This window comes from Halopseudomonas aestusnigri (genome assembly GCF_002197985.1).
Lineage (GTDB): Bacteria > Pseudomonadota > Gammaproteobacteria > Pseudomonadales > Pseudomonadaceae > Halopseudomonas > Halopseudomonas aestusnigri.
This window is the reverse complement of sequence record NZ_NBYK01000001.1, coordinates 423286-478214: the sequence shown is the minus strand read 5'-3', so window position 1 is coordinate 478214 and position 54929 is coordinate 423286. Positions and strand designations below refer to the sequence as shown.

Here is a 54929-nt window from a genome sequence, read left to right as displayed (position 1 = left end):
ACTTCCTCTGCAGAGGCGGCGTCGGCGGCGCCCACCAGCTGCGCCAACTGCTGAAACCAGCTCTGCATGCTTTCCGGCAAATCCTTGCCGTCTGCGGCAACAAGGGCAGGCAGCGGCAGCGCCGCCTGGTCCGCGCCGGTCGCCTGAGCAAGCTGCTGCATCAGGGCATCCAGATCCTCTGGCGTCTGCTCGGCAAGAATCGCCGAAAACGCCGCCACTGCCCCGGAATCGCCTGCCTTGCTGCGACCGGAAGCAATACCGGAGACTGTGTCACGGGAAAAGTCGGCGCTGAAAAGCGCCATCAGATTCTGCCCGACCGGCATGATGTCATCTCCACCTGAAAAGGCTTGGCCAATATGTCAGGAGAGTATCTGCAAACTGCGGGCCAATATTGAAAACGTGGGAAGTAAAGACTACGCGAGCAACGGTTGCAGGCGGTCAAACGCCTGCTCAATCTCAATCAGCACGCTGGCTGCGACCTGCTGATCCCCCGCTACACCAGCGGCTTCGGCGTCCAGACAGGCCTGTTCCAGCGCCAGGGCTCCCATGTTGCCGGCGCTGCCCTTGAAGCTGTGCGCTGCCTGACGGTAGGCATTCATGTCACCCTGAGCCAGGGCGTCGTGCAATTGACGCAAACGCTTGCCGGCATCGGCCAGAAACGTCTCCAGCAACAGCGGGTAGTCATCCTGCATCAACTCCCGCAGGCCCTGCTGCACAGTCACATCCATGTCCGGCTTGCGATCTGCCATCGCGCTGTATTCCTTTTCGATGGGGGTATGTTCAATTCTCAGTGCGGATCAGTATGCCCAAGCGACCAGTGGAAGACCACCCTGACCCGGCTGCACTGCGCGCTGAAGCTGACCTCATCGGCCAACGCGCTGATCAGCGCCAGCCCGCGCCCGGCATAGTCAGCCGAGGTACCAGGCGACGCGAAACCGGCGCCGCTGTCCTCGCACTCGATGGTCAGACAACCACCCCCGGCAACAGGCTGATGGTCCAGCCAGAAGCGAATCCAGCCATTGTCCAGCCTCTGCAGACGGGCACCGCGCTCCTGATAGTAGAACGCAAAGCCGTCGGAGTCCTGCTTCCAGGCTGACTCCAGTCGCAACAGACCGTGTTCGAGAGCATTGCTGTAGAGCTCGCTGAGCACCGTGAACAGACTCCCGGCGCGGCTGCGCAGCCCCTGTACCGACATCAGCGTCTGCATCAGAAATGGTAACGGGTTCTGCTCGCGAATGGCTGCCGCGCGAAAGGTGTAGCTCAGCTGCCAGTCTTGCCCTGTCTGGGCTGCCCCCCCCAAGGCCCCGGGCAATACCGCCTGCGCCAGCTCACGCTCTGGCATGACAACCTGTAACAGACTGATATCGTCCTCTGCACTGCCGTGGAAATGCGCCAGAGCGTCAAGCAATCCGTCAAACACCTCATCCGGCCGACCGGCATGCGCAGCGACCGCCTGCAGCACCCCATGCTCGCCAAACTGTTCGCCCGCAGCATTGCGGCATTCAATGATGCCATCGGTCCAGCACAGCAAACGCTCGCCCGGTTGCATTGCCATAACCGTCGGCTCGGGATTGAAGCGCTCACGATTGGCCACCCCAAGCGGTAAATTGGAGGACGGCACCCGCTGCAGCAACGCGCCATCGCGGCCGAGAATCAGCACCTCAGGCAGACCGCCGTTCCAGACTTCCACCAGCCCCTTGGCGGCGTTCAGCTCAATCAGTACTGCGCAGCAGAAGATCCCCACCGGCAGGATTCGGCCAAGCTTGCCATTAAGCTCAAGCAGAATATCCCGCAGCGCAAACCCCTTGGCGGTCATGGCATAAAACACTTCAGCCAGTGGCATCGCCCCGATCGCGGCAGAGAGTCCGTGGCCGGTAAAGTCGCCCAGCAGCAGGTGCAGCTCACCGGACGGTCGGTGCGCCGCCAGCAAAATATCGCCATTGAACATCGCGTAGGCCGATTGCAGGTAACGCAGGCAGCTGTCGTTCAGCGCACCAGCGTGCGCCACCCGGTCAAACACGATTTTGGCAAGCTGCTGATCCCGCAGCAGCCCGGCATGCTGCCCGGCGATGACATCGCGCTGGCTTTGCAGGGTCTGATGCATTTCACGCATGCGTCGGAACGCGCGTATCTTGGCTTCCAGGATCACCGGGTTATAGGGCTTGGTCAAAAAGTCGTCACCGCCGGCTTCAAGACACTTCACCAGCGCACCCGTCTCCGTCAGGCTGGTGAGAAAAATGATCGGCACCAGATCCTCACCCGCATGCAGCTTGATCCTGCGGGCTGCTTCAAAGCCGTCCATGGTGGGCATCAGCGCATCAAGCAGCACAATATCGGGGGAATGCAAGGCGAACAGCTCGACGGCCTGTTGCCCATGCTCTGCCTCATGGACCTGGTGCCCAAGGCGTTCGACCAGGCGCCGTAGGATCATGCGGTCGGCAGGGTTGTCATCAGCCACCAGCACCATCAACGGCCGGGCACCCTGATCCGGGTCTATGCCGTCAGCGCCGGTACTGGACATGATTATTCGATGCTGAACAGCTGTTCGAAGTTGGAGATACTCAGAACCTTGCGCACATCCGGGTTACAGTGAACGATACGCACATCGGCGCTGTCGCCACCAGCATGATCACGCAACAGCAGCAGCATGCCCAGCGCCGAGCTATCGATATAGTCGGTATCCTGCAGGTCAACGACATACTGCCTGGGAGTCAAGCCGCCACGTTCATAGGCGTTGCGAAAATCCTGATGGGCACTGAAGTCAAAACGCCCGTTTACGCTGATGGTCAAAACCTGGCTATCGGTGGACATTGACGCCTGAATTGACATGTTTTCTCCCTGTCAGGTCCTACGCTGGCAAACGCCAACTCAGAATTTGTTTTAGCACAGGGTCCGGCTACTGTCAGGAATTATTTGTGCGCTGCGAGTGGGCGCGCTGGGATAGCTCGTCGAGCAGCTTCTGCTCCTGCCTGTCTGCTCTGGCCTGCGCCTCTTGCCGGTACTTCTCGATCAGCTTGCGCAGCGCTTCGAGCCGCTGATAGCGCTGGCGCCAGTGCTCTCGCGCACGGTCGATACTCTCGCCATGCCAGCGTACGGTCTGCCGCTGCTGATCAATCGCCACCTCCATCTGCGCCATGAAGCGCTGGTAGTTCATCAACCAGTCGCGACCAACGCCCTGGGAGCCCCGCTGGCTCCAACCCTTGGCGTATTCCGAACAGTAGTATTCCAGATCACGCAAACGAACCTCGGCCTCTTCGAACTGCTTCTGGCATTGTCCAAGCACTTTGGCTGCCTTGCGCTCCTCGTCCAGCGCCATATCCAGTACCGGCGCAAGCCGGCGAATACGCGCTTCACTCATTGCCCAGAATCTGTTCCAGGCCGGTCTGACTGTCGGTCAGCGACACGCTCTCATGCAGCCCCTGACGCAGAAAGCCCTGCATCGAAGGCATCTTTTCCATGGCCTTGTCCGTCAACGGGTCTGATCCGGCGGCGTAAGCACCGACGCTGATAAGGTCGCGACTCTGCTGATAGCGGGCATAGAGCTGTTTGAACAGCTGCGCCTTCTGCAAATACGCCTGCGGAACAATCTGCGGCATGGCACGACTGATCGAGGCTTCAATATCAATGGCCGGATAATGCCCCTCTTCGGCCAGACGACGCGACAGCACCACGTGCCCATCGAGAATCGCCCGCGAGGCGTCGGCAATCGGATCCTGCTGGTCATCCCCCTCGGACAGCACCGTGTAGAACGCGGTAATTGACCCTCCGCCCTGCTCGGCATTGCCGGCGCGCTCAACCAGCTGTGGCAGCTTGGCAAACACCGAAGGCGGATAACCCTTGGTCGCCGGCGGCTCGCCAATGGCCAATGCAATCTCGCGCTGGGCCTGGGCAAAACGGGTCAGAGAATCCATCAGCAACAGCACGTTCTTGCCCTGATCACGAAAGTATTCAGCGATGCGGGTGCAGTACATTGCCGCGCGCAATCGCATCAAGGGGGCATCATCGGCAGGCGAGGCAACCACCACAGAGCGCGCCATGCCCTCCTCGCCGAGGATTTGTTCAATGAACTCCTTGACCTCCCGGCCCCGCTCGCCAACCAGCCCGACAATGGTGATATCGGCATCGGTGAAGCGCGTCATCATGCCCAGCAGCATACTCTTGCCGACGCCGCTGCCGGCAAACAGGCCGAGGCGCTGGCCACGGCCGACCGTCAGCAAACTGTTAATGGAGCGAATGCCGACATCCAGCGTTTCTTCAATGGGGTGGCGCTTGAGCGGATTGATCGTCGGGCCGTTGATATCCACCCAGTCTTCGGCCTTGAAGTTACCTTTGCCGTCCAGCGGACGACCAATGCCATCCACCACCCGGCCCAGCATGGCAAACCCCATCGGCAGCTTGCCGCCACCGGCTGAAGGTACCACCCGAGCCCCTGGCTGCAGTCCCTCAAGACGATCAACCGGCATCAGGTAAATTTTGCTGCCGGCAAAGCCCATGACCTCGGCTTCGATCTGACTCTCGCCCTGCAGCGTGTCACTGATGACCAGACAGCGGCTGCCGATCGGCGCCTTGCAGCCCTCAGCTTCAAGGGTCAGACCCACCATACGGATCAGGCGGCCCTCGACCACCGGCTGCGCCGGCAAGTGCAGCGCCTGCTGATACCCCGACAACCGGCGAACGAAGCTGATGCGCTGGGGCTTGCTCATTGCGGCTCCGCACCACGCTCGGGAATCGGCAAGTCGGCGGCGGGAGGATGCGCACGTTGCTCGCGGCGCTGCTCGTACAGCTGCGCGATCAATTGCTGCAGACGGGTTTCCAGCGTAGCATCAACCTGGCTGTGCTCGGTTTCAATCCGGCAGCCGCCGGGCATCAACTGATCGTCCTCAAGCAGACGCCAGCTCTCATCGTGGCGCTCACGCAGGGCCTTGATGCTTTCGAAATCGAGGGGGTTGAGGTAAATCCGAATATTCTCGGCACCCACCGGCAATGCCTTGAGCGCCGAACGCAGGACGCTGACCACCTGCGCCCGATCGACTTGCATTTCCCGCTGCAACACTGCGCGCAGCATCTGCTCCAGCAGCATCAGCAGCATGTCTTCGATCTGCTCGTCCTGCTGCTTGAGCGGCGCCATCAACTGGGCCATCAGGGCGTCCAGCTCTGCAGTGCGCTTGGCCAGTACGGCCTTGGCTTCCTGCTGCGCCTTGAGCTGACCGGAATGAAAGCCGTCCTTTTCTCCGGTGGCAAAGCCTTCGTTGTAGGCTTCCTCGCGGATCTGTTCAAGCTCCTCCACGGTGAAAGGCTTGACCGCTTCCACGTCCAGCTCCTGCGGATCAGCCGCCGCTTCTGCTTCGGCTTCCGGCTTGGCCGCAGCCTCAGCCGCTCGCTCAAGTGGAATATGATGCGGCTCGGCGTCAAAGCTCGGCAGATCCCAGCGACTGAACGCTGATACATCACCACTGCGCAACAGCTCGCTTTCGTTCTTGACCTGCGACATGACACCCTACCCCGCTTGGAAAACCCGGCCAGCATACCACCGCGCGATGTGCAGGGCAGCGATTGCCGGGCTCAGATCATCTCTTCGCCACCCTTGCCGCCGAGCACAATTTCGCCGGCGTCGGCCATGCGGCGTGCAATGGTGAGAATTTCCTTCTGTGCAGCCTCGACCTCGCTGATACGGACCGGCCCCTTGGCTTCCAGGTCGTCCTGCAGCAACTCGGACGCGCGCTTGGACATATTGCGGAAGATCTTCTCCTTGATTGCCTCGTCGGCACCCTTGAGCGCGACAATCAGCACCTCGGAGGAGACCTCGCGCAGCAGCGCCTGGATGCCGCGGTCATCCACATCTGCCAGGTTATCGAACACGAACATCAGATCCTCGATCTTGGAGGAGAGGTCCTCGTCGATTTCACGGATCGACTCGATCAGCTGCGACTCGGCGCTGGACTCAAGGAAGTTCATGATGTCGGCCGTGCGTTTGACACCGCCCATGGACGCGCGCGAGGTATTGGAGTTGCCGGCAAACTGCTTCTCGAGAATCTCGTTCAGTTCTTTCAGAGCCGATGGCTGCACGGTATTGAGAGCGGCAACGCGCAGGAGAATGTCCAGCCGCACCTTGTGGTCGAAATAGCCAACCACCTCAGCGGCCATATCAGGGTCAAGATAGGCCACCACAATGGCCTGAATCTGCGGATGTTCGTAGCGGATCACATCAGCAACGGCACGCGGCTCCATCCACTTCAGGCTGTCCAGACCCGAGGTGCTGCCGCCAAGCAGAATGCGGTCAACCAGGCTGTTGGCCTTGTCCTCCCCCAATGCCTGGGTAAGCATGGTGCGGATATAGGAATCGGCGCCAACGCCCAAACCGGTCTGCTCGCCCACCACCTCGATAAAGTCGCCCATGACTTCCTGAACCTGATCGCGCTGTACAGTGCGCAATCCAGCCATGGCACTGCCGACCCGCTGAACTTCCTTGGGCCCCATGTGCTTGAGAATCGCCGCCGCATCGGACTCACCGAGGCTGAGCAGGAAAATGGCCGCCTTATCCAGCTTGGACAGTTTGGCCGGGCGTTTGCTGGCGTCATCACTCATCGGCGTTAATCCACTCTTTTACGACCTGTGCCACCCGACCCGGGTCTTCGGCCAACAGGCCCTTGATCGCATTGAGCTGCTGTTCGTAGCCGGCGCCGGGCGGCGGCAACAATACCGGACCGGAGGACGGACCGGACAGACTCACCTGATCATCACGCAGGCCGCCGTCCATGCCATCGTAACCTCCGCCAGCCAGCGCCGGATAGTTGTCACTGCCGCCCTTGCCAGCGACTGTCAGGTTCTTGAGCGCCGGGCGCAGCACCGCGAAGACCAGCACCAGAACAAACAGAATACCCAATATCTGCTTGGCAACATCCCAGAACCACGGCTGCTCCCAGAACGGGATGGCCGGCAGCGGTTCCAGTTCGGCTTCAGCAACAAACGCGCTATTGATCACGCTGACGCTGTCACCCCGGCTGGCATCATACCCCACCGCGTCCTGGACCAGACGGGTCAAGCGCGCCATTTCCGCCTCGCTGATCGGCGTCCGGGTGACTTCCCCGGTCTGCGGATCCACCTGTGCCGGGTCGTCAACCACAACGGCAACCGAAAGACGCTTGAGACGGCCCAGCTGCTGGCGGGTATGGCTGATCTGCCGATCCAGCTCGTAATTGCGTACCGCCTGCTCGCGCTTGTCCTGCGGTACGGCGGCAACAACCGGCTGGCCAGTGACCGGGTCAATAACCTGTTCAGGCACCTGGGTGGCTCCCGGCGGCTGGTTCGACAGCGCACCCGGTACGCCCTGGGGGCCAGCATTGGCCGAACGCGCCTCGGTCACCACCTGCTCGCTGCGCAGCGCTGCATCGGGGCTGAACATTTCCGCAGTGGACTCAACTGCGCTGAAATCCACATCCGCCGACACCTCGGCCTTGTAACGTCCGGTCCCCAGCACCGGCTGGAGGATGTTGTGTACCCGGCGGGTGTAGGTCTCTTCCAGGCGACGGGTGTAATCAAACTGGCGGCCGGCCACTGTCAGCTCGTTCAGCTCGCTCTGATTGGACAGCAGGTTGCCGTTCTGATCAACAACCGTGACTTCGTCCTTACCCAGTTCCGGCACACTGGTTGCCACCAGATTGACGATGGCCATCACCTGCGCAGGCTCCAGACGGCGACCGGCGTACATTTCCAGCAGCACGGAGGCGCTGGGCTTGCGATCATCGCGAACAAACACGGTGGAGCGCGGAATGGCGATATGTACGCGCGCTGCCTTGACGTTGTAGAGGCTGGAGATGGTGCGAGCCAGCTCCCCCTCAAGACCGCGGCGGTAACGCGTGGTTTCCATGAACTGACTGGTACCAAGACCCTGCTCACGATCCAGAATCTCGAAGCCTACGTTGCCGTCGGTCGGCGAAATACCGGCACTGGCCAGACGCAGACGTGCATCGGCAAGATCCTCGCTGCGAACCAGCAGCGCGCCGCTGTTCGGCTCAACCTTGTAGTCGATACGGCTCTGCTGCAGCATCTCCACCACCTGACCCGCGTCGAAACCGTCCATGCTGTTGTAAAGCGGCCGGTACTCGGGCTCTTGCGACCACAGCACCACGGCAAACCCGATGGCCACACTGGCGGCCAGACCAACCAGCAGACCGAACTGGCGCAACATCGGCAGTTGCGACAGATTGTCCAGAAAGGTCAGTCCCATCAGCGGCTTGCGATCAGCACCGAGCGGATCACGGGTAGCTGGGGTATTGCTGCCGGCAGAATCCATTGTCATTTCCTCAGACAGTCAGGCTCATGGGAGATTAGATTGGCATTTTCATGATGTCTTCGTAGGCGGTAATCATCTTGTTACGCACCTGCGTCATCGCCTGAAAGGCAACCGATGATTTCTGCGAGGCAATCATCACCTCGGTCAGGTCGATCCCCTCTACACCGCGCTCATAGCCGGTTTGCAGTTCAGACGTGGTTTTTTGCAGTTCGTTGACGCGATCAACCGCCTGCTTGAGCAGATCATCGAAGCCCGGGCCGTTGACGCTGGGCTCCGCCGGCTTGACCGCCTGCGGCTTGCCCATGGCTTCCATTTGCATGGTGCGCATTTGCAGCATCAATCGATTGAATTCAACACCCTGAGTCACGCTTGCCTCCACGCCGTCCGGTTTTTTGACGGCTACAGTCGCTTTACAGGGTATTCAGCAAGTTTGATGCCAACAGTGGTCAGCCCGCCACCATATGGACAAATGCAAGGCAGCACCGGCCGAATAGCCGATGCCAGAGAGAGGACGATAATTGACGATCAGATACCGGCGAACAGGCTGCCTTCCACATCCAGGCCGGCATCGCGCATCTGCGCGAGCTTGTAACGCAGGGTGCGAGGACTGATACCCAGGCGCTCGGCGGCTTCCTTGCGGCGCCCGCGCTCGGCACGCAGTACATTGATGATCATTTGAAATTCGCGCTGACGCACCCCGCTGCCCAGATCACAGCCACTGTCGGCGACGGGCAACGCCGACGACGACGGCTGTGCCGATTCAACTGGCGGGACTGGCGGTACCGCGCGCAGCAACGGCGTTGCACCACCGGCCTGCAGATCGAGACACAAATCCGACGGCTGAATGACACCCCCCGCCTGCAGCACCAGTGCGCGCTGCACCGCGTTGTCGAGCTCGCGGACGTTACCTGGCCAGGGATGCGCCTCCAGTGCCTTGACCGCCTGCGCCGAAAAACTGACGCTAGGCAGATTCATCTTGCTCGCGTGCTTACTCAGCAGGCGCTCGGCAATCGGCAGAATATCCGCCGGGCGCTCGCGCAACGCCCGCCACTGCAGCGGAAACACACCCAGGCGATAGTAGAGATCTTCTCGGAAGCGCCCGGCAGCCACCTCCGCCGGCAAGTCCCGGTTGGTGGTGGCGATGATACGGATATCCAGCCGAATCAGCTTGCGACCACCCACGCGCTCGACCTCACGCTCCTGCAGAACCCGCAGTAGCTTCGCCTGCAGCGCCAGCGGCATTTCGGAAATTTCGTCCAGCAACAGAGTGCCGCCGTTGGCCTGCTCGAACTTGCCAGGTTGCGCCGCCACGGCACCGGTAAAGGCGCCCTTTTCATGCCCGAACAGAGTGGCCTCCAGCATGTTATCCGGAATGGCCGCGCAGTTAATGGCAATAAACGGCTGTTCGGCCCGCGGAGATTGCTGATGGATGTAGCGCGCCAGCACTTCCTTACCGGTCCCGGACTCACCCGAAATCAGTACAGTCGAGTCACTGCCAGCAACTCGCGCAGCCAGTTCCAGCAGCTGCACACTGGCGGGATCGACCGCAACCGGCCCCGTACCGGGGGCACCCTCAAGTCGTCCTTGCGCATGCTGAGCAATCAACTCCAGCAGCGCCTTGGGTGCAAAGGGCTTGACCAGATAATCAACCGCCCCCTCGCGCATGGCGCTGACCGCCTGCTGCACGGTGCCATAGGCGGTCATCAGCAGCACCGGCAAATGCGGGTATTGCGTGCGCAAGGTGCGCAGTAGCGCATGCCCGTCCATGCCGGGCATGTTTACATCACTGACCACCATGCTAACGCTCTCACGCCCAAGTAAAGCGAGCGCAGACTCGGCATCAGCCGCCTGAAGACAGGCATAGCCACCCAGCATCAGCGTATCGGCCAGCGCCTCGCTCAGATCAGCATCATCCTCAACCAGCAGAATACGAATATCAGGCTTGCTCATGATGGTGCTCCTTGGCTGCGGGCAATAGCCGCAGCGGCAGCAGAATCTCGGCGCTGGTTCCCCAGCCAGCCTTGCTGTGCAGATGCAGTGCCCCACCGTGGGCATTGACCACCGACTTCACAACCGTGACGCCAAGCCCGGTACCCTGAGGCTTGCTGGTATGAAAGGGCTCACCGATAAGCGCCAGTTGCTCGGCCGTCATGCCCTGACCGGCATCCACCACACTCAGGCTCAGCTGACCTTCCATCAAGCGGGCAACCACCTTCAGCCGCGGCGCTGGCATACCCGCCTGCAGCGCATTCTCGATCAGGTTGATAACGGCGCCGACCAGCGTGTCGCGATTGCAGCGAAGCATTGCATCCTGGGGTAGCAGGTTAACCCAGCGGCAGGTCCCGCCGCGCGCTTCAATCACGCTTTCAGCCTGGCTTTGCAGCCATTCAAAGAAAATGGACACCGGCAGCAAATCGTTGATTGGCAGGTCGCCCTTGGCAAACTGCAGCATGTCACGAATCTGGTGCTCAATACTCAATAGCCGCCCCTGCAGGCGGCTGGAAAACCGGGTACGGTGCTCAGTCGGCAGGTCGGCATCATTAAGATGTTCGGCATACAGCAACGCCGAGGCCAGCGGGGTTCGAATCTGATGCGCCAGCGACGCCACCATCCGCCCCAGTGCGGACAGGCGCTCATTGCGTGCCAGTTCCGACTGCAGCGCGCGGGTCTCGGTCTGATCCTGGATCAGAATCAACTGACCCGGCTCCCCCTGCAATGACCGGGTTGCCAACGAAACTCTGCGACCGCTGCGCAGTGATACCTCATGGTAATCGTCTTCACGTGGAGCAAAGCGTTGCTGGATCAGGTCACGCCAGAGCTGCCCCTCAAGTGGCTCACCGAGCAGCTCACGGGCCGCGGGATTGGCTTCACGCACAACGCCACGCCCGTCCAGAACGATCACGCCGCCAGGCAGCAGATTGAGCACATTCTGCAGCCGTCCAGCCAGGCGTGCCTTCTCTGCCAGCTCACGGGAGCGCTGCGCCTGACTGTCAGCCAGTTGACGCTTGAGCAGAGCAACCTGCCGCTCCAGCAGCGCATGGGAAGCGCCCAGCTGGGCAGACATTGACTGGAAGCGCTCGAACGCGTCCTGAAGCTGATCGCTGTCTGTCGTCCGATCGGAGGCCAGCACCTGACGAACAATATCGCCAAGATCATCTGCCGGGTTTTGACTGGGTTGCACGTTGGCCGCCATGGGGTATCCCCTGAATACATGAAGCACACAGGGTTCTCACAGCAAGCCTTATGCCAATATAGAAAAATACTTAAAAATCAAAGACCTAAAAAACACCAAGGCCGAGAGCGTCAGTCTTCTGACGAGTCAACACCGCGATTAAGACCGTACTTGCGCATCTTCTCAACCAGCGTGGTACGGCGAATGCGCAGGCGTTCAGCTGCACGGGCGACCACCCCGCTGCATTCGTCCAGGGCCTGCTGGATCAGCGTTTGCTCAAGACCTGCCAGGTATTCCTTGAGGTCCAGCCCCTCGGGCGGCAGGAATGCCGGGCTGTCGAGCCCGACCAGGCCATTGAACGCATCGCTGCGCTCATCTTCGGTCTCGCGCAGCTGACGCAGGTCATCCTGATCATCCTCGACGTAGCGAAACTTGCGCGGCAGCTCCCCCACGCCAATCACCCCATGGGGGTGCATGATCGCCATACGTTCCACCAGGTTGGCCAGCTCCCGCACGTTACCCGGCCAATCATGCTGACACAGCGACATGATGGCCGAGGTGCTGAACCGGATCGAGCCACGCTTCTCGGTCTCGAGGCGGGTAATCAGCTCGTTCAGCAGCAGCGGCAAGTCTTCGATACGCTCGCGCATGGCAGGCATATCGATGGGGAACACGTTAAGGCGGTAATAGAGGTCCTCACGGAAGGTACCCTCTTCGATCATCTGCTCCAGATTCTTGTGCGTCGCTGCAATCACCCGCACGTCGGCGCTTTGCACCTTGTTGCTGCCTACACGCTCGAAGGTACGCTCCTGCAGCACCCGCAGCAGCTTTACCTGCATCGGCAGCGGCATGTCGCCTATCTCGTCAAGAAACAGGGTTCCGCCCTGGGCCAGCTCGAAACGCCCCGCCCGGCTGGTAATGGCGCCGGTAAAGGCGCCCTTCTCGTGACCGAACAGTTCGCTTTCCAGCAACTCGGCCGGAATGGCTCCGCAGTTGACCGGCACGAACGGCGCGTCCTTGCGGCGCGAATGGTAATGCAGGTTACGGGCGACCACTTCCTTGCCCGTCCCCGATTCACCCAGAATCAGCACCGTGGCCTCGGTGTCAGCCACCTGCTGCATCATCTGCCGCACAGACTGAATTGAACGGCTGGTGCCCACCAGGCTGCGAAACAGGTTGGGTTCGCGCTGGCGCTGGCGGTTGGCGTTTTCCTCAAACACCTCACGATAGACCTGCGCGCGGTGCAGGGCATCGAGCAGATGGTTGTAACTGAGCGGCGGCTCCATGACCGCCAGCAGACGCTGCTTGAGATGATCAGGCCAACTGCTCGACTGGGTCGGGTCGAGCAGAATAACCGGCAGATTCTCATCCCACTTGTCGAGCTGCCCCAACAACGCGGGCAAGCCCTGTTCCAGCTCGCAGCGACCGAGAATCACGCACTTGATTTCGCGCGCAGACTCGACCTGCTCGGTCACAACCTGCAACCAACCGGCGCTGTCGGCAATGATCGCATCTTCCCCGAGAAACTCCAGAATGACACTCAGATCGTGACGACTCTGAGCAGAATCATCAATCAGCAGGATATGACTGTTTGGCAGCATAGACGGGGCGCTATTCCTGTTAGCAGGCGGGAGCGGCTCGCAACACCATGATGGCGCTGCGCCACACTCTGTTATGGTCGGTTACTGTAGTCAGAAACGACTATTGAGTCAAATAGTTGGCGCGCCTTTGTCGGCACGAAAATCACAGTCAAATGTTATGAGCCAGAGTTGGCGGCTCCACTGTCCGCCGATCGTCAGGCAAGTCATCAGACAGCAACATGCCTGCACCTTCCGTTGCTGCATAAGCGACTTCGGAAAACAGCCAGCCCCCAGTCCGACTAGCGGAACATCTGATACACCTTCGCGCCCTGCCGCCCGCGTTGCAACCCCTGCAACTCTTCGGCAATCTTGCCCTGGACGGCCTGACACAGCGCCACGACTTCGCGGTAGGTTTCGCTCAACTCCTCAAGCGTGGAAGCAACCTGCAGATCATCACGCGCAGGATCCTCCATGGCGACACGCACCTGCTCGCGGCAGGCCTTGTCCAGCTCGCCAACCTGCTGCCAATCGCCCGCCTGAACAGCGGCAATCAGCGACGCGTGGGTTTCCTGCAGTTTTTCCACGGCATTGGCCATGCTTGAGTCCTCACGATTGGCGGATGCCGTCCCAGCCGGCCTTGACCTCACGAAGCAGGTCGGCCACCTCATCCAGCATAGATACGTCGTTCTTCAGATTGGCCTGAGTCAGGCGATCCTGCATGAAAGCATAAAGTCGATCCAGGTTCAGCGCCAGTTCTCCGCCCTTTTCAGCGTTAAGCGCTTCGCGCAGACCGCCGATAATCCCCAGCGCCTTGCCGATCCGCTCGCCCTTGAGCGCAACGTTACCGTGCTGCATGGCGCCCTTGGCCTGGGCAATACGCTGCAGCCCGCCTTCCATCAGCATCTGAATCAAGCGGTGCGGATCAGCTTCGCTGACCTGCGCGTTGACGTTGACGGTCTGGTACTGCTTCATTGCTGCGTAGGCGTTCATCTGCAAAATCCTGCGTTGCTGTGGCACATGACCCTGTATCGGCTAGCAGGCAGAAAGCTGAAGCACCTTTTACATAAAAAAACCGGCCCACCAGAGCCGGTCTGTTACCCACAGATCGCCTTTAACGCTGTCAATCACGCCGGCTCGATGGCATCCCAAGCTTCCTTGATTTCACCCAACAGCTGGATTACTTCATCCAGTGAGCGCGGCGTGTCATCCAGCGCCACACCCGCCAGCTTGCGGGTCATGTAGTCATACAGCGCATCCAGGTTTTCGGCGATTTCGCCGCCCATATCCTTGTCCAGCGAAGCCTGCAGCGCGCCGATGATGCTGAGCGTGCTGCTGACCGCCACACCGCGGCGCTCCGGATTGCCGATCGACTGGGCATGGCGTGCGAGCTTGAGGCGCTCGATGGCGCCGGCCAGCAACAACTGGACGGCGCGATACTGCGATACTTCCTGGGACACCTTGACCTGTTTATAGGTATCAATCGGATTGGCCATGCTTACTGTTTCTCCCTTACGACGCCAGGCAGGTTAGCCAGCTGGCCTGCTAGATAGGTACTGGTGTTCGACAAATTCGCCACCAGGGTGTCCATTGCGTTGAACTGCGCCAGCAGACGCGACTCCAGGCTCGCAAGCCGGGTATTGAGCCGCTCGCGCTGATCATCGATGTCCGACAGGGTGTTCTGCAGCGAGTTGTTGCGGGTATCGATGATCCCGCCATCTTTTGCATACGGATCAATCTTGTTGTTGAGCCGCATCATCAGGCCATCATCACCGGCAAGGAAATTACCGATCGCCGCAAAGTTGTCTTCCAGAGCGGCATCCAGCTTCTCTGTATCAATACTCAGCGACCCGTCACGCTCCGTACGAATCCCCAGATCCGCCAGAATCCGGATACTGCCCTCACCAGCGCTCGCCATTTCGCTGCGCAGACCGGAGAGCACCGAGCGCACCGACGCATCACCGACCAGCGCCGCCGCCAGTGGCTGACTTTCATCCCCGCCCACTTCGGTAACCGACGTCAGTGAGTTGGTCGTCGACATCATCTTGTTGTAGGCATCAACGAAGGACTGTAACGATTTTTTGACACCGGCCTTGTCCGCGCCAACAGCGAGGCTGACTGTATTTGCCGCGTCCAGTTCTTCCTGAGTCTGGGCCTTCTTCAGTGTAATCGTGACGCCTTCGATTGCGTCATCAATGGTGTTGGTATCACTCGATATAGTGATGCCATCAATGGCTATGCTGGCGTCGCGGGCATAGGAAATCACCTTGGGCTCGCGGGGATCCGCGGGCTCGACCGGTTCGAAGTCAGTGGTTGCAGGGGGTGTAAATGCCAACACACTCAGGTCACCGGTATCCCCGGCATCGGTGCTGACAGTCACGCTGACGTCGTTACCGGTACCCGAGGCAGACGAGCTGAGCACCAGGCGCGAGCCGCCCGTACCGCTGGGATCGGTCACGATGGTGGCGCTGATACCACTATCCTTGCCCGCCGCATTGATCGCATCGCGGATACCGGTCAGGCTGTTGTTGTTCTCGCTGACGTCGATACTGAAAGACTTGTCTCCGGCAGCGATGGTCATGGTTCCGGTGCCGATCTCTGCTGCCGGATCATCAACCCCCCTGAGCGCAACCTTGCTGGTCTGCGCCAGGTTGAACACCTGCACGCTGTAGTTCCCGGCACCCGCCTTGGAGTCCGCCTTGACGGAAAACAGGCTGCTGTCGCCGCTGGTTGCCGTGCGCTTTTCGTAGGTGTCTGGCGAGCTGAGGCTCTTGAGGGTGTCCTGAAAGGTAGACAGAGCACCGCGGAAAGACCCGAGTGCAGTGAACTTTTCCGTCGTCGCTTTCTCGAGACGGTTCAGCTGAGCCGTCTTGGGCGCGCCCTCGGCGTTGACCAGCGCGCTGACGATATTGCTGATATCCAGGCCGGAGCCAATACCGGTGATAGCCATAATCCTTACCTCGCGACCGTTTTCTGACGGTTCGATTGCCGAAAAGAAGGTTCCGGTCTATCAGGCAAGTTGCGTGCCAGCAAAACCGGCAAGCAGAGTCAGGCCTCTGCTTCGAACAGCACGCTGCGGATTTCCGAGAGGTTCTCGGCCAGGCGCAACGCCTCTTCCGAGGGAATCTGGCGAATCACGTCGCCACTGGTTGCCTCGGTAACATTAATCACCACCCGGCCGCTGTCTTCATCAAGGTTGAAATTGATGTCTCGGCGAACCGACTGGACAAAACCCTGTATATCCGACACCGCCGCCTGCAATTTCTCGCGCTCGGCTTCGGGTGACTGGCCGACCGCGGAACGGGTCTGGGTAGCCACTGGCTCGGATGAGGAGGAACGATTCTGTGCAGCATCCATCTGCTTGACCTGGCTCGCGCCAGCACCCGCTTCCACCGCAGCTGCGCTGTTGGCAGGACGGGTCACTTCAAACGGTTTGATAACACCCATATCCATGGTGCTTACCTCGCAACGGACAAAGCGGGGAGAAGGCCAATGCCTTCCCCCCGCATATTACCCCTGATCGTTTCTTAGCCCAAGAGGCTCAGAACCGCCTGAGGCAGCTGGTTGGCCTGGGCCAGGATCGCAGTGCCTGCCTGCTGCAGGATCTGGTTCTTGGTCAGGTTTGCAGTTTCAGCAGCGTAGTCGGTGTCCTGGATACGGCCGCGGGCAGCGGAAGCATTTTCGGATACGTTCTGCAGGTTGCTGATGGTCGAATCGAAGCGGTTCTGAATCGCACCGAGGGAGGCACGGGTCACGTCCACTTCCTGCAGCGCAGCGTCGATAGTTGCAATCGCAGCCTGCGCACCGTCAACAGTGGTGATGTCGATCTTCTCGACCGAGTTGGCAGCCTGGGCACCTTCATCAACACCGGCGGCAGTGAGATCTGCCGGCGTACCGACATTAAAGCCCAAATTAGCCAGGGCAGTACCGTCAGTCACTTCGGCCACGGTCACATCGGCATCAGCGCCCGTTTCAGTAGTAACAAAGGACAAGCGCCCCTGATCTACCGTGGCGCGCACCTCACCACTGAGGTTGGCATTACCAGCAATTTTCTGGTTAATGTTATCAGCCAGAGACTCAAGAGTGGTGTAGGTTCCTGCATCGATAGAAACGGTTTCCGCAGGCTCACCATTAACTGCGATGGTAAAGGAACCATTCCCCGCCGTGGCAGGCACTGCAGGTACTTCAGGCACTTCCGGAACCAGCGGGGAACCTGCTACTGATACAGGGGCGTCGCCAAATACGGTCGTAATATCACCAGTACCTGCAGTGACGGTTACGCCTGTACCTGCTGCGTTAGTCAATACAATATTGCCGCCAGATTCAGCAGCAGTAACTTCGGTATTGCTGTCGGCAGTCAGCTGACTCTGAATTTCAGCAGCAATACCAGCAGCGTCGGTCAAATCAGTATTCAGGGTGATGGTTGTACCATTAAGGTCGAACGAGACCGCCGCACCACCCTGAAAATCAGTAACTTGCCCCGTCCCACCGCTAGTGTAGGTAGATGCTACCGCAGGAACCTCTGGTACTGCAGGCACGGCGGGAATCTCAGCAGTTGCACCAACAATAGTCAGCGAAGTCGGCGCAGCGCCGGCAGTCAGCGATGCCTTGGTGGCGTCACGGCTGGCAGTGGTGCCCAGGTCTGTAGTACGGAAGCTGCCGATCTTGACGCTGATGGTTTCGTTGGCCTGCGCGCCAACCTGGATGTTTTCGGCAAAACCACCGTCGAATAGCGACTTGCTGCCGAACTTGGTAGTGGTGGAGATACGATCCAGCTCGTTTTTCAGCTGTACGACTTCGTCGTTCAGAGCCTTGCGTTCTGCATCGCCGTTACCGCCGTTGGCGGACTGCAGGGCCAGATCACGCATACGCTGCAGAATGTTGGTGGACTCCTGCAGGGCGCCTTCAGCGGTCTGCGCCAGAGAGATACCATCGTTGGCGTTTTTGACGGCTACGCTCAGACCGTTGATCTGACTGGTCAGACGGTTGGAGATTTGCAGACCTGCGGCGTCGTCTTTGGCGCTGTTGATGCGCGAACCGGAGGACAGACGCTCCAGGGAAGTAGCCAGACTGCTGGAGGAAGAACCCAGGTTACGCTGGGCGTTCAGGGAAGCTACGTTCGTGTTGACTGTAAGAGCCATGATAAGTACCTCGACCTAGTGATGTTTGCCTGAGCTTGCGACCCGCGGGCCGGCTTTGCCCAGGCACCCATTGAGTTCGCATTCGATTACTGTATCGGCGCTTTTCAAGCGACCTTTAGGCTTTTTTGCAATCTTTTTTTCTGCTTTGCCATCAATGACCTGAGCCACCTCGGCGCTGTTCGACAGGGAGCTGTCAAAAACCCAGCGCCACAACTGCATCAAAGCTGACACTTATATCGTTCGTCTCGGGCCAATCTTTAGCCCTATATCAGCCAATCCATGGCCGTTCGTCGGTCTGCGCATGCCCTGGCGGACGCGACATGTCGCGTCCCTACGGATGGGGTGTTTGCGAGGACGCGGTGCGCACCGCGGCGGCGGTTGCATCTGGTCATGCGGAAGGACATCACAGGTCGTGTCCGTGCAGTGGTTATGCGCGGAGTGAATGCGAGTACGCGCGCGACATATCTCATCCTGCGGATGCGAGGTAAGCCGATCTACGTCGTAGGGACACGACATGTCGTGTCCGTGAGGCATTTGCCGCGCCGCGGTGACTAGTGCTCTCCATGACATATAGATGAAGACAGACAAAAGGCAGGGGCGATGCAACGCCCCTGTCATCTGGCTGGGGTTAGCTGTGAGCACTCCGATCGTCGCCCCGCGTCGGCAAGCCCACTGATATCGAGGTGCCCATGTACGCTGAGAAAGCTGTTGTTCGCGTGCACCGTGATTTGAAGGTGCACACCTGGTTTTACCCCAACCCGGCCAGCGACACGACCATCATTCTGGTCAACGGCTCGCTGGCGACCAGCGCCGCCTTCGGCCAGACGCTCCGCTATCTGCAGCCGCTGTGCAACGTCGTGTTATTCGACCAGCCCTACAGCGGTCACTCACGCCCGCACAATCCGTCGCTGCCGTTGATAGGCAAGGAAGATGAAGCACTGATTCTGCTGGACCTGATTGAGCACTTCCGGGCCGACCAGGTGATGTCGTTCTCGTGGGGAGGCGTGGCGACCATGCTGGCACTGGCGCAGCGGCCGGCGCGTATTCGGCGGGCCGTCGTCACATCCTTCTCGCCAATACTCAACCCGCACATGCAGGACTATCTGAGCCGCGGCAGGATGCACCTGGCAGCCTGCGACCGCCAGGCCGTCGCCATGCTGATCAACGACACGATCGGCGAGTACCTGCCGCCGCTATACAAGCGCTGCAACTTCCGCCATGTCAGCAGCCTGGAGGAACACGAGTACAGCCAGATGCTGTTTCACGTGCGTCAGGTGCTGGAGCTGGATGCCGGGCAATACATGAGCTGTGTGCGCAACATCGATATACCGCTGCTGTTTATCAATGGCGCATGGGACAAGTACACCAGCGCGGACGATGCTCGCTGTTTTGGCGAGCTGGCGACCAACGCACGCTTTGTCAGAATCGCGCACACCGGGCATTTTCTGGAGCTGGAGCACAAGACAGCGCTGCAGGACACGCGCGCGGCGGTTGCAGGATTTGTACTGGGCGATACGGCCGGCGCCGACAGACAGAAACTGGCGCTGGCTGGCTGAACTCCGGGACGGCCGAGTTCCAACTCGGCCATAGCGCTGCATCCCTGCCTGCTGGTCGAGCGGGCGCTCGACCTTCCCGGAAACCACCTGCCCTGCCGCTGTTGTATGACGCCGAGCTACCGCCAGCGTAGGGACGCGACATGTCGCGTCCGCAGGTGCACCAGGTCCAGGCCTGCCGCACGACCTGGATCTGCTGCATCGGAGCTTTACGGATTCAGCGAGTCGAATACCGTCTGCTCGTTGTCAGCCGCCTGAGCGCGCAGAGCAATCAGTTGCTTGATCTTGCGGTGCGGGAAGACATAGAACTGGTTGGCCTCCACCGCCTTGACGGTCATTTCAGCTACGTCAGACGCCTGAATCCTGCCTTTGGCAACCGCAGCCTTGGTCATCTCGGCACGCTTGAGTGCCGTTTCACTGAGGGCAACGGTATCAGCCTTGTCCGCCGGACGGTTACGCTGAGAGTCGGAAATACCGGTGGGGAAAAACGCCGGGCACAGGCAGGTCACGCCGACATTGGCGCCAATGTCCTGCAGATCCAGCGCCAGGGTTTCGGAAAGCGCCACCACCGAGTGCTTGCTGACGTTGTAGACCGCCATGTTGGGGCCATTGAGCCAGCCTGCAGCAGAGGCGGTATTGACGATGTGACCCTCGCCCTGCTCCAGCATGATCGGGGTGAACACCTTGACGCCCCAGATCACGCCATAGACGTTCACACCCATCACCCACTCCCAGTCGTCCGGGGTGTTTTCCCAGGCGGCGCCACCGACGCTGACGCCAGCGTTATTGAACAGCAGGTGAGCGCCACCAAAGCGCGACTTGCACAGATCGGCCAGCGCCTGCACCTGTTCCAGCTTGGAGACATCCAGCCGCATGGTGGCGGATTCGGTACCCGGTGCCGCTTCCTCGACCAGGCGCACGGTTTCCTGCATGCCGCGCTCATCCACATCGCCGAGCACCAGCTTCATGCCGCGTGCCGCGCAGCACAGCGCCAGCTCGCGGCCGAGACCGCTACCACCACCCGTGATTACCGCTACCTTGCCCTGAAGGTCCTGCATGCCGTGTCTCCTCGTAAAATGCACTACATCGCTTATGCGCAGACTTGCTGATAATAAGTTGTCTGAATAGGATGCGCCGGGCGGCAACGTTCGACCAGCGCTATCGGTCTGCTTGATCAGGCAGCAGCAACCGGGTTTATCGAAATATGTCAGACCGCCGATAAGTCCGCCGATTTCACCTATAGTTGAATTGGAACCCGAAAGGAATCATCGACGATGCCGCGCGTATTGATGCTGCCACTGCTGCTTTTGCTGGCCTGCACTGCACAGGCGGAAAGCATTCGTCTGAACACCGACATCTTCCCCCCCTACCAGGTGCGCGAAGGAGACCGTCTGACCGGCAGCTCTGTCCGAGCTCTGGAATGCATATTCGACAGCATGCAGGTCGAGTACGACATCCGGGTCCTGCCGTGGGAACGCGCCATCCAGGAGGTCAGTGCCGGCAAGGCCGACGGCTTCTTCTCGGCGACCAGAATGAACCGCGCCAGCAATTTTGCGGTCCTGTCTGCACCACTGGCACTGGAAAAATGGTACTGGTTCAGCAACAGCCCTACCCGCCCGCCGAGCATAGGCAAGGCATCCGGACTGAAGATCGCCGGTATCCGCGGGAGCAACGAGGTGGAGTGGCTGCAGCAGCATGGTTATCGCGTTGACCCGCTGGTGAGCAACACCGGGCAACTGCTGCAATTGCTGCAGCGCGGCCGTATTGATGCCTTTCTTGCTGATCAGCAGACCCTGCGAATCGAACTGACCCGGGCGCCCACAACGCTGCGCCCGGCCTACGCCCACTTTCAGCAATACACGACCCTCGGCGTCTACTTCTCCAATCGCTATGTCGATGCCCATCCTGGCTTCATAGAACAATTCAATGATCGGGTATTCGGCTGCCTGCCTGAATTTGGCGTGCTGACTGCGGGGGAGCGCCAGCGCCTGCAAAGCCTTTACGAAAACCTGTTTGCGCAATGGCGGCAGGACTCTGCATTAATCTCTGCAGTGCGGGAACAGAACCGCAGGCACCAAGGGCTATCAATCCAGGCAATCGAACAGCTGGACAGGCAATGGCTGGCGGAGCAGCACCTGCCCGCCGATCAGCGCCCGCTGACGACCAGCGTGCTGAACACGGCGCTGTCGGACTGGCTACGGGACATCCGGTCAGGTCAGAACGGAGCCATCAGCGAGCTGATCGTGACCGACCAGCACGGCCTCAACGTGGCGATCAGTGACCTGACGACCGATTACTGGCAGGGCGACGAAACCAAGTTCGTCGAGCCCTTCTTTTCAGACCAGCCGTACATGAGTACGCTCGACTATGACCAGTCCACCCGGCGCTTTCAGGTTCATCTCAGTACCGGCATACGTGACCCGCTGACCAACAGCGTCATTGGCGTACTGATCATTGGACTGGATGTCGAAAAGGCCCTGCGTATGGATGACCTGCTGTTTCCTCAACCACTGACTGCAACAGGCCCATGAAGACGATCCGTGTACTTCCTTGCGCACTGCTGCTCATCGGCTGCGCCTCAGCGCCCCTGCCGCCTCTGGCACAAGACAGAGCCCGCATCACCCTTGACCCTGACGTGGGCAGCCTGGCCCAGGCCTACCGACTGGATGGCGAGCCGCAGCGCAGCCTGCGCTTCGACGATCTCAGCACAGGGCCGCACGAACTGCAGGTACGCTATGACTTCGAGACGCCTTCCCCAGGCGCGGTGCAAGGCGTCATGAGCAGCGGCCGGCGCACCTGCATCATGGCCATCAGTCATGACTTCGCCCCAGGCCGCCATTATCGCCTTGAACTGGCCCGTCGCGGCTGGCGACCGGCCGGCTGGTTATATGATGATCGCGGCAACCTGCTGACAAGAGCGCGTGAGGTGCGTTGCGGTCCCGGTGTCTGATCAGCCAGCCCAACCGGCCGAACGCCAGCTGTCCAACCAGCGCAGGGCATCAGCCGGGCCTGGGCGGTATTCGGCCGCCAGCCAGCCACGGTAGCCTGCCAATGCCAGCGCCTGCATCGCCTCGGCAAAATCAATATCCCCCGTGCCGGGGGCGCCCCGCCCCGGCGCGTCGGCAAACTGAACGTGGCCGATACGACCAGCCAGGCGGCCTATCGCAACAGGCAGGCTCTCGCCCATGCGCACCATGTGATACAGATCCAGCTGGGCGGCCACATTGGCATGCGCCACGCGGTCCATCAGGTCGACCAGCTCCGCTGAGCCGGCAATCAGAAAACCGGGCATGTCCAGCCGATTGATTGCCTCACAGCAAACACCAATGCCCAGACCGGCGAAACCGTCGGCCGCCAGCCGCAGATTGTCCGCCAGACACGCCAGGGCAGCTTCCCGCTCAACGCCTTCAACCAGCCGCCCGGGCAGCACATTGACACGCTCGGGTCTGACTACTTCGGCATAACGCAGCGCCTGATCCAGCGCCCGAGCGAAGGCCGGCCGACGCTCGGGTACTGCCGCGAGCCCAGCGCCGCCTGCCATCAGGTCACCGGCCGGCAGGTTGATCAGCACCAGCGGCAGCGCCAGGCGCTCCAGCTCGGCTCTGAGCGCTGCGGCTTCCAGCACATAGGGGAACTGGATCTCGACACCGGAAAAACCTGCGTCACGGGCAGCATCGACCCTCTCGGGCAAGGGCATATCGGCAAACAGCAGGGACAGGTTGGCAGCGACGGGCCAGCGCATGGAGTGCCTCCACAAAAAGCCAGCAGTGTAATGGATGCCGGACAGAATGGGAGCACAGCACGGCAGCACTTCGCCTCGCTGCATTTTTTCACTACACTTCGCACACGCCGTACCGGGCCAACAACGCTCGGCACGAGTAATCCGCTATTGAACCGGAGAAAAACATGTTCCCACGTCGTCGCCCCGCCGCGCTGCTGGCAGGCCTTTGCCTGTCTGTCGCTACCCTGTTCTCTGCCGCTGCCAGTGCTGAAACAACTGAGCTTCGTGTCTCCGCCATCCCGGATGAGGCGCCCACCGAGCTGCTGCGCAAGTTCGAACCTCTCGGCCAATACCTGCAGGAACAGCTGGGTATTCCAGTCGTATTCCAGCCGGTCTCCGATTATGCCGGCGTGGTTGAAGCGCTTGGTGCCAAGCGTCTGGATATGGCGTGGCTGGGTGGTTTTACCTTCGTTCAGGCCAAGCTGCGCACCGGCAACGCCATTCCGCTGGTTCAGCGCGAGCAGGATGAAGTGTTTACCAGCACCTTCATCACCGCCGATCCACAGGTAAACCGCCACGCTGACCTCAAGGGCAAGAGCTTCGCCTTCGGCTCGGTGTCCTCGACCTCCGGGCACCTGATGCCCCGCTACTTCCTGCAGCAGGACGGCATCGATCCCGACACCTTTTTCAGCCGTGTCGGTTTCTCCGGCGCCCATGACGCCACTGTCGCCTGGGTCGAATCCGGCAAGGTCGACGCCGGCGTGCTGAACTCCTCGGTCTGGGAAAAGCTGCTGGAAGAGAACAAGGTCGACACCAGCAAGGTACGCGTTTACACCACAACGCCAACCTACTACGACTACAACTGGACCGTGCGTGGCGACCTGGAGCCCGAACTGGTCGAGCGCATCCGTGCGGCCTTCCTGGCGCTGGACCCGGCCAACCCGGCGCACAAGGCGATCCTTGACCTGCAACGAGCCTCGCGCTTTGTGCCGACCAGCGCCGAAAACTATATCGGTATTGAAGAGGCCGCCCGCTCTGCGGGTCTGCTCGAGTGAGCATCCGGCTGTCCGGGGTGGACTATGTTCACCCCAACGGCCAGACCGCGCTGCAGGGCATTGACCTGACCCTGAATCCGGGTGAGCAGGTTGCCATCATCGGACCCTCCGGCGCGGGCAAGACCACCTTGCTGCGGCTGCTGGCAACCAGCCTGTTGCCCAGCAGTGGCGAACTGAGGCTGCTGGACCTTCAACCTGCCCGGCTGGGTTCCGGCGACTTGCGTCGACTGCGCAGCCGTATCGGTCTGATCCATCAGAGCCCGCCGTTGCCGCCGCGCCAGCGCGTCGTCACTGCGGTGCTCGCCGGCCGTCTGGGCCAGTGGTCACTCGCCCGCGCACTGGTTTCGTTGTGCTACCCGCTGGATATCCCGGGTGCTCGACAGGAGCTGGCTCGGCTGGATCTCGGCGACCGCCTGTTTGACCGGTGCGACCAGCTATCAGGTGGGCAGCAGCAGCGGGTCGGGATTGCCCGCACGCTGTACCAGCGTCCGGACCTGCTGCTGGCCGACGAGCCGGTTTCGGCGATGGATCCGGTACTGGCCGACCACACCCTGAGTCTGCTGGGTGAGGTAGCCCGTGAACGGCAGCTGCCGCTGGTGGCCAGCCTGCATGCGGTCGATCTCGCGCTCAAGCACTTCCCGCGGATTCTCGGGTTGCGCGCAGGCCGAATCCTGTTTGACAAATCGGCAGGCGAGGTCAGCGAGCAGGACCTGACGGCGCTGTATGCCAACGAAAGCCTGACCGCCCGCCAGTCCGAGCCGGCCAATCCGGCAATTGCCCGGCCGGTCCGTTGTCTGTGAACAGGCCTTCAACCCACTGGCGCGAGCGCGACCCGGCCGCCCTGCCCCGCGCCCTGCTGACCGCGATACTGCTTCTACTCCTGTGGCCGGGCCTGCAACTGACCGAGTTTCGTCCCCAGAATCTGTTCAGCGGTGACAACCTGAATACCATGGGCCGCTTCCTGAGCGGCTTCTGGCCACCGGCCAGCGACGCCGAATTTCTGCATCTGCTGGCTCGTGCGACGCTGGAAACCCTCGCCATGGCCACAGCCGGCATGGCACTGGCACTGATTCTGGCAATACCCGCGGCTCTGGCAGCCACCCGGGCGCTGTCGGTTTCCACCCTGCTGAGCGGTCGAGCGCACTGGCTCGGCCGGCTGCTGCGCTACCCGGTGCGGATGCTGCTGATCGTACTGCGCAGCATTCCCGAGATCGTTTGGGCATTGCTGTTCGTGCGGGCCGTAGGCCTGGGCCCGACCGCCGGCGTACTGGCCATTGCCATTACCTACAGCGGCATGCTCGGCAAGGTCTACGCCGAGATACTCGAGTCGGTGGATCAGGCCCCCGCTCGGGCACTGCTGCAGAGCGGCAGCTCGCGCATCGCCGCCTTCTTTTATGGTCTGCTGCCGAATGCAGCACAGGAGCTGACATCCTATAGCCTGTACCGTTGGGAGTGTGCAGTGCGGGCCTCGGTGGTAATGGGTTTTGTCGGTGCCGGCGGACTGGGCCAGATGATTGACCTGTCGATTCGCATGTTTGCCGGTGGCGAGGTGGTGAGCATCCTGCTGACCTTCCTGCTGCTGGTGCTGGTTGCAGACCAGATCAGCCTTTACCTGCGCCGGAGGCTGGCATGAAGCGCACGCTGCTCAACGCACTGACCCTGACGCTCCTTTGCGCCGCGGTCGCCGCGTCATTTATCTGGCTGCAACTGGATTTCAGTTCTCTGGTTACCGCGGATGGTCGCGAGCAGATGGCCCGCTATGTGGCGGCGTTCTTCCCGCCCAACACCAGCCCGGCCTGGCTGGCCAAGCTTTGGCAAGGCGCATTGGAGACACTGGCCATCTCGGCGATCGGGACGCTGCTGGCTGCACTGTTCGGCGCCGCCCTGAGTCTGCTGGCGGCCGGGCGAATGGGCACTCTTGCGCGCAGCTTCTGTCGCCTGTTGCTCAATGCGCTACGCTCGGTACCGGAGCTGGTCTGGGCAGCCTTGATGGTGCTGGCCGCCGGGCTCGGCCCCTTTGCCGGCACCCTGGCACTGGCGCTGCACACCACCGGCGTGCTGGGCCGCCTGTTTGCCGAGGCGCTGGAGAACACCCCGACCGCGCCTGCGACCGCGCTGCGCGAGGCGGGAGCCGGTCGCATTGTTGCCTTCCTCTATGGAACGCTGCCGGGCGTGTTGCCGCAGTGGCTGTCCTATACGTTGTATCGCTGGGAAAACAACATCCGCATGGCGGCTGTGCTTGGCTTTGTCGGTGCCGGCGGTCTGGGCCAGATGCTGCACGTTACCCTCAGCCTGTTCCAGCAGTCCAAGGCATCCAGTGTCATCATCGCCATGCTGGCGATGGTGCTGCTGGTCGATGCACTGAGCGGCTGGTTGCGGGCGAGATTGGGTTAGGCGGTAAGATCGGGGCCGCTCGGACGCGACATGTCGCCTCCCTGCCTCTCGGTGCGGTCGGCGCCTGTACCTGTGCCAGCGCGCTCTTGATGCAGGGCCACGACATGTCGTGGCCGCAGCGTCCAACGCTCAGCCAATCCGCTCCTGCACCAGCACCCAGGGCCGAATCACCACGGCCCAAAGCGTATCCGGGTTGCGCGCGGCCCAATCAGCGGCGCAGCTGTCGGTCGCAACCTGCAGCTGTCCGGCATCCATCCAGCCCTTGATGGCTTCGCTGTTGTCTTCCATCATCGCCGCCGCGACCTGAACCAGATCCAGTGCCGCATCAACCGCAAGCAGGTCGCCACGGGCAAAATGCGGCTCCAGCACTTTCCACTCGATCTGCGCTGTCGCGCCGAGAATGGCCGCGTAGGCCTCATCCGATACCGTCATAATTGCTCGCGCTCCCTATGGTTTCAGCCGCTGAATACTAATGAGCTGGGACGTGAACGCAAGTCTGCTGCCCGCCCTGATGGGGCAAATACGCCAAAAATGACTATTCTAAGAGCGGAGATGTCGCCATACAGACAGAATATTTCAGTTTGCGGACATCGGTTTATTTTTTGCACACCCCAGATTCCATTGCCTGCAGGACGATTGCTAAACTGCGCCGGTACAGTTCCGAACCGATGTTCCGGCAGCACGACATCACTGGCGTAACACCCCTTTTCGGCATAACAACACAAGTGAGCAGATGACATGAAAATGGCACACAAGAAAGCACTTTCCCGGATGATCGCCGCCGCGGCGCTGGCTGGCGCCAGCACCTGTGCAGTCGCAGCGGACACCATCAAGATCGCCCTGGCCGGTCCGGTTACCGGTCCCGTCGCCCAGTACGGCGACATGCAGTTCATCGGCGCCAAAATGGCCATTGAGCAGATCAACCAGGCAGGCGGCGTCAACGGTGCCCAGCTGGAAGGTGTGGTATTTGACGATGCGTGCGATCCCAAACAGGCCGTTGCAGTCGCCAACCGGATTGTCAACGAGGGTATCAGCTTTGTTGTCGGCCACCTCTGCTCCAGCTCGACCCAGCCAGCTTCCGACATCTACGAGGAAGAAGGCATCCTGATGATCACCGCGGCCTCCACCAGCCCGGACATCACCGATCGCGGCTACCAGATGGTGTTCCGTACCATCGGTCTGGACAGCCTGCAGGGCCCGACCGCCGGCAACTTTATCGTCGAGCAGATCAAGCCGCAGAAAGTCGCCGTCATCCACGACAAGCAGCAGTATGGTGAAGGTATCGCCACCGCCGTACGGGACGTGCTGCTGGCCAACGATGTTGAGGTGCCGGTCTTTGAAGGTATTACCGCTGGCGACAAGGACTTCTCCGCGCTGATCGCCAAGTTGCGCCAGGCCGGTGTCGATTTCGTCTACTACGGCGGCTACCACCCCGAGCTGGGCCTGATCCTGCGTCAGGCTGGCGAGCAGGGCCTGGATGTTCGCTTCATGGGCCCGGAAGGGGTTGGCAACACCGACATCTCCGCCATCGCCGGCGAATCCTCCGAAGGCCTGCTGGTTACTCTGCCCAAAGCCTTTGACCAGGATCCGAAGAACGCCCATCTGGTCGAGGCGTTCAAGGCCAAGAACGAAGACCCGTCAGGTCCGTTCGTATTCCCGGCCTATGCCGCCGTTCAGGTCATTGCCGACGGCATCAAGATCGCCGACAGCACCGACACCGAAGCCGTCGCCGAAGCACTGCGCAGCAACAGCTTCGAAACCCCCACCGGCACTCTCAGCTTCGATGAAAAGGGCGACCTGAAGAACTTCAACTTCGTCGTCTATGAGTGGCACGCTGACGCCAGCAAGACCGCACTGACCGAGTAATCGACCCGCAACGGGCCTGTTCAACCATACGTTGGCAGGCCCGCTTTTTATTGTCGAACGCACAGCTGTGCGGACCTGCACTGTTTCCCTTGCCCTTTCGGTGTCATGGCCATGCCAGAGTCCCTTTACTACCTTATCCAACAGCTGCTCAACGGTCTGACCGTCGGCAGCACCTACGCCCTGATCGCCATCGGCTACACCATGGTCTACGGCATCATCGGCATGATCAACTTCGCCCATGGCGAGGTGTACATGATCGGCAGCTATATCGCCTTTATCGTCATCGCCGCGCTGGCCATGTTCGGTATCGAGTCGGTGCCGGTGATGATTGTCGCTGCGTTTGCCATCAGCATGATGGTGACCAGCGCCTACGGCTACAGCATCGAGCGCGTCGCCTACCGCCCATTGCGCGGCGGCAACCGCCTGATTCCGCTGATTTCCGCTATCGGCATGTCGATCTTCCTGCAGAATCTGGTGCGCATCGCCCAGGGCTCGCGCGATATTGCCATGCCGACCATGATCAGCGGTGGCATTGATATCGGCCCGCAGGACGGATTCCACGCCACCCTGTCCTACATGCAGATGATCATCTTTGCAGTCACCCTGATCACCATGACCCTGCTCACCCTGTTCATCTCCCGCTCACGCATGGGCCGCGCCTGTCGCGCCTGCGCCGAGGATCTGAAGATGACCAACCTGCTGGGGATCAACACCAACGCCGTCATCGCCCTGACCTTCGTCATCGGCGCCGCGCTGGCTGCCGTTGCCGGCGTACTGCTGGGCATGTACTACGGCGTGATCAATCCCTACATCGGCTTCATGGCCGGTCTCAAGGCCTTCACCGCAGCGGTTCTGGGCGGTATCGGCAGTATCCCGGGGGCCGTCCTCGGCGGCCTGCTGCTGGGCGTCACCGAAGCCATTACCGCCGGCTACTTCAGCACCGAATACAAGGATGTGGTCGCTTTCGGTCTGCTGATCCTGATTCTGCTGTTCCGTCCCAGTGGCATCCTCGGTCGTCCGGAGGTGGAGAAGGTATGATCCGTTCGAACCTGAAACCGGCGGTGATTTCAGCCGTTGTGGTTGCCATCCTCACCGGCCTGTTGCTGGGCGTGCGCCTGGATCAGCAGGGCACTACCCTCGGTCTGGTCGGTGCCGGCCCGGACGTGTACTGGAAGATCGCGGCAGCGGCCACCTTCCTGTTTTTCTTCAACCTGTTCCGCGATCAACTCGGCGCCCTCTGGAAGGGCCTGCCAGGACTGCCGAAGGCGCCGGCGAAGCTGACCAGCCTCGGCGACAAGCCAGCACTGCGGCGGCTGTTCTGGTGCTTCATGATCGCCGCAGCAATCCTCTGGCCGTTCCTCTCCAACCGCGGCGGTACGGACCTGGGCACCCTGGTGCTGATCTACGTGATGCTGGGTCTGGGCCTGAACATCGTTGTGGGTCTGGCCGGTCTGCTGGATCTGGGCTACGTCGGCTTCTACGCCGTTGGCGCCTACGGCTACGCACTGATGGCGATGTATTTCGATGTCGGTTTCTGGACCGGCCTGATCATCGCCGGTTGCCTGGCTGCCCTGTTCGGCTTTCTGCTGGGGTTCCCGGTGCTGCGACTGCGCGGCGACTATCTAGCCATTGTGACGCTGGGTTTTGGCGAGATCATACGCATCCTGCTGAACAACATGACCTGGCTGACCAACGGCCCGAACGGTATCGGCGGCATTCCCAAGCCCACCCTGTTTGGCCTGGAATTCAGCCGCCGTGCCAGCGAGGGCATGCAGACCTTCCACGAGTTTGTCGGCATCAGCTACAACTCCGAGCACCGGGTAATCTTCCTCTACCTGCTGGCGCTGCTGCTGGTGCTGATCACCCTGTTCGTGATCAACCGCCTGCTGCGCATGCCGATCGGTCGCGCCTGGGAAGCCCTGCGCGAAGACGAGATTGCCTGCCGCGCGCTGGGCATCAACCCGACCGCCGTGAAGCTGGGCGCCTTCACCATTGGTGCCAGCTTCGCCGGTTTTGCCGGCTGCTTCTTCGCTGCGCGCCAAGGCTTCATCAGCCCGGAATCCTTTACCTTCATCGAGTCTGCCATCATCCTCGCCATCGTGGTGCTGGGTGGCATGGGGTCACAGATCGGCGTCATTCTGGCGGCGATCATCATGACCATCCTGCCGGAGATGGCCCGCGAATTTGATGAATACCGCATGCTGCTGTTCGGCCTGATGATGGTCCTGATGATGATCTGGCGCCCCCAGGGTCTGCTGCCGATGAGCCGTCCGCACATGGAGTTACGTACATGAGCCGCCCCCTTCTGGATGTATCGGGCCTGACCATGCGCTTCGGCGGCCTGCTGGCCGTTGACGGCGTTCACCTCAGCGTACAGCCCGGTCAGATCGTTTCGATGATCGGCCCCAACGGGGCCGGCAAGACCACCGTGTTCAACTGCCTGACCGGTTTCTACAAACCGAGTGGCGGCAAGATCGTGTTCGATGGCCGTGAAATCCAGGGCATGCCCGGCTTCAAGGTTGCCCGACGCGGCATGATCCGCACCTTCCAGCATGTGCGCCTGTTCAAGGAAATGACCGTGGTGGAGAACCTGCTGGTAGCGCAGCACCAGCATATGAACACCAACCTGCTGGCCGGACTGTTCAAGACCCCGGGCTATCGCCGCAGCGAGCAGGAGGCGATGGAGCGCGCGGCCTACTGGCTGGACCGGGTCGAGCTGCGCGAGTTTGCCAACCGCCCGGCCAACACCCTGGCCTATGGTCAGCAGCGCCGTCTGGAGATCGCCCGTTGCATGGTGACCCAGCCGAAACTGCTGATGCTCGATGAACCGGCAGCGGGTCTGAACCCGAAGGAAACCGACGATCTCAAGGCACTGATCAGCGAGCTGCGCGATGAGCACCAGATCACTGTGCTGCTGATCGAGCACGACATGAAGCTGGTGATGAGCATCTCCGACCACATCGTCGTGATCAACCAGGGCCGCCCGCTGGCCGCCGGCACCCCGGATGAGATCAAGCAGAATCCAGACGTCATCAAAGCCTATCTGGGCGAGACCTGAGGGAAAGCACCGCATGCTGTATATGAAGAACGTGTCGACCCACTACGGGAAGATTCAGGCGCTGCATGACGTCAACCTTGAGGTGCGTCGCGGCGAAATCGTTACCCTGATCGGCGCCAACGGCGCCGGCAAGACCACCCTGCTGATGACCCTGTGCGGCGACCCGCGAGCCACCACCGGCAGCATTCGCTACGAAGGCGACGAGCTGACCGGCATGACCACAGCCGAAATCATGCGCAAGGATATTGCCATCGTGCCGGAAGGGCGCCGCGTGTTCTCGCGCCTGACGGTTGAGGAAAACCTCAGCATGGGCGCCTTTTTCGCCGACAAGGAGACACGTCAGGTGCAGCTCGATACCGTGCTGACGCTGTTCCCGCGGCTGAAGGAACGTTACCAGCAACGGGCCGGCACCATGTCCGGCGGCGAGCAACAAATGCTGGCGATCGGCCGGGCACTGATGAGCAAACCGCGGCTGTTGCTGCTGGATGAGCCGTCACTCGGCCTGGCACCGATCATCATTCAGCAGATATTCGATATCATCGAGCAACTGCGCCAACAAGGCGTCACCGTCTTTCTGGTTGAGCAGAACGCCAACCAGGCGCTCAAACTGGCCGACCGTGGCTACGTGATGGAGCACGGCCATATCGTGCTGGAAGATACCGGTGAGGCACTGCTGGCCAATCCGGATGTGCGCAAGGCCTACCTCGGCGGCTGATCTCGGCCAGCCAACTCCGCAGGCTATCAGGGCGCGATAATCGCCCCCTGATAGCCGCATCCGCGCTGCTGCTCGCCATTGACCGTCAGTGTTGCCCGCAGGTGAAAGTAATCACCGGTAACCGGATCCTGACAGGCCTGCGGATACAACCACAGCTCGACCTGATGATCCGGCGGCGTGGCTGCATTCAGCGCGCCGTCCGGCAACTGTTCAATCACCACCGAGCGCGCCGGATAAGTCAGATTTCCATCAGAGCGCACCAATCCCGCTGGCGACAGCCAGATCTGCCAGGCCGGTTGATAGCCCAATGCGACCCACTGCGCGGAGTTCGCGCTGTCATCACTGCAACCACGTCCGTGAGACTGCATGCGCAGCACCTGCTCAGGATGCAGCCGGCCATGCCGGTCAATCTCACCTGTCAGATCGGTAAAGATGGCGATCTGCCCCGGCTGACTGGCCAATTGATAAATCCCGTCCAGCATCTGAGACTCGGTCAATGTCATGACCCGCTCACTCCCGCACTCACGCAGCACGAAACCATCGGTCGTGCGCTCCAGCAAGCCAGTGACGCGCTGCGGCTCGCCACTCCAGAAACCCTGCATCACGCTACAGCCACTCAAAAGCACTGGCGCCAGCAGCGCCGCCCTACCCCAGCGAATCGGACTCAATCTGTGAACTCCTTTGCGTTAAGCTGACTCAGGTCTGAATCATGACATACGGGAGATCACAAACCAGCAAGCCAGTGGTAATCTGTGCCGCATCAACCCGCTTGCGATACCCGCAAGTGCATTTGGTTCCCGACCCGCGTGTGGATAGATAACAATGAAGCTGCTTTCTGCCATTTCACTTGGAAGTGTTCTGCTCCTGCTGACCGCCTGCTCAAGCACCAAAGCTACTCCACCGCCACCTCCTGCACCAAAGCCGGTTACCCCCTGGACTCACCTGCACCTCGACGAGTTGCGCGCCATCGCCGCCGAGGAGCGCTACGAACTTGAGCACGAGGGTGACAATGTGCGCCTGATCATTCCGGTCAATGGCAACTTCCACCCCAAGCGCACCCTGCTGCTGCCCTCCGGCCTGGTTCCACTGTCGCGGGTGGCGAAGCTGTTGCGCGGCGCCACCGACAGTCACATCCAGGTGACCGGCTACAGCGATAGCGTGGGCGATGACACCATCAACCAGCGTCTGAGCCTGGAACGCGCACAGGCGGTAGCCAGCGTGCTGCAGCTCGGCGGCGTCAGCCGCAACAACATGGAGCTGATCAGCCTCGGCGAGGCCGACCCGCGGGCCGACAACGCCACCGCCGCCGGTCGCGAGCAAAATCGCCGTGTGGTCATCAATATAACCCCGCGGATCCCTGCCTCCAGCGTTGCCCTGGCGCCCTGAATCCGATCCGGGCGGGCCGCTGCGGCCCGCCCACTCCCGACCACCCGTGCCCTGCAGGTCGGATTCCTCTGCTAAACTGGCCGGCTAACGTCGGATAGCCCGACGTACTCCCTTTGCTGTCAGAGACCACCCAATGCCTACACCCGTACAACCCCGGGCAAGCGCCCTGCTGCCCCTGTTGCTGTTCCTGCTGATTTTCCTCGGCAGCGGCATCTACTACAGCCTCGCGGGCACCGACTTCGCCTTCTACCAGATCAAGGCACCCGTCGCGATCCTGCCTGCCATTATCCTGGGCCTGCTGCTGGCCAAGCCCAGCTACCGCGAGAATCTGCAGACCTTTATCGACGGTATCGGTGATCGCAACATCATCACCATGGCGCTGGTATTCCTGCTGGCCGGCGCGTTTTCCAGTGTCACCAAGGCGATCGGCGGCGTTGATGCAACCGTCAATATGGGCCTGAGCATATTGCCGCCCAGCCTGATCCTGCCCGGCCTGTTTATGATTGCCGTGTTCATTTCCACTGCCATGGGCACCTCAATGGGCACCATCGGCGCGCTGGTCCCCATCGCACTTGGTTTTGCCGAGGCCACTGGCCTGTCGATTCCGCTGGCCGTAGGCGCGGTGATTGGTGGCGCCATGGCCGGGGACAACCTGTCGATCATCTCCGATACCACTATCGCAGCTACCCGCACCCAGGGCGTCGGCATGCGCGACAAGTTCCGCCTGAACCTGATCATTGCCCTGCCGGCGATGGCAGTCACCCTGGTGGTGCTGTTTATTGTCGGTGACGCCCACGGCGCCGCCACAGCAGAAGACTTCAATCCCTGGCTGGTCGTACCCTACCTGAGCGTGCTGGTGCTGGCACTCTGCGGGCTGGACGTGATGATCGTGCTGATGACTGGCGTTATTCTCTCCGGTGTGACCGGCATGCTGATCAAGCCCGACTACGCACTGGCCAGCTACGGCAACGACATTTACCAGGGCTTCGCCGGGATGCTGGAAATCACCATTTTGTCGATGCTGATTGGCGGCCTGTCGGCCATCATGAAGCAGGAAGGCGGGCTGGACTGGCTGCGCGAGCGCATTCAGGCGCTGACCTCTCGCTCTGCGGGCCGTCGCAGTGGAGAAACCGGGATCGCCGGATTGGTCAGCCTGACCAACCTGTTCGTCGCCAACAACACCGTCGCGATTATCATCAGCGGCAGCGTGGCAAAAGACCTGGCCAGCCATTACCAGGTCGATCCGCGCCGCAGCGCCAGTCTGCTGGATATCTTCTCCTGCGTGATTCAGGGTCTGATTCCCTACGGTGCCCAGATACTGCTGGCCGGATCACTGGCCGCGCTGTCACCGATGGTGCTGATCACCCAGGTTCACTACTGCTGGCTGTTGGGTGTAATGGCGGTACTGGCTATTGTCTTCGGACTGCCGCGGCTGAAGACCGCGGCAACCTCGTAGGGACGCGACATGTCGCGTCCGTGCGATAGCTGGAGCACTGCGAATTGGCACGGTCACGGCATGTCGTGACCCTACGCAGAGGTTGGGGTAAGAGGCGTGCGTGGAGCGCGGCATGCCGTCCGGGGTCGAGATCGACCGGAACGATCCAGCTGCGAGATGCTCCAAAGGCCTTTCGGACACAGCATGCTGTGTCCCTACTGCTCCCAGGGTTCGCCACGGGTGCGGGGTTCGCGGCGCAGCTTTTCATGCATGGCAGCCTTGGCCAGCATATTGGCGCTGACCGGCGCAGTCAGGAACAAAAAGAACGTAATCAACAGTTCATGCAGACTGATGCTGCCGCTCTGGGCGCTGAAGTAGACCATGGACCCCAGTACCAGCGCCCCGACACCCAGGGTCGAAGCCTTGGTCGGGCCATGCAGGCGCATGAAGAAATCAGGCAGCTTGAACAGGCCGATGGCGCCGACAAGGGCAAATACGCTGCCGATCAGCAGCAGTGCGGCAACCAGCCATTCAACCCAGCTTGCGTCACTCATGTCCCTCTCCTATTCGATGATATTGCCACGCAGCAAATGCTTGGCGATGGCCACTGTACTGACAAACCCCATGACCGCGATCAGCAGCGCTGCCTCGAAGAACAGGTTGGAGTCCAGGTACAGGCCCAGCAGCATGATCAGCGCGATAGCGTTGATGTAGAGGGTATCCAGCGCCAGTATCCGATCCGGCAGATCCGGGCCCTTGATCAGACGGGCAAAGGTCAGCAGCAGCGCTGCGCAGATGATGCCCAGACAGAGCAGAACTACGGTGTCGAGCATTCGAAAATCTCCCGAATGGGTTCTTCATAGCGCTGACGAATATGTTCGATCAGCGCCTGTTCGTCGCCCACATCCAGACCGTGAATCAGCAGGGTGCTGCGATCAGGGCTGATATCGGCCGATACCGTGCCCGGCGTCAGCGAGATGGTGCTGGCCAGCACGCTGATCGAAAAGTCCTGCTGCAACTGCAGCGGATAATGGACGAAGGCTGGCCGCAGTCGACGGCGCGAGCCGAGAATCAGCCTGGCGACCTGCAGGTTCGCCAGCACGATGTCACTGAGCACCCGGCAGGCGAAAATCAGCAAACGACCAAAGCGCAGCCGATGCGGTGACCGCGGCCAGAAGACATGGGTCAACCAGGGAATAAGGGTGGCCAGCACGGCCGCCATGATGACGTTGCCAACCGATACCGAGTTCATCAGCAGCAGCCAGCCTATCAGCAGAGACACACTGAGCCAGGGGTGCGGAAACACGCGATCAGGTCGCTTCATTGGGCGCCTCCGGCAATCGGTTGCAGCGACAATACCGCGTCGATATACAACTGCGGCATGAGCAGTTGCTCTGCGGTCTGCGCCAGGTAAGACAACAGCGGCCCGGCCATCACCACCAACGCCGGGCTTGCAGCGAGCAGCAAGAGCACCGCGCCCATGCGCGCGCCATCGACCGGCTCACCTGTGGCGGCCTGATCGGATTGACGCCAAAACAGGGTGCTGCCTGCCCGGCTCAAGGCAACCAGTCCGAGTAGTCCGCTACCCAGCACCAGCGCGTAAAGCCAGGCGGCGGTGACACCCTGCCCTGCCGAGCCGAGCAGCAACAGCTTGCCGAGGAAACCGGACAGCGGCGGCATGCCAACGATGGACATGGCAATCAGGAAGAACACACCGCCCAGCAGCATCGGATGCGGTAATTGCGGCCCGGCAATCAGCCGCGCCGAGAAACGCGGCCCGCGTACTCGCTGGAGGATACCGGTCAGCAGGAACAGCGCGCCGGTAATCCAGGTCGAGTGCATAAGGTAGAACAGAGTCGCCTGCAGCGACTCCGCCGTCCCGATCGCCAGCCCTGCCAGCATGGTGCCGACCGATACCACGACCAAATAGGCCGTCAGCGAACTCAGCGTGCTGGCCGCCAGCGCACCGATAGCACCGAGCAACAGGGTTACCAGAGCCAGCGGCCAGAGCCAGGACAGCGCCATATTGGCCAACTCCCCGGCATCGGCCCCGAAAATCAGCGTGTATACGCGCAGGATCGAGTACAGCCCCACCTTGGTCATGATCGCAAACAGCGCGGCGACCGGTGCACCCGCCGCCGCGTAGGCGCGCGGCAACCAGAAGTACAGCGGAAATACCGCCGTCTTCAAACCGAACACCACCAGCAGCAGCATACCCGCCGCCCCGACCAGAGGCGCATCTGCCGGATCAAGCTCACGCACCCTGAGCGCCATGTCGGCCATGTTGAGCGTTCCGGTCACGCCGTAAAGGGTTCCGACGGCGATCAGAAACAGTGCCGAACCGGTCAGGTTCAGCAGCAGATAATGCAGACCGGAGCGCACCCGAGCCGACCCCGCGCCATGCAGCAGCAGCGCGTAGGAGGAAATCAGCAGGACCTCGAAGAACACGAACAGGTTGAAAAGATCGCCGGTCAGAAAGGCGCCGTTGATGCCCATCAGCTGAAACTGGAACAGCGGATGGAAATTGCGACCGGCCGCATCGTCGCCACGCACCGCATAGATGATGGCTGCGGCGGCAAGTATTGCCGTTACCAGCAGCAACAGGGCGCTCAGCCGGTCGACCACCAGCACGATACCGAACGGTGGCATCCAGTTACCGAGGGCGTAGACCCCGATACCCTGTCCGGCCTCGACTACCAGCATCGCCGCCAGCGGAATCTGCAGAAAGGTCGCCAGCAGCGACAGTGCCCGCTTGGTGTCCATGCTCGCGCCGAGCACCAGCAACAGTGCACCGGCAAACATCGGTACCAGTACGGGCAAAATTGGCAGGTGACTCATCAATGGTCCCCCTTGCCGTCAACGTGGTCGCTGTCCAGCTCGCCCTGCGCCCGCAGCGCCAGCACCAGCGCATAGGCCGTCATGGCAAAGCCTATAACGATTGCAGTCAGCACCAGCGCCTGCGGCAAGGGGTCTGCGTACACCCCTGCCTTGCCAAGCACCGCCGGCGCTGCATCACCGAGACGGCCGGTAGCAAACAGATACAGGTTCACCGCGTAACTCAGCAGTGCCAGCCCGACCACCACCGGAAAGGTGCGTGCCCGCAACATCAGGTAGACACCGCAACTGGTCAGCACTGCAAGGGTAATGGCATACAGCAGCTCCATCAGAAATCTCCTCCGACTACCCGCGACTGCGGCAATTTGCCAAGGTTTGCCAGAATCAGCAGTGTTGCGCCCACGACCGTCAGATACACCCCAAGATCAAACAGCATTGCGGTCGCCAGTTCGATCTCACCGACCAGCGGAATATGGAAATGCCCGAAGCTGCTGGTCAGGAACGGATAGCCAAAGGCCCAGCTCCCCACCCCGGTAGCACCGGCGATCAGCACCCCGGCACCTGCCAGCCAGTGGTAGTTCACCGGCCAGCGCTGGGCAGTCCAGGCCTCGCCGCTGGCGACATACTGCAGGATCAGCGCGACCGCGGTAATCAGGCCTGCAATAAAGCCGCCACCCGGCAGGTTGTGTCCGCGCAGGAAGATGTACACCGAGATCATCAGCGCCAGCGGCAACAGGACGTGCGACAAATTAACCAGCATCAGCAAGTCACCGCGCTGCGCCCAGGGCTTGCCGAGGCTGTCTGCACCGGGCACCCGCAGACGCAGACCATCGATCAGCGCGTAGATGGCGATGGCTGCGATCGCCAGCACGGTGATCTCACCCATGGTATCGAAGCCACGGAAGTCGACCAGAATAACGTTCACCACATTGTGGCCACCGCCACCCGTCACGCTGTTGGCGAGGAAGAAGTCGGCGATGCTGTCGTAGGGACGGGTGAGCATGGCGAAGGCAAGCGCGCCCACCAGAGCGCCACACAGCAGCGCGATAATCAGGTCACGGCCACGGCGCAGGCCCGAGGACTCACGTGGGGTCCGCGCCGGCAAAAAGAACAGCGCCAGCATCAGCAGGACGATGGTGACCACTTCGACCGAGATCTGGGTCAACGCCAGATCCGGCGCGGCAAAGCGGGCAAATGCCAGCACCACACCCAGCCCCACCACACTGAGGGTAACCAGCGATACCAGCCGCAGGCGATGCCAGTACGCGGTAGCAACCGCACTCAACATGGTCAGCACGGCACCGGCCAGGGTCACTCCATCAATGGGTGTGAGGGCAACCGGGCCACGCAGCGCCGGCAGCTGCAACAACCAGAACCCGGTCACCACCAATGCGGCCAGCAACAGGCAGAGGAGGTAGCGTTGCAGCGAGGCATTTTCCAGCAGCAGGGTTATCTGACCCGCGCCCCGCACCAGACGCTGCACCGCCGCCTCAAATACCAGCTTGGCATCCACATCCCGCTGGCGGGCATACCAGTCGAACAGCGGCCGACGCAGTGAATAGACCAGAATCCCCAGCACCATGGCCGCGAAGCTCATAAACAGCGGCAGGTTGAAGCCGTGCCAGATCGCCAGACTGTACTCCGGCAAGGCGTTACTCACCGTCGACTCCGCAGCTACCGCCAGCAGACCGGCAACCGTAAAGCCCGGCGCCAGACCGACCGCCAGACACATCACCACCAGAATTTCGACCGGCACGCGCATATAGCGCGGTGGTTCGTGTGGCGGATACTTGGGCAGATTCACCGGCTTGCCGTTGAAAAATACGTCGTGCACGAAGCGCAGCGAATAGGCCACCGAAAACACCCCGCCCAGGGTCGCACCCAGCGGAATCAGCCAGCTCCAGTTGCCGAGCATGTGCTGCTCCAGCGTCTCGGTGAAGAACATCTCCTTGCTGAGAAAGCCGTTGAGCAGCGGCACGCCGGCCATCGCCGAGGCGGCCACCATCGCCAGCACCGCCGTATGCGGCATGAACCGCAGCAGGCCATTGATACGCCGCATGTCACGGGTACCGGTCTCATGATCGATGATCCCTGCGGCCATGAACAGCGAGGCCTTGAAGGTGGCGTGGTTGATGATATGAAACACCGCTGCGACAGCTGCCAGCCGCGTATCCAGACCAAAAAGCAGGGTGATCAGGCCCAGATGACTGATTGTCGAATAGGCCAGCAGCCCCTTGAGGTCATGCTGGAACAGCGCAGTACAAGCGCCCACCAGCAGCGTTGCCATACCGGCGCTGCTGACGATGTAGAACCACAGATCGGTGCCAGCGAGTGCCGGATAGAGGCGCGCCAGCAGAAACACCCCTGCCTTGACCATGGTTGCCGAGTGCAGATACGCCGACACCGGCGTTGGCGCTGCCATGGCGTGCGGCAGCCAGAAGTGGAACGGAAACTGTGCCGACTTGGTAAACACCCCGAGCAGCACCAGCACCAAAATCACCGGATAAAGGGCATGCTGACGAATCTGCTCGCCAGCGGCAAATACATCCGTCAGCTCGTAACTGCCGACAATCTGGCCCAGCAGGAGAATACCAGCCAACAGCGCCAGACCACCGGCGCCGGTAACGGCCAGCGCCATCCGCGCGCCCTTGCGGGCATCGGTAGAGTGCGACCAATAGCCGATCAGCAGGAAGGATGACAGGCTGGTCATTTCCCAGAACACCATCAGCAGCAACAGGTTTTCGGACAGCACCACGCCAAGCATGGCCGACATGAACAGCTGCAGATAACAGAAGAAACGGCCCATCGGGTCGTTTTTGGAGAGGTAGTAGCGGGCGTAGAGAATAACCAGCAGGCCGATACCCTGAATCATCAGGGCAAACAGGAAACTCAGGCCATCAAGCCGGAAACTGATATTCAGCCCCAGTTCGCTCAGCCAGGGCCGCGACTGGATCAGAGTTTGCCCGGCGAATACCGCATCGGCATGCCGCCAGAGCAATGCCAGACCGATGACCGGTGCAACCATGGCCATCGTGGCACAAAGAGAACGCCCTTGATTCTTGAAAAGCAGTGGAAGCAGGCTGCCAAGCAGCGGGAGGATGACGATCAGCGCCAGGGTCATGCAGGACTTACTCCTTATATGGCCATTGCGGCTCCCGTTCCAGCAATACCGCAACTACGGAATGGGCATGGTCAGGAGGCGCACGTCATTATAGGGGCAAGCTGCCATCGCCGAGCAACGCAAGCAGCTGAATCCGTTACAAAATGCGTAACAACGCTATGGCAGCAGCGCCCTGGCTGCTGCCATTCCGGCTCCATGCGCGTTACTTGACGACCCGGGACTGACCATTCACCGACATGATGCGCACGCGATCACCCGGAGCAAAATTAACCCCTTCAACCACTTCCTGAACGTAGGCACGAGTATAGCCACCATCTTCGTTCACGATAATTTCCACGCCCTGAGTACGGGTAATACCCTCCTCGGCTGCCGCACCGGCCATTCCGCCAGCCACTGCGCCGACAATAGCGGCAATCGCGCTGCCACGACCGCCACCCACCGAGCTGCCGGCGACACCACCGATGGCCGCCCCGGCGGCAGGGCCAATCACGGTCTTGGTACCTTCGATCTGCACCAGACGCACCGATTCCACTGTCCCCATACGCACGGTCTGCGGCGCCCGCGCATCATCCCGACTGTAAACATCGCCGCTCAGCGAAGATGCACAGCCACCCAATGCCAGCACGGCACCGAGCATCAGAGTCACCATATACCGATTTTTCATATCGTCACCTCAATTGGTCCGCCTTGCATCAAGGCCCGTTTCACAAGGGTGCGCGCAGTCTCGCAGAGAGGCAATACCGACCACCGGAGGTGGTAACCGTTGATCGGATTTTGAACAGACCGTGTCGAATTTAATCGCCTCTTGGCATAACATCTGCCGCGCTTATTAATAGACGAGCCGACTCCGGCACGTCGTTACATTCCTTTTTCGTTTCGTCGTAACCAACAAAAAAGCCAATAGAACCTGGTTGCCCGAATCCGAGACACCGGAGGTTCTGCCATGTTCCCGCTGCAGGCAGCTTGGTTGTATTACCTTGAAAACCCGGCGCTGGTCCTCAACAGCCTGGCCCTGTTCTTCGCCGTCAATGGCAGCTGGCTGTGGATTGCGACCCAACTGCGCAGCAGCCTCGGCCGCCAGCGCCTGGCGACCCTGCCACCCAGCGACTCCGACATCAGCCAGCAACGCGACCAGCGCATCAATCGCCTGTTCTACAGCGTCGGCACCGTCTGCCTCAGCCTGGCCCTACTCCTCAGTCTGGTCAGCACCCGCGTCTGACCCTGACCGCAATCAGACGCCGGCCGACTCCTTGATCACCCGCAAGCGACTGCGCACCGGGTTCGCGTACTGCAGCAGCCAGAATGGCCGCTGCGCCTCGGGTAACGCCGACAACCGTGCTGCAAAACGCTGTTCCTCGGCCGCCAGCTCGCTGGCTGTGTAGTCCGTACGCCAGTTCGACAGCGCCGTTGGCACCTGTTCGCCTGAGTGCTCAAATGCCAGAAAGTTGCTCGGATAGAGGCGGTAATGACCCAGAATCTGCCGATCCACTGCCGCAGCTACCTGTCTGGCATCGTCAAAGGTCTCCGTCAGCGGCTTGCCAAACGCCACATGCACCCGCCCCTTGTAACCTGTCAGGCCCATGGCAATGGAGCGGTCATCCTCGCCCGGCTCCTTGCTGTAACTGCCTGAACGCGCGCGCTGCTCCAGCTCGCGCGCTTTCATGCCGTCACACGGATCCCATTCGTAGGAAATCGATACCGGTACCATGCTCAGCGAGCGAATCACATCCGCAACAGGTTCGGCCTTGCGGCTCATGCAGAACATCTTGATGATCGCCGAATCGGTTTCATCCAGACCATCCTTCGCTCGCCCCTCCGCCTGAGCAATCCAGATCGACTGCCCCTCGGCAATCGAGTGGCTGATATAGGCAGACAGGGTCTGGTAAGCCTGCAGCTTCTCGCGCCGACCGGTCAGTGAGCGGTGCACGATAAAGCTCTTGTTCAGGCGCATCAGATCGGCAACGAAGGGGCGCTGCAGCAGATTGTCGCCAATCGCAATACGTGGCGTCGGGTGCCCCGCGTGGTAAAGCGCATAATTGACAAACGCCGGATCCATCACGATGTCACGATGGTTGGCGATAAACAGGTGGGGCTGATCGCTGCGCAGGTTATCCAGGCCACTGTAGGTGACAGCCAGGGTGCTGCTTTCGATCAGGCGATCCAGATAGGGCTCCAGCCTGTGCTGAAGATCATCAACCGATTCGACGCCGCGGGCCTCGCGCCTGAGCGCCAGTTGCACCAGCGACCGGGCACCACCCGGCAGCCAGCGATTGAGGCGCGGGAAGCGGTAGCCCGCCAGCATGCGCATCAGTTCCTGATCAGACAGCAGACGCTCCAGCACAGCTGGCACTTCGGCATCGTTGTAGGGGCGAATGCCCTCGAACTCGCTCATGTCACCCTCAGAGTCTTGTCGTCAGCCGGGCATTATGCGTTGCCCACCGTGGTTTCGCCAGATTGACGATGCAGCTACACTGCATGTCACATACAAGACGTACGGGGACTTTACGGTGCAGGCACTGGAAGAAGCGAATCTGGTCTGCCCACACTGCGGCGAACCCATCACCCTGCTGCTTGACCTGAGCGGTGGAGCCCAATCCTATACCGAGGACTGTCAGGTCTGCTGCCAGCCGATCCACGTCAGCCTGTGGATCGACGACGCAGGCGACGACTATCACGTCGACCTGCGCCGCGAGCAGGACTGAGCATGCAGCGTATCTACCGTCCCGCCGACATGGCGGAGGCCAGCTTGCTGACCGCCGTACTGGCCGACCATCACATCCGCAGCCATATCAGCGGCGGCTATCTGCAGGGGGCCATTGGCGATCTGCCAGTGCATGACCTGCTTGGCCTGTGGGTTGAAGACGAAGACGTTGATCGCAGTACCGAGCTGATCCATGCCTATCTCCAGGCAAGCCCCATCAACGAAGAAGACAGCGAGCTACCCGAGTCATGAGCGGTCGCCTGGCCCAGTTCAATCAGCCCCATACCACAATGCCCGACGACTGGAAGCCACAGTGGAATATTGCCCCTGGCAAGCCGTTGCTGATTCTGCGCAAGACAGCAGGCCAGCTGGAGTGCGCCTCTGTCCTGTGGAACCTGACGCCGGGCTGGCTAAAGGACCTCAGCCGGGCCAGCTTTTCGGCCCGGGCTGAATACCTGCACGAAAAACCTATGTTCCGGCAGGCTTTCGCCCAGCGGCGCTGCATCCTGCCCGTCGACGGCTATTTCCTCTGGCTGCAGCAGGGTCAACGCAAGCACCCCTGGTATCTGCGGCGCAAGGAAGGCGGGCTGGCACTGGCGGGGATCTGGGAACGCTACCAGCTGGATGACGGTCAGTACTGGGACAGTTGCGCGCTGATCACCGTACCTGCCAAAGGCCTGGCAAGCCGGATGAGCGACCGCATGCCGGCAGCCCTAAACAGCGCGGAGCAAGCCATATGGCTGGCGGAGAGCACCGCGGTGACGGCCCTGCAGCCATTATTGCTGAATGCCGACAGCCGTATCGAGATGGCCTACCCTGTCAGCACAGCAGTCAGCAACCCGGCTACCCAGGGGCCGCATTGCTGCAGCCCCGCAGGTCCGGCTCAAACCTTGAACTGATTGATCAGACGGCGCTGATGCTCTGCCAGCTTGGTCAGTGACGCACTGGCCTGGGAAGCCTCATCGGCACCCTTGGCCACATCCTTGGCGACCGTATCGATGGTCATGACGTTGCGATTGATATCCTCGGCAACGGCGCTCTGCTCCTCGGCGGCACTCGCGATCTGATTGTTCATGTCATTGATCACCGATACTGCCTGGGTAATCGAGGTCAAGGCTGCATCCGCCTCCTCCGCCTGCAGTACACTCTGATCGGTGCGGGCACGACTTTGCTCCATCACCTTGACTGTCTCGCGGGTCCCGTTCTGCAGCTGCTCGATCATATGCTGAATTTCTTCGGTCGAGCTCTGGGTTTTCTGCGCCAGATTACGAACCTCATCGGCAACCACCGCAAAGCCGCGACCCTGCTCACCGGCGCGAGCCGCTTCGATGGCCGCGTTCAGCGCCAGCAGGTTGGTTTGTTCTGCAATACCACGAATGGTGTCCAGAATACCGGTGATATTTTCGCTGTCGCGTGCCAGTGCCTGCACGCTGTCGACCGCACGCTGGATATCCTGCGAGAGGTTTTGAATGGTTTCGGACGTTGCCCGCACCACCTCACGACCGTGCGAAGCGGAACCGTCGGCATTCTGAGCCGCGCTGGCCGCCTGCGAGGCGTTACGTGCAACATCTTGCGCGGTCGCAGTCATTTCTGTCACGGCCGTCGCGACCAGATCAATCTCGCTGAGTTGACGCTGCACGCCATCATTGGTCCGCAGCGCTATGTCGGCGGTGTGTTCCGAGGCATCGGTGACCTGCTGAACCGAACCGACAACCTCACGAATCATGCCCTGCAGCTTGTCGAGGAAGGCATTGAAGCCCCGGGCGATGTCACCCAGCTCATCCGCCCTATCCACATTGAGACGCTTGGTCAGATCCCCTTCGCCCTTGGCAATATCGTCCAGCATGACCACCAGCTGGCGCGCCGGCTTGGCCAGGCCGTAAGCCAGCAAGACCATCACACCGAGACCCGCCAGTGCAACCAGCAGACCGATGCCTGTCATCAGCATGGAATCCTGTTGACGCATGTCAGTCAGCTCGGCGTCAAGCTGGTTGAAGTCCTGCATGACCACCGCAAGCGGCAACTTGATAAGCAGCGACCAACGCACATCTGTGCCCGGCAGCGTGACCGGCATGATCAGCTGCAGATGATCTACACCTTCACTCTCGATTTGAAAAAGCGGCTCGTTGGACCTGCCCACAGCGGAGATCGCATCCATTTCCATTTGATCAAGCACCAAAGAGGCATGGTCGCCCGGCTTGGCACCCTCGCCTGTGAACGCAACCAGCCGTCCGGAAGCACTCACCAGAGCCTGCTCGCCCTGGCCGTCGTAGAGATCCTGATTGCTCTCGTGCAGCATCTGCTGCAAAAACGCCATCGACAGATCGGCACCAGCGGCACCCATAAACTCGCCATCGCTGATGATCGGCACAGTAAAGGAGGCAAGCAGCACGGTCTTGCCGCCGACCTCGTAAGGAGCGGGGTCGATCACACAGGGCTTCAGCGTCTCACGGGGGCAGAGGTAATACTCGCCGGCACGCACGCCGTTTTCGAGGATGGTTTCATTCTCCATATCACCCAGTGCTTCCAGCGACAGAGTGCCGTTTTCGTTACGGAACCACATGGGCATATAGCGACCCGTGCCGTTGTAGCCGTCGGATTCAACCCCCTCAAAAAAGCTGTCGAGGTTATCCAGCGAGTTCGGCTCCCAGCCCACGTAGGCATCCCACAACTGCGGGCTTTGCTCCAGCGTCATGCGGATTACGCGGGTCATTTCCTCGCGCCCCATCATCAGCGCCGGCATCCCGTCATCCTGAATCTGTCCCAACATCGAGTTAAGCTGCGCCAGCTGAGTGGCTACCGTCAGCGGATACTCGAGGTAGCGACGAATACGCGCCTGCTCGCCTTCGGCAATCGCCATCAGGCGATCTTTGACCAGATCATCGATCAACACCCGAGAGCGTTCCTGCACCAACGTCTGACTGCGTTCAGCGGAATAAACCGAGTACAGCGTCATGACGCCAACAGCGATAAACAGACAGGCACCTGCCAGCACAGTAATGGAAAGCTGAATTGACCTGAATTTCATGAAATACCTCGACGTGGGAACGACAGAGCGGCGCGGAACACCGGTTCATCCGTAGTATCGGCCACAGCATAAAAATCTGCAGCCCGTTGCATACAATTGTCCAAATTCAGGTCCAATAACGTAATCTTTCACCGTTGAATGTCCGCGGGGCTGTTCCCCAGAGGCCTGCAACACTATTTTACGCCTGATGAGAGAATAGAGCATGAAGAGATCACGGGTACTGCTGCTGTCTGTCCTGTTCAGCCTTGCCGGCCTGAGCGCCTGCAACACGATGGAAGGGCTGGGCAAGGACATTCAGAAGGTCGGCGACAGCATCGAAGACGCTGCCAACAGATAACGCGGGGCCGGTGCTTCCGGGCGGAACATCGGCCGAATTTCAACTTCGTTTTGCAAGGAAGAGCACAATGCGACTGCGATTCACCCTTCTCCTGCCTGTTGTGCTGCTGGTTGGCTGTCAGAGCGTGCAGACCACTCAAGGCGGCAACGTCGGCGTCAACCGCACCCAGTATATGATGAGCGGCCTGTCCAGCGAGCAGGTCAACCAGATGGCTGCCGAGTCGTACAACGAGACCCTGGCTGAAGCCAAAAAGCAGGGGCTGCTGAATACCAGCGCTGCTACCGTGCGAAGACTCAATGGCATCGCCGCCAAGCTGATCGCACAGGTCCCGCACTTCCGCCCCGATGCCAGCAGCTGGGACTGGGAAGTCAACCTGATCAAGGATGACCAGCTCAATGCCAGTTGCTCACCCGGTGGCAAGATTCTGTTCTACTCGGGAATTATCGATCGCCTTCAACTGACCGATGCCGAAATAGCCCAGATCATGGGGCACGAGATTGCCCACGCCCTGCGCGAGCATGGCCGCGAGGCTATTTCCCGAGCCTATGCCACCCAGATGGGCACCCAACTGGCCAGCGCCCTGCTGGGCCTGGGCGAAGGCGGAAGCCAGGCAGCCCAGATGGCGGTGCAATATGGCCTGGAGCTGCCGAACAGTCGAGCCAACGAGAGCGAAGCAGATCTGATTGGCCTGGAGCTGGCCGCACGCGCCGGCTATGACCCACAAGCCGCTGTCAGCCTGTGGCAAAAAATGCAGGCCGCATCGCAGGGCGAGCCACCGGCATTCATGAGCACCCACCCCTCTTCCTCCGGCCGCATTGAGACACTGCGCTCTGCTGCTCCCCGCGTTCAGGGCCTGTACGAAGCTGCCAAGTAAGCAGATTCCGGCCGGCGAGCTTGCCCCGCCGGTCGGAATGCAGCGAATACGCTGGTCAATCCGCGCAGAACCGGTACAATTGCGCGCCGTTCGACCCCGAACGACATGGGTTCCCTCACCCCATCTGACAAAACGGCGAGTCAGCAGACTCGAATCGTAAAAAAGGACAGACCATGACCGTACTTACCTCCGGCATGCAGCGCCGCGCGCTCGCACTGCTGATCAGTTTTCACATTGCCATCATCATCGCCAGCAATTACCTGGTGCAGTTGCCGATCACCCTGTTCGGTTACCACACCACATGGGGCGCCTTCAGCTTTCCGTTCATTTTTCTGGCTACCGATCTGACCGTTCGCCTGCTCGGCAAACAGGTTGCGCGCCGCGTTATTGCGCGCGTCATGCTGCCGGCGCTGGTTGCGTCCTATGTAGTGTCGGTGGTGTTTCAGGAAGGCAGCTACCGTGGTATCGACGCGCTGCTGTCGTTCAACGATTTTGTGCTGCGCATCTCTCTGGCCAGTTTCGTTGCCTACGTGATCGGGCAATTGCTGGATATTCAGGTGTTCGACCGCCTGCGCCGCATCAAGGCCTGGTGGATCGCACCAAGCCTGTCGACCGTGCTGGGTAACCTGGCAGACACCTTCGCCTTCTTCTCGGTCGCCTTCTGGCACAGCAGCAACCCGTTCATGGCCGAGCACTGGGTCGAGATCGCTACCGTCGACTATGCCATCAAACTGCTCATCAGCATGCTGCTGTTCCTGCCGCTTTACGGCGTACTGCTGCGCACCCTGATGAACCGTCTCGGCGGCCCGGCCACCTCGGCCGCCTGAGCGGTATCAGGACAACAGCCCTGATACGCCAAGCAAGAGCCCTGCTGCGGCACCAAGCAGCAGGGTCTGCAGCACCGTCCAGCCCCTCCCAAACAGCAGACCGGCCGCGATCAGCCCGATGCCCAGTGCCAGCCAGTCCGGCCCGGCAGCCTCGGCAGGCATGAAAACGTGCCAGCCGAAGAACAGCGCCAGATTGACGATAACGCCCACAACAGCAGCACTTACGCCAGTCAGGGCGGCAGTCAGACGCAGTTCGCCACGGGTAGCTTCGATCAGCGGCGCACCGCCGAGTACAAACAGAAACGACGGCAGAAAAGTGAACCAGCAGACCAGCAGCGCCGCCAGCATGCCAGCAGCCAGCGCCTGGTCAGCACCTAAAAATGCGCCCTGATAGCCACCAAGAAACGCGACAAACACCACCACCATGATCAAAGGTCCCGGGGTGCTTTCGCCCAGCGCCAGCCCGTCGATCATCTGCAGCGGCGAGAGCCAGCCGTATTGCAGTACAGCCCCCTGATAAACATAGGGCAGCACCGCATAGGCCCCCCCGAAGGTCAGCAAGGCTGCCTTGGTAAAGAACCAGGCCATCTGGGTCAACGGCCCATGCCAGCCTTGCCATAACGTCAGCAGCCCCATCGGCAAGACCCAAAGCGCAGCCCCGATCAGCAAAACTCGAAGCAGGCGCCACGAGCTGAAGCGGGCATGCTCAGGTATCGGACTATGATCATTCAGCAGCGCATCCCTGCCGCCATCAGACGGCGCCCGGGCCGTCGCCGAAGGCGAAAAGGCCAACGGCCGCAATCGCCCGCCCACCGTGCCCGCCACCGCCGCCGCCAGCACGATCAGCGGAAAAGGTAGCTGCAAGGCGAATATCGCTGCGAAAGCGGCCAGCGCAATCGCCCAGAGCCAGCGGTTATGCAACACCCGGCCGCCGACCCGCCAGGCCGCCTGAACAACCACGACCACCACCACCGGCTTGATCGCGTAGAACACCCCTGCAATCAGCGGCACGTCGCCGTAAACCAGATACACCCAGGCCAGCAAGATCAGCAAACCCAGCGATGGCAGAATAAACAGCAGCCCAGCCACCACCCCACCCCAACTGCGATGCAGCAACCAGCCCAGATAAGTCGCCAACTGCTGCGCCTCCGGCCCGGGCAGCAGCATGCAGTAGTTCAGGGCGTGCAAAAAACGCCGCTCGGATAACCAGCGACGCCGGGAAACCAGCTCGTCATGCATCAATGCGATCTGCCCGGCAGGGCCACCGAAACTGATAAACCCCAGCTTCAACCAGAAGCCGAATGCCTCTCGGCGACTCACATCAGACGGGCCCGGAGGCAGGGTTTCAGATGAGGGGGACGTTGCCATGAAATACCTTCTGTAAGGACATCCGTAAGCCTCATGCTGACAGGAGAATATTTCACCCTTGCTGCAGGCCCTGCCAATTCCATATCAGAGCCCTCTGGCGATCAGGCCGGCGCCCCCTGGCGTCCGGCAATCTCGCGCAGCGCCTGAACCAGATACTCCGGTTCCTGTGCCCCGGAAATCAGGTACTGGCCGTTGATCACGAAGGCCGGTACCGAGGAGATACCCGCCTGTTGCCAGTGCGCCTCGTCGGCGCGAACAATGTCGGCGAACCTGTCACTGGCCAGCACCTTCTCGGCCTCTGCCGCATCGAGCCCGGCGGCACGCACGGCATCGAGCAGTACGTCCCTGTTGCTGACGTCCTTTGCCGCTCCGAAGTAGGCGTCGAACAGAGCCTGTTTCATCGCCGTCTGGCGATCATGCTCAGCCGCCCACTTCACCAAGCGGTGACCATCGAAGGTATTGGCGGTGTAGCGTTCCTGCATATGGGTGAAATTCAGCCCGAGACCGGTGGCGATACGAATCATGTCATCCTGCGCCGCCCGCACCTCGGCCTCGCCACGACCGTACTTGCGGCACAGCGCCTCGACAATCGGCATCGGCCGCTGGGCCGGATCGGGATTGAGCTCGAAGGCGTGCCACTCCACCTTTGCTTCCACCTCGCCTTCCAGCGCCGCCAGAGCCTGCTCCAGGCGAGCATAGCCGATGGCGCACCAGGGGCAGGCAATGTCGGAGACGATATCAATGGTCAGGTTCTGCATGGTGTTACTCACGTTTGACTGGGTTTAACGGATGAGACTACACCATATACAGCGGGTTTCATCGGGCATCAGCCACTGCTATAACTGCAAATAATCATCTTGCCGGTATCTGCCATGCTGCAACTGCGCCCCAACTGTGAATGCTGCGACCGCGACCTGCCCGCCGATGCATCCGATGCTCTGATCTGCAGCTTCGAATGCACCTTCTGCCACGACTGCGCGCAGCGCTTCGCAGGCTGCTGTCCGAACTGCGGCGGCAACCTGGTCACCCGCCCGACTCGCCCGGCACATCTGCTTGAACGCTACCCGGCCAGCAGTGACCGGGTGCTCAAGCCACATATCCACTGATGAACGCCGGCGAGCTGCTCTCGCTGTTTCTTGCCCTGACGGTGCTGGCGGCACTGCCCAGCAGCAGTGTGGCGCTGGTCGTTGTGCGCAGCGCCCGCTGCGGCGTTGGCCAGGGTGTTGCGGCAGCAATCGGCATCACCCTCGGCGATTTGCTGCTGGCCGCGCTGGCGCTGGCGGGCTGGCAGGTGGTAATCGACAGCCTGGGAGGGGTGTTCAACCTGCTGCGCTGGCTGGCAGCGGCCTACCTGATCTGGTTTGGCTGGTCCCTGTGGCGTCAACCGCATACAAAGCGGGCACTGCCCGTTTCGACCGGCAGCAGCTGGCACAGTCTGATCGCGGGGTTGCTGCTTACCCTCGGCGATATCAAGGCCCTGATCTTCTACGCCAGCTTCCTGCCCCTGTTTGTAACCACACCACTGTCGCCCGGGGTAGCGCTGCAAGTACTGATCACCACCGCAGTGGCCTTGCTGCTGGTCAAGACACTCTATGCGGTGCTTGGCAGTCGCCTTGCCCTGCCCCGCCAGAGCCGGGGGCTTCAACGTCTGGGGGGCGGGCTGCTGATTGGCTGCGGACTGTATCTGGCGAGCCGTTGACCTACTGACCTGATATCAGGCTGCTGCGTGCCTGCTGCACATTGCCCTGTTCTTCCAGACGACCCGCCGGCCCGCACTGGGCTATAGTAGGCAGTGCGGCGGAGCAGACGCTCCGACAGGCTATCCGACAAAACTTATAACACTGGAGCCACAGCATGAGTGCAGCCATTTTGCTACTGATCGGGCTGGGATTGATGACCCTCGGGTACTTCATCTACTCCCGTTTCATTGCCAACCGGATCTATCGCCTCGACCCGGATTTTCGTACACCAGCGCACGAATTCGAGGATGGCATCGACTTTGTTCCGACCAACCGCTTTGTGCTGTGGGGTCACCATTTCACCTCCGTCGCCGGCGCCGCGCCCATCGTCGGGCCGGCCATTGCAGTCATCTGGGGCTGGCTTCCGGCTTTCATCTGGGTGGTGATGGGCACCATTTTCTTCGCCGGCGTCCACGATATGGGCGCGGTCTGGGCCAGTGTGCGCAACAAGGCCAAATCGGTCGGCTCGCTAACCGGCGACGTAGTGGGCAAGCGTGCCCGCAGCATCTTCATGATCGTGATTTTCCTGGTGCTGCTGATGGTCAACGCCGTCTTTGCGGTGGTCATCGCCAAGCTGATGATGAGCTTCCCGACTGCCGTACTGCCAGTCTGGGGTGCGATTGTCGTCGCATTGATCGTCGGCCAGTTGATCTATCGCCGCATGATCAGCCTGCCGGTAGTATCGGTAGTTGGCGTCGTCGCGCTCTACGCGCTGATCTGGGCCGGCCCGTCGGTGCCGATTCAGATGCCGGCCGAGATTGCGGGACTCTCGGGCAACGCCATCTGGATTCTGCTGCTGTTCCTCTACGCAGGCGTCGCGTCTGTGCTGCCGGTGTGGATGCTGCTGCAACCACGTGATTACATCAACGGCCTGCAGTTGTTCGTCGGCCTGCTGATTCTGTACGGCGCAATCATGCTGCTGAACCCGGCGCTGGTCGCACCGATGATCAACGATGATGTGCCTGCCGGCACCCCCTCGATTGTGCCGCTACTGTTTGTCACCATCGCCTGCGGCGCCATTTCGGGCTTCCACGGTCTGGTGTCTTCCGGCACCACGTCCAAGCAGCTCGACAAGGAAACCGACGCCCGCTTCGTCGGCTACTTCGGTGCCATCGGTGAAGGCTGCCTGTCACTGGCAGCGATTCTGGTTGCCTGTGCCGGCTTTGCCAGCCTGACAGACTGGAAAGCCATGTACAGCGCCTTTGGCCAGGGCGGCGTCACCGCCTTCGTGCAGGGCGGCGCCTACGTCATCCACAACGGTCTGGGCCTGCCCGAAGTGACCGCCGCCACCCTGCTGACCGTAATGGCCGCACTGTTCGCTGGCACTACCATGGACACCGGGCTGCGTCTGCAGCGCTATATCTTCCAGGAATGGGGCGAGATCTATCATCAGGAGTGGATGAAGAAACCGCTGCCCGCCACCCTGCTGGCGATCGGCAGTTGCCTGCTGCTGGCCTTCGGCGCTGGCGGTGCGGACGGCTCCGGCGGCATGATCATCTGGCCGCTGTTCGGCACCACCAACCAGTTGCTCGCCGGCCTGACCCTGCTGGTGATTACGGTGATGCTGGTGCACTACCGCCGCCCCATGTGGTACACCCTGCTGCCGCTGTGCTTCCTGCTGGTGATGACGGTGACCGCGCTGGTGATCCAGCTCAAGACCTTCTACGACCAGCAGAACTACTTCCTGCTTGCGCTGGATATCGTCGTGCTGATTGCCGCCATTCTGGTCGCGCTGGAGTGCGCTGCGGCGCTGAAACGGCACTTGGCACTGGCGGCAGCGGAGCAAGCCGATGGCCGCTGACCGTGGCGAGAAATGGCGCGCCTGGCTGAGTCAGGCGCGCTTCTTCCTGGAAGAGGCCTACAGCTCCCGCTACCGGGGCGCGATTGCCCGCAGCCGGCGTGACCATGATGATCTGTTCATGCTGCTGGTGTTCAGCGAGATGATGGGCGTGCCCAACCCGGCTTCCTACTACACGCTGGAGCTGCAGCCGCTGCTGCTTGAACGCTTCCACGACTGGCACCGGCGCATGGGTATGGAACACTCGCCGCTGGACCATTTCCGCTGCTGCTGACCGGGAGAGTCAATATTTCCACTACCCACCTTGACCTGCTGCAACGCCGCCTGCTGTGGGTTGGCGGCAAGGGCGGCGTCGGCAAAACCACGGTCGCCGCGGCACTGGCCGTACTCGCGGCAAGCCGGGGGCAGCGCTGCCTGATCGTCTCGACTGACCCGGCGCACAGCCTGGGGGATGTGTTCGACCGCCCGCTGGATGATCGCCCCAGACGCCTGCTGCCCAATCTGGACGCGCTGGAAATCGACCCCGATGCCGAGGTGGACGCCCACCTGCAGCGGGTGATTGAGCAAATGCGCAAGCTGGCAGCACCTGAGATGCTGACTGAACTCACCCGGCAAATGCAGCTGACCCGCCATTCACCGGGCACTCAGGAAGCGGCACTGCTCGAGCGCATTGCCAGACTGGTCACCGCACCGCCGGACGACTACGACCTGATTATCTTCGACACTGCCCCGACCGGGCACACCCTGCGCCTGCTCACCCTGCCTGAGGCTATGGCCGCCTGGACCGATGGCCTGCTCAGCCACAACCGCAAGTCCGCCGAGCTGGGCAAGGTGCTGCAGCACCTGACCCCGCGCAGCGGCCGTGATCTCAATAGCCCGTTTGACGACCCCAACGAGGATCCGCTAAGCGGTCTGGATCAGCGCACCCGCAGCGT

At 61.0% G+C, this 54929-nt stretch carries 61 protein-coding genes (2 of these 61 only partly in view); 26 read left to right on the top strand and 35 right to left on the bottom strand.

From position 1 onward, the window contains the following. From B7O88_RS02325 to B7O88_RS02230, 20 genes are all read right to left on the bottom strand, one after another. On the bottom strand, positions 1–323 hold the start of the coding sequence (locus B7O88_RS02325) for a flagellar hook-length control protein FliK (protein WP_235005705.1). Its footprint begins 1084 nt before the window's first position; the window shows 323 of its 1407 coding nt (coding positions 1–323); its start codon is at positions 321–323; its stop codon lies beyond the left edge, outside the window. A 90-nt stretch (positions 324–413) separates the two neighbouring features. Continuing rightward, positions 414–749, bottom strand: a complete 336-nt coding sequence (locus B7O88_RS02320; RefSeq protein ID WP_228247224.1) for an Hpt domain-containing protein — start codon at positions 747–749, stop codon at positions 414–416. 38 nt (positions 750–787) lie between these two features. After that, the gene (locus B7O88_RS02315) at positions 788–2521 is read right to left on the bottom strand and encodes a fused response regulator/phosphatase (RefSeq protein ID WP_088273569.1); all 1734 of its coding nucleotides are present in this window, start codon (positions 2519–2521) and stop codon (positions 788–790) included. 2 nt (positions 2522–2523) lie between these two features. Further along, complete coding sequence (locus tag B7O88_RS02310) at positions 2524–2829, bottom strand: STAS domain-containing protein (RefSeq protein ID WP_088273568.1); 306 nt, start codon at positions 2827–2829, stop codon at positions 2524–2526. 73 nt (positions 2830–2902) lie between these two features. Continuing rightward, positions 2903–3358: a flagellar export protein FliJ gene (gene fliJ / locus B7O88_RS02305; RefSeq protein ID WP_088273567.1), complete on the bottom strand. Its 456-nt coding sequence runs from the start codon at positions 3356–3358 to the stop codon at positions 2903–2905. Beyond that, positions 3351–4703, bottom strand: a complete 1353-nt coding sequence (gene fliI, locus B7O88_RS02300; protein WP_088273566.1) for a flagellar protein export ATPase FliI — start codon at positions 4701–4703, stop codon at positions 3351–3353. Before fliI ends, fliJ begins: the two co-directional genes overlap by 8 nt. After that, positions 4700–5491 carry a flagellar assembly protein FliH gene (gene fliH / locus B7O88_RS02295; protein ID WP_088273565.1) on the bottom strand — a complete coding sequence of 264 codons (792 nt, stop codon included), beginning with the start codon at positions 5489–5491 and terminating at the stop codon, positions 4700–4702. The genes fliI and fliH overlap by 4 nt, the downstream gene beginning before the upstream one ends. A gap of 71 nt (positions 5492–5562) precedes the next feature. Beyond that, positions 5563–6585: a flagellar motor switch protein FliG gene (fliG, locus tag B7O88_RS02290; RefSeq protein ID WP_088273564.1), complete on the bottom strand. Its 1023-nt coding sequence runs from the start codon at positions 6583–6585 to the stop codon at positions 5563–5565. Next, complete coding sequence (gene fliF / locus B7O88_RS02285; RefSeq protein ID WP_088273563.1) at positions 6578–8293, bottom strand: flagellar basal-body MS-ring/collar protein FliF; 1716 nt, start codon at positions 8291–8293, stop codon at positions 6578–6580. Before fliF ends, fliG begins: the two co-directional genes overlap by 8 nt. A 34-nt stretch (positions 8294–8327) precedes the next feature. Further along, positions 8328–8660, bottom strand: a complete 333-nt coding sequence (gene fliE / locus B7O88_RS02280) for a flagellar hook-basal body complex protein FliE (protein ID WP_088273562.1) — start codon at positions 8658–8660, stop codon at positions 8328–8330. 158 nt (positions 8661–8818) lie between these two features. Continuing rightward, positions 8819–10243 carry a sigma-54-dependent transcriptional regulator gene (locus B7O88_RS02275; RefSeq protein ID WP_088273561.1) on the bottom strand — a complete coding sequence of 475 codons (1425 nt, stop codon included), beginning with the start codon at positions 10241–10243 and terminating at the stop codon, positions 8819–8821. Then, entirely contained in the window at positions 10230–11486 is a 1257-nt protein-coding gene (locus B7O88_RS02270) for a sensor histidine kinase (RefSeq protein WP_088273560.1), read from the bottom strand. The genes B7O88_RS02275 and B7O88_RS02270 overlap by 14 nt, the downstream gene beginning before the upstream one ends. Before the next feature lie 110 nt (positions 11487–11596). Continuing rightward, a complete protein-coding gene (locus B7O88_RS02265) occupies positions 11597–13066 on the bottom strand; it encodes a sigma-54 dependent transcriptional regulator (RefSeq protein ID WP_088273559.1) in 1470 nt (489 codons plus the stop codon). Between the two features lie 278 nt (positions 13067–13344). Next, complete coding sequence (locus B7O88_RS02260; protein WP_160003124.1) at positions 13345–13641, bottom strand: flagellar protein FliT; 297 nt, start codon at positions 13639–13641, stop codon at positions 13345–13347. Between the two features lie 10 nt (positions 13642–13651). Continuing rightward, positions 13652–14035, bottom strand: coding sequence for a flagellar export chaperone FliS (gene fliS / locus B7O88_RS02255; protein WP_088273557.1), 384 nt, complete (start codon positions 14033–14035; stop codon positions 13652–13654). A gap of 134 nt (positions 14036–14169) precedes the next feature. After that, a complete protein-coding gene (gene fliS, locus B7O88_RS02250; RefSeq protein ID WP_088273556.1) occupies positions 14170–14538 on the bottom strand; it encodes a flagellar export chaperone FliS in 369 nt (122 codons plus the stop codon). Positions 14539–14540: 2 nt separating this feature from the next. After that, a complete protein-coding gene (gene fliD, locus B7O88_RS02245) occupies positions 14541–15992 on the bottom strand; it encodes a flagellar filament capping protein FliD (protein ID WP_088273555.1) in 1452 nt (483 codons plus the stop codon). A 98-nt stretch (positions 15993–16090) separates the two neighbouring features. Then, positions 16091–16495 carry a flagellar protein FlaG gene (locus B7O88_RS02240; protein WP_235005704.1) on the bottom strand — a complete coding sequence of 135 codons (405 nt, stop codon included), beginning with the start codon at positions 16493–16495 and terminating at the stop codon, positions 16091–16093. A gap of 74 nt (positions 16496–16569) precedes the next feature. Next, positions 16570–18183 (bottom strand): flagellin N-terminal helical domain-containing protein, encoded by a 1614-nt coding sequence (locus B7O88_RS02235; protein WP_088273554.1) that lies wholly within the window; start codon positions 18181–18183, stop codon positions 16570–16572. A gap of 15 nt (positions 18184–18198) precedes the next feature. Beyond that, on the bottom strand, positions 18199–18414 hold the full coding sequence (locus tag B7O88_RS02230) for a hypothetical protein (RefSeq protein WP_140418552.1): 216 nt from the start codon (positions 18412–18414) through the stop codon (positions 18199–18201). A 458-nt stretch (positions 18415–18872) separates the two neighbouring features. Between B7O88_RS02230 and B7O88_RS02225 the strand changes: the two genes are divergently transcribed. Further along, on the top strand, positions 18873–19739 hold the full coding sequence (locus B7O88_RS02225) for an alpha/beta fold hydrolase (protein ID WP_088273552.1): 867 nt from the start codon (positions 18873–18875) through the stop codon (positions 19737–19739). Between the two features lie 206 nt (positions 19740–19945). Here B7O88_RS02225 and B7O88_RS02220 read toward each other — a convergent pair whose 3' ends face one another. Further along, complete coding sequence (locus B7O88_RS02220) at positions 19946–20794, bottom strand: SDR family NAD(P)-dependent oxidoreductase (RefSeq protein WP_088273551.1); 849 nt, start codon at positions 20792–20794, stop codon at positions 19946–19948. A gap of 216 nt (positions 20795–21010) precedes the next feature. On the opposite strand from B7O88_RS02220, the gene B7O88_RS02215 reads away from it, so the two are divergent. Beyond that, positions 21011–22267 carry a substrate-binding periplasmic protein gene (locus tag B7O88_RS02215; RefSeq protein WP_088273550.1) on the top strand — a complete coding sequence of 419 codons (1257 nt, stop codon included), beginning with the start codon at positions 21011–21013 and terminating at the stop codon, positions 22265–22267. Further along, the gene (locus B7O88_RS02210) at positions 22264–22686 is read left to right on the top strand and encodes a PA0061/PA0062 family lipoprotein (protein WP_088273549.1); all 423 of its coding nucleotides are present in this window, start codon (positions 22264–22266) and stop codon (positions 22684–22686) included. Before B7O88_RS02215 ends, B7O88_RS02210 begins: the two co-directional genes overlap by 4 nt. On the opposite strand, the gene B7O88_RS02205 is transcribed toward B7O88_RS02210, so the two are convergent. Next, entirely contained in the window at positions 22687–23478 is a 792-nt protein-coding gene (locus B7O88_RS02205; RefSeq protein WP_088273548.1) for a hydroxypyruvate isomerase family protein, read from the bottom strand. Positions 23479–23642: 164 nt separating this feature from the next. Here B7O88_RS02205 and B7O88_RS02200 point away from each other — a divergent pair, with 164 nt between their 5' ends. From B7O88_RS02200 to phnE, 4 genes are read left to right on the top strand one after another with little or no spacing between them, the layout of a single operon-like run. Next, positions 23643–24512 (top strand): putative selenate ABC transporter substrate-binding protein, encoded by an 870-nt coding sequence (locus tag B7O88_RS02200; RefSeq protein WP_088273547.1) that lies wholly within the window; start codon positions 23643–23645, stop codon positions 24510–24512. Then, entirely contained in the window at positions 24509–25312 is an 804-nt protein-coding gene (locus B7O88_RS02195) for a phosphonate ABC transporter ATP-binding protein (protein ID WP_088273546.1), read from the top strand. Before B7O88_RS02200 ends, B7O88_RS02195 begins: the two co-directional genes overlap by 4 nt. Further along, the gene (locus B7O88_RS02190) at positions 25309–26145 is read left to right on the top strand and encodes a PhnE/PtxC family ABC transporter permease (protein WP_088273545.1); all 837 of its coding nucleotides are present in this window, start codon (positions 25309–25311) and stop codon (positions 26143–26145) included. The genes B7O88_RS02195 and B7O88_RS02190 overlap by 4 nt, the downstream gene beginning before the upstream one ends. Then, positions 26142–26906 (top strand): phosphonate ABC transporter, permease protein PhnE, encoded by a 765-nt coding sequence (phnE, locus tag B7O88_RS02185; protein ID WP_172409628.1) that lies wholly within the window; start codon positions 26142–26144, stop codon positions 26904–26906. The genes B7O88_RS02190 and phnE overlap by 4 nt, the downstream gene beginning before the upstream one ends. A gap of 129 nt (positions 26907–27035) precedes the next feature. On the opposite strand, the gene B7O88_RS02180 is transcribed toward phnE, so the two are convergent. Beyond that, on the bottom strand, positions 27036–27338 hold the full coding sequence (locus B7O88_RS02180; RefSeq protein WP_088273544.1) for a DUF2288 domain-containing protein: 303 nt from the start codon (positions 27336–27338) through the stop codon (positions 27036–27038). Between the two features lie 306 nt (positions 27339–27644). Between B7O88_RS02180 and B7O88_RS02175 the strand changes: the two genes are divergently transcribed. The 5 genes from B7O88_RS02175 to B7O88_RS02155 all read left to right on the top strand — a co-directional run bounded on the left by B7O88_RS02175 (position 27645) and on the right by B7O88_RS02155 (position 32545). Next, positions 27645–28772, top strand: a complete 1128-nt coding sequence (locus B7O88_RS02175; protein WP_088273543.1) for a branched-chain amino acid ABC transporter substrate-binding protein — start codon at positions 27645–27647, stop codon at positions 28770–28772. A gap of 111 nt (positions 28773–28883) precedes the next feature. Then, the gene (gene livH, locus B7O88_RS02170; RefSeq protein ID WP_088273922.1) at positions 28884–29810 is read left to right on the top strand and encodes a high-affinity branched-chain amino acid ABC transporter permease LivH; all 927 of its coding nucleotides are present in this window, start codon (positions 28884–28886) and stop codon (positions 29808–29810) included. Next, positions 29810–31066 (top strand): high-affinity branched-chain amino acid ABC transporter permease LivM, encoded by a 1257-nt coding sequence (locus B7O88_RS02165; RefSeq protein ID WP_088273921.1) that lies wholly within the window; start codon positions 29810–29812, stop codon positions 31064–31066. Before livH ends, B7O88_RS02165 begins: the two co-directional genes overlap by 1 nt. Next, positions 31063–31830, top strand: coding sequence for a high-affinity branched-chain amino acid ABC transporter ATP-binding protein LivG (gene livG, locus B7O88_RS02160; RefSeq protein ID WP_088273542.1), 768 nt, complete (start codon positions 31063–31065; stop codon positions 31828–31830). Before B7O88_RS02165 ends, livG begins: the two co-directional genes overlap by 4 nt. A 13-nt stretch (positions 31831–31843) precedes the next feature. Then, complete coding sequence (locus B7O88_RS02155) at positions 31844–32545, top strand: ABC transporter ATP-binding protein (RefSeq protein WP_088273541.1); 702 nt, start codon at positions 31844–31846, stop codon at positions 32543–32545. Between the two features lie 26 nt (positions 32546–32571). Here B7O88_RS02155 and B7O88_RS02150 read toward each other — a convergent pair whose 3' ends face one another. Further along, positions 32572–33213, bottom strand: a complete 642-nt coding sequence (locus B7O88_RS02150; protein WP_140418551.1) for a hypothetical protein — start codon at positions 33211–33213, stop codon at positions 32572–32574. A 154-nt stretch (positions 33214–33367) separates the two neighbouring features. Between B7O88_RS02150 and B7O88_RS02145 the strand changes: the two genes are divergently transcribed. Together B7O88_RS02145 and B7O88_RS02140 are read left to right on the top strand one after the other, a co-directional pair. After that, positions 33368–33931: an OmpA family protein gene (locus B7O88_RS02145; RefSeq protein ID WP_088273539.1), complete on the top strand. Its 564-nt coding sequence runs from the start codon at positions 33368–33370 to the stop codon at positions 33929–33931. 133 nt (positions 33932–34064) lie between these two features. Further along, on the top strand, positions 34065–35387 hold the full coding sequence (locus B7O88_RS02140) for a Na+/H+ antiporter NhaC family protein (RefSeq protein ID WP_088273538.1): 1323 nt from the start codon (positions 34065–34067) through the stop codon (positions 35385–35387). Positions 35388–35581: 194 nt separating this feature from the next. Here the strand turns inward: B7O88_RS02140 and B7O88_RS02135 are convergent, their stop codons facing one another. The 7 genes from B7O88_RS02135 to B7O88_RS02105 form a co-directional block, all read right to left on the bottom strand. Further along, on the bottom strand, positions 35582–35920 hold the full coding sequence (locus B7O88_RS02135) for a Na+/H+ antiporter subunit G (protein WP_088273537.1): 339 nt from the start codon (positions 35918–35920) through the stop codon (positions 35582–35584). A 9-nt stretch (positions 35921–35929) separates the two neighbouring features. Continuing rightward, positions 35930–36199, bottom strand: a complete 270-nt coding sequence (locus B7O88_RS02130) for a K+/H+ antiporter subunit F (protein ID WP_088273536.1) — start codon at positions 36197–36199, stop codon at positions 35930–35932. Next, positions 36184–36690 carry a Na+/H+ antiporter subunit E gene (locus B7O88_RS02125; RefSeq protein WP_088273535.1) on the bottom strand — a complete coding sequence of 169 codons (507 nt, stop codon included), beginning with the start codon at positions 36688–36690 and terminating at the stop codon, positions 36184–36186. Before B7O88_RS02125 ends, B7O88_RS02130 begins: the two co-directional genes overlap by 16 nt. After that, positions 36687–38204 (bottom strand): monovalent cation/H+ antiporter subunit D, encoded by a 1518-nt coding sequence (locus B7O88_RS02120; RefSeq protein ID WP_088273534.1) that lies wholly within the window; start codon positions 38202–38204, stop codon positions 36687–36689. Before B7O88_RS02120 ends, B7O88_RS02125 begins: the two co-directional genes overlap by 4 nt. Then, positions 38204–38530: a Na+/H+ antiporter subunit C gene (locus tag B7O88_RS02115; protein ID WP_088273533.1), complete on the bottom strand. Its 327-nt coding sequence runs from the start codon at positions 38528–38530 to the stop codon at positions 38204–38206. Before B7O88_RS02115 ends, B7O88_RS02120 begins: the two co-directional genes overlap by 1 nt. Continuing rightward, positions 38530–41322: a monovalent cation/H+ antiporter subunit A gene (locus B7O88_RS02110; protein WP_088273532.1), complete on the bottom strand. Its 2793-nt coding sequence runs from the start codon at positions 41320–41322 to the stop codon at positions 38530–38532. Before B7O88_RS02110 ends, B7O88_RS02115 begins: the two co-directional genes overlap by 1 nt. A 202-nt stretch (positions 41323–41524) precedes the next feature. Further along, on the bottom strand, positions 41525–41986 hold the full coding sequence (locus tag B7O88_RS02105) for an outer membrane lipoprotein (protein ID WP_088273531.1): 462 nt from the start codon (positions 41984–41986) through the stop codon (positions 41525–41527). Between the two features lie 279 nt (positions 41987–42265). On the opposite strand from B7O88_RS02105, the gene B7O88_RS02100 reads away from it, so the two are divergent. Continuing rightward, the gene (locus B7O88_RS02100; protein WP_088273530.1) at positions 42266–42541 is read left to right on the top strand and encodes a hypothetical protein; all 276 of its coding nucleotides are present in this window, start codon (positions 42266–42268) and stop codon (positions 42539–42541) included. Positions 42542–42553: 12 nt separating this feature from the next. On the opposite strand, the gene B7O88_RS02095 is transcribed toward B7O88_RS02100, so the two are convergent. Next, on the bottom strand, positions 42554–43714 hold the full coding sequence (locus B7O88_RS02095; protein WP_088273529.1) for a 1-acyl-sn-glycerol-3-phosphate acyltransferase: 1161 nt from the start codon (positions 43712–43714) through the stop codon (positions 42554–42556). A gap of 115 nt (positions 43715–43829) precedes the next feature. Between B7O88_RS02095 and B7O88_RS02090 the strand changes: the two genes are divergently transcribed. The 3 genes from B7O88_RS02090 to B7O88_RS02080 are packed head-to-tail and all read left to right on the top strand — an operon-like array spanning position 43830 to position 44922. Beyond that, the gene (locus B7O88_RS02090) at positions 43830–44024 is read left to right on the top strand and encodes a CPXCG motif-containing cysteine-rich protein (RefSeq protein WP_200818393.1); all 195 of its coding nucleotides are present in this window, start codon (positions 43830–43832) and stop codon (positions 44022–44024) included. 2 nt (positions 44025–44026) lie between these two features. Next, positions 44027–44275, top strand: a complete 249-nt coding sequence (locus tag B7O88_RS02085) for a putative signal transducing protein (RefSeq protein WP_088273527.1) — start codon at positions 44027–44029, stop codon at positions 44273–44275. Continuing rightward, positions 44272–44922 carry an SOS response-associated peptidase gene (locus B7O88_RS02080; protein WP_088273526.1) on the top strand — a complete coding sequence of 217 codons (651 nt, stop codon included), beginning with the start codon at positions 44272–44274 and terminating at the stop codon, positions 44920–44922. Before B7O88_RS02085 ends, B7O88_RS02080 begins: the two co-directional genes overlap by 4 nt. On the opposite strand, the gene B7O88_RS02075 is transcribed toward B7O88_RS02080, so the two are convergent. After that, on the bottom strand, positions 44907–47051 hold the full coding sequence (locus B7O88_RS02075; RefSeq protein WP_088273525.1) for a methyl-accepting chemotaxis protein: 2145 nt from the start codon (positions 47049–47051) through the stop codon (positions 44907–44909). The two genes, B7O88_RS02080 and B7O88_RS02075, sit on opposite strands and share 16 nt — an antisense overlap. Before the next feature lie 202 nt (positions 47052–47253). Here B7O88_RS02075 and B7O88_RS02070 point away from each other — a divergent pair, with 202 nt between their 5' ends. The 3 genes from B7O88_RS02070 to B7O88_RS02060 all read left to right on the top strand — a co-directional run bounded on the left by B7O88_RS02070 (position 47254) and on the right by B7O88_RS02060 (position 49089). Continuing rightward, the gene (locus tag B7O88_RS02070) at positions 47254–47388 is read left to right on the top strand and encodes an entericidin A/B family lipoprotein (RefSeq protein WP_088273524.1); all 135 of its coding nucleotides are present in this window, start codon (positions 47254–47256) and stop codon (positions 47386–47388) included. Between the two features lie 67 nt (positions 47389–47455). Continuing rightward, the gene (locus B7O88_RS02065) at positions 47456–48262 is read left to right on the top strand and encodes a M48 family metallopeptidase (RefSeq protein ID WP_088273523.1); all 807 of its coding nucleotides are present in this window, start codon (positions 47456–47458) and stop codon (positions 48260–48262) included. Positions 48263–48435: 173 nt separating this feature from the next. After that, on the top strand, positions 48436–49089 hold the full coding sequence (locus tag B7O88_RS02060; protein WP_088273522.1) for a 7-cyano-7-deazaguanine/7-aminomethyl-7-deazaguanine transporter: 654 nt from the start codon (positions 48436–48438) through the stop codon (positions 49087–49089). Between the two features lie 6 nt (positions 49090–49095). Here the strand turns inward: B7O88_RS02060 and chrA are convergent, their stop codons facing one another. Next, positions 49096–50457 (bottom strand): chromate efflux transporter, encoded by a 1362-nt coding sequence (gene chrA / locus B7O88_RS02055; protein WP_088273521.1) that lies wholly within the window; start codon positions 50455–50457, stop codon positions 49096–49098. Positions 50458–50558: 101 nt separating this feature from the next. Continuing rightward, positions 50559–51215: a DsbA family oxidoreductase gene (locus B7O88_RS02050; RefSeq protein ID WP_088273520.1), complete on the bottom strand. Its 657-nt coding sequence runs from the start codon at positions 51213–51215 to the stop codon at positions 50559–50561. A gap of 114 nt (positions 51216–51329) precedes the next feature. Between B7O88_RS02050 and B7O88_RS02045 the strand changes: the two genes are divergently transcribed. From B7O88_RS02045 to B7O88_RS02025, 5 genes are all read left to right on the top strand, one after another. Beyond that, positions 51330–51563, top strand: a complete 234-nt coding sequence (locus B7O88_RS02045; protein WP_088273519.1) for a DUF1272 domain-containing protein — start codon at positions 51330–51332, stop codon at positions 51561–51563. After that, positions 51563–52156, top strand: coding sequence for a LysE family translocator (locus tag B7O88_RS02040; protein ID WP_088273518.1), 594 nt, complete (start codon positions 51563–51565; stop codon positions 52154–52156). The genes B7O88_RS02045 and B7O88_RS02040 overlap by 1 nt, the downstream gene beginning before the upstream one ends. Before the next feature lie 155 nt (positions 52157–52311). Beyond that, entirely contained in the window at positions 52312–53997 is a 1686-nt protein-coding gene (locus tag B7O88_RS02035) for a carbon starvation CstA family protein (RefSeq protein WP_088273517.1), read from the top strand. Further along, the gene (locus B7O88_RS02030) at positions 53987–54268 is read left to right on the top strand and encodes a cory-CC-star protein (protein ID WP_088273516.1); all 282 of its coding nucleotides are present in this window, start codon (positions 53987–53989) and stop codon (positions 54266–54268) included. The genes B7O88_RS02035 and B7O88_RS02030 overlap by 11 nt, the downstream gene beginning before the upstream one ends. Then, positions 54211–54929, top strand: the 5' portion of a protein-coding gene (locus tag B7O88_RS02025; RefSeq protein ID WP_200818400.1) for an ArsA family ATPase. Its footprint extends 373 nt past the window's final position; only the first 719 of its 1092 coding nucleotides appear in the window; the start codon lies at positions 54211–54213; its stop codon lies off the right edge, out of view. Before B7O88_RS02030 ends, B7O88_RS02025 begins: the two co-directional genes overlap by 58 nt.

What these genes read in the sequence shown, in the direction of transcription:
- B7O88_RS02320 (WP_228247224.1), bottom strand. Translation starts at nt 749, where the DNA reads ATGGCAGATCGCAAGCCGGACATGGATGTGACTGTGCAGCAGGGCCTG.
- B7O88_RS02315 (WP_088273569.1), bottom strand. Translation starts at nt 2,521, where the DNA reads ATGTCCAGTACCGGCGCTGACGGCATAGACCCGGATCAGGGTGCCCGG.
- B7O88_RS02310 (WP_088273568.1), bottom strand. Translation starts at nt 2,829, where the DNA reads ATGTCAATTCAGGCGTCAATGTCCACCGATAGCCAGGTTTTGACCATC.
- fliJ (WP_088273567.1), bottom strand. Translation starts at nt 3,358, where the DNA reads ATGAGTGAAGCGCGTATTCGCCGGCTTGCGCCGGTACTGGATATGGCG.
- fliI (WP_088273566.1), bottom strand. Translation starts at nt 4,703, where the DNA reads ATGAGCAAGCCCCAGCGCATCAGCTTCGTTCGCCGGTTGTCGGGGTAT.
- fliH (WP_088273565.1), bottom strand. Translation starts at nt 5,491, where the DNA reads ATGTCGCAGGTCAAGAACGAAAGCGAGCTGTTGCGCAGTGGTGATGTA.
- fliG (WP_088273564.1), bottom strand. Translation starts at nt 6,585, where the DNA reads ATGAGTGATGACGCCAGCAAACGCCCGGCCAAACTGTCCAAGCTGGAT.
- fliF (WP_088273563.1), bottom strand. Translation starts at nt 8,293, where the DNA reads ATGGATTCTGCCGGCAGCAATACCCCAGCTACCCGTGATCCGCTCGGT.
- B7O88_RS02275 (WP_088273561.1), bottom strand. Translation starts at nt 10,243, where the DNA reads ATGAGCAAGCCTGATATTCGTATTCTGCTGGTTGAGGATGATGCTGAT.
- B7O88_RS02270 (WP_088273560.1), bottom strand. Translation starts at nt 11,486, where the DNA reads ATGGCGGCCAACGTGCAACCCAGTCAAAACCCGGCAGATGATCTTGGC.
- B7O88_RS02265 (WP_088273559.1), bottom strand. Translation starts at nt 13,066, where the DNA reads ATGCTGCCAAACAGTCATATCCTGCTGATTGATGATTCTGCTCAGAGT.
- B7O88_RS02260 (WP_160003124.1), bottom strand. Translation starts at nt 13,641, where the DNA reads ATGGCCAATGCCGTGGAAAAACTGCAGGAAACCCACGCGTCGCTGATT.
- fliS (WP_088273557.1), bottom strand. Translation starts at nt 14,035, where the DNA reads ATGAACGCCTACGCAGCAATGAAGCAGTACCAGACCGTCAACGTCAAC.
- fliS (WP_088273556.1), bottom strand. Translation starts at nt 14,538, where the DNA reads ATGGCCAATCCGATTGATACCTATAAACAGGTCAAGGTGTCCCAGGAA.
- fliD (WP_088273555.1), bottom strand. Translation starts at nt 15,992, where the DNA reads ATGGCTATCACCGGTATTGGCTCCGGCCTGGATATCAGCAATATCGTC.
- B7O88_RS02240 (WP_235005704.1), bottom strand. Translation starts at nt 16,495, where the DNA reads ATGGATATGGGTGTTATCAAACCGTTTGAAGTGACCCGTCCTGCCAAC.
- B7O88_RS02235 (WP_088273554.1), bottom strand. Translation starts at nt 18,183, where the DNA reads ATGGCTCTTACAGTCAACACGAACGTAGCTTCCCTGAACGCCCAGCGT.
- B7O88_RS02225 (WP_088273552.1), top strand. Translation starts at nt 18,873, where the DNA reads ATGTACGCTGAGAAAGCTGTTGTTCGCGTGCACCGTGATTTGAAGGTG.
- B7O88_RS02220 (WP_088273551.1), bottom strand. Translation starts at nt 20,794, where the DNA reads ATGCAGGACCTTCAGGGCAAGGTAGCGGTAATCACGGGTGGTGGTAGC.
- B7O88_RS02215 (WP_088273550.1), top strand. Translation starts at nt 21,011, where the DNA reads ATGCCGCGCGTATTGATGCTGCCACTGCTGCTTTTGCTGGCCTGCACT.
- B7O88_RS02210 (WP_088273549.1), top strand. Translation starts at nt 22,264, where the DNA reads ATGAAGACGATCCGTGTACTTCCTTGCGCACTGCTGCTCATCGGCTGC.
- B7O88_RS02205 (WP_088273548.1), bottom strand. Translation starts at nt 23,478, where the DNA reads ATGCGCTGGCCCGTCGCTGCCAACCTGTCCCTGCTGTTTGCCGATATG.
- B7O88_RS02200 (WP_088273547.1), top strand. Translation starts at nt 23,643, where the DNA reads ATGTTCCCACGTCGTCGCCCCGCCGCGCTGCTGGCAGGCCTTTGCCTG.
- phnE (WP_172409628.1), top strand. Translation starts at nt 26,142, where the DNA reads ATGAAGCGCACGCTGCTCAACGCACTGACCCTGACGCTCCTTTGCGCC.
- B7O88_RS02180 (WP_088273544.1), bottom strand. Translation starts at nt 27,338, where the DNA reads ATGACGGTATCGGATGAGGCCTACGCGGCCATTCTCGGCGCGACAGCG.
- B7O88_RS02175 (WP_088273543.1), top strand. Translation starts at nt 27,645, where the DNA reads ATGAAAATGGCACACAAGAAAGCACTTTCCCGGATGATCGCCGCCGCG.
- livH (WP_088273922.1), top strand. Translation starts at nt 28,884, where the DNA reads ATGCCAGAGTCCCTTTACTACCTTATCCAACAGCTGCTCAACGGTCTG.
- livG (WP_088273542.1), top strand. Translation starts at nt 31,063, where the DNA reads ATGAGCCGCCCCCTTCTGGATGTATCGGGCCTGACCATGCGCTTCGGC.
- B7O88_RS02155 (WP_088273541.1), top strand. Translation starts at nt 31,844, where the DNA reads ATGCTGTATATGAAGAACGTGTCGACCCACTACGGGAAGATTCAGGCG.
- B7O88_RS02145 (WP_088273539.1), top strand. Translation starts at nt 33,368, where the DNA reads ATGAAGCTGCTTTCTGCCATTTCACTTGGAAGTGTTCTGCTCCTGCTG.
- B7O88_RS02140 (WP_088273538.1), top strand. Translation starts at nt 34,065, where the DNA reads ATGCCTACACCCGTACAACCCCGGGCAAGCGCCCTGCTGCCCCTGTTG.
- B7O88_RS02135 (WP_088273537.1), bottom strand. Translation starts at nt 35,920, where the DNA reads ATGAGTGACGCAAGCTGGGTTGAATGGCTGGTTGCCGCACTGCTGCTG.
- B7O88_RS02130 (WP_088273536.1), bottom strand. Translation starts at nt 36,199, where the DNA reads ATGCTCGACACCGTAGTTCTGCTCTGTCTGGGCATCATCTGCGCAGCG.
- B7O88_RS02125 (WP_088273535.1), bottom strand. Translation starts at nt 36,690, where the DNA reads ATGAAGCGACCTGATCGCGTGTTTCCGCACCCCTGGCTCAGTGTGTCT.
- B7O88_RS02120 (WP_088273534.1), bottom strand. Translation starts at nt 38,204, where the DNA reads ATGAGTCACCTGCCAATTTTGCCCGTACTGGTACCGATGTTTGCCGGT.
- B7O88_RS02115 (WP_088273533.1), bottom strand. Translation starts at nt 38,530, where the DNA reads ATGGAGCTGCTGTATGCCATTACCCTTGCAGTGCTGACCAGTTGCGGT.
- B7O88_RS02110 (WP_088273532.1), bottom strand. Translation starts at nt 41,322, where the DNA reads ATGACCCTGGCGCTGATCGTCATCCTCCCGCTGCTTGGCAGCCTGCTT.
- B7O88_RS02105 (WP_088273531.1), bottom strand. Translation starts at nt 41,986, where the DNA reads ATGAAAAATCGGTATATGGTGACTCTGATGCTCGGTGCCGTGCTGGCA.
- B7O88_RS02100 (WP_088273530.1), top strand. Translation starts at nt 42,266, where the DNA reads ATGTTCCCGCTGCAGGCAGCTTGGTTGTATTACCTTGAAAACCCGGCG.
- B7O88_RS02095 (WP_088273529.1), bottom strand. Translation starts at nt 43,714, where the DNA reads ATGAGCGAGTTCGAGGGCATTCGCCCCTACAACGATGCCGAAGTGCCA.
- B7O88_RS02085 (WP_088273527.1), top strand. Translation starts at nt 44,027, where the DNA reads ATGCAGCGTATCTACCGTCCCGCCGACATGGCGGAGGCCAGCTTGCTG.
- B7O88_RS02080 (WP_088273526.1), top strand. Translation starts at nt 44,272, where the DNA reads ATGAGCGGTCGCCTGGCCCAGTTCAATCAGCCCCATACCACAATGCCC.
- B7O88_RS02075 (WP_088273525.1), bottom strand. Translation starts at nt 47,051, where the DNA reads ATGAAATTCAGGTCAATTCAGCTTTCCATTACTGTGCTGGCAGGTGCC.
- B7O88_RS02070 (WP_088273524.1), top strand. Translation starts at nt 47,254, where the DNA reads ATGAAGAGATCACGGGTACTGCTGCTGTCTGTCCTGTTCAGCCTTGCC.
- B7O88_RS02065 (WP_088273523.1), top strand. Translation starts at nt 47,456, where the DNA reads ATGCGACTGCGATTCACCCTTCTCCTGCCTGTTGTGCTGCTGGTTGGC.
- B7O88_RS02060 (WP_088273522.1), top strand. Translation starts at nt 48,436, where the DNA reads ATGACCGTACTTACCTCCGGCATGCAGCGCCGCGCGCTCGCACTGCTG.
- chrA (WP_088273521.1), bottom strand. Translation starts at nt 50,457, where the DNA reads ATGGCAACGTCCCCCTCATCTGAAACCCTGCCTCCGGGCCCGTCTGAT.
- B7O88_RS02050 (WP_088273520.1), bottom strand. Translation starts at nt 51,215, where the DNA reads ATGCAGAACCTGACCATTGATATCGTCTCCGACATTGCCTGCCCCTGG.
- B7O88_RS02045 (WP_088273519.1), top strand. Translation starts at nt 51,330, where the DNA reads ATGCTGCAACTGCGCCCCAACTGTGAATGCTGCGACCGCGACCTGCCC.
- B7O88_RS02040 (WP_088273518.1), top strand. Translation starts at nt 51,563, where the DNA reads ATGAACGCCGGCGAGCTGCTCTCGCTGTTTCTTGCCCTGACGGTGCTG.
- B7O88_RS02035 (WP_088273517.1), top strand. Translation starts at nt 52,312, where the DNA reads ATGAGTGCAGCCATTTTGCTACTGATCGGGCTGGGATTGATGACCCTC.
- B7O88_RS02030 (WP_088273516.1), top strand. Translation starts at nt 53,987, where the DNA reads ATGGCCGCTGACCGTGGCGAGAAATGGCGCGCCTGGCTGAGTCAGGCG.